The organism is Limosilactobacillus equigenerosi DSM 18793 = JCM 14505, assembly GCF_001311375.1.
Lineage (GTDB): Bacteria > Bacillota > Bacilli > Lactobacillales > Lactobacillaceae > Limosilactobacillus > Limosilactobacillus equigenerosi.
The window spans coordinates 1-46,872 of record NZ_BBAS01000010.1 but is presented as its reverse complement, the minus strand read 5'-3'; the positions used below and the strand labels follow the sequence as shown (position 1 = coordinate 46,872).

Below are 46,872 nucleotides of genomic sequence, written 5' to 3'. Positions count from 1 at the left end.
GATTTTCAAGAGACTGTCTGACTTATGTCACAGTCTCTTTTTGTCAAAAATTCCATATTAGTTTTTTACCGACATAATTTGTCGGAGACCACTGATAATATAAACTCATAACAAAATATTAGTAGTGAGGTAATTTATTATGAGTAAAGCCAATGGGATTAAAAGTCGAATGGATACACTAGAGTCAATTAGTAAGCTAGATAAGCGTCGAACGTTTACTGATTTCTACTTGACTTTTGATCTAGATGATTATGAGTTATTTGGCAAGATTCGTGCAATGTTGAACGGAGAGGTTGAGCCTAACAATCCGGCTTTTATGAAATTTTTAGATCGCTGTTTGGAAGTTTATAAAGTAAACACCCACGATTATTCTGGAATTACAGAAGATATGATGATGGACGAAGTTGGTAAATTTAAATATAGAAATGGATTCATTCCCAAAGCGGAATTATTAGGGCGCGCAATCACTTTTACTCCGTCATTACTACCAAGGTCGACTAAACTCAAGAGTGAGTATACCAATGATGTTTACGATGCTTTGAAACACGATTTAGTTATTAAAGTTCGCGATGAGCATTCAATGGTTCGTAATATCGCTGCTTATCAGGAATTACAACGTCGTATAATGCGGTTTTAAGTTGGTAACGGGAATCGGATTTTAAAGTTAGATGAGGTATCTGAATTGAGTGGTGTATCAATTCAGATACTAACTAATCCAGCAATAGCTTGCCGAAACATCTACAAATACCACGATGTTTATCGGCGATTAGTTTTAACGACACCTGCATATGACGTTAGACTAAGTAATAAGTAATCAAAAACAAAAAGGGAAATATACTAATGGAAAAAGTTATTAATATGATTAAGCAAAATAAGGTTGTAGCAGTGATGATGTTAATCACGGTCATTGTATTGGGGTTTAAGGTTATGCATAAGGAAAAAACACTGTTAAACGCTGCGCATGCTTCGAAAGAAACAGTTTGGATTACCGTTGATACAACTGGTCGGGGAATTACTGAGGATCGTCCAGTAACTTCTGTATATGTTGCTGGGAAAGATAAGTTTACTAGCTACTACGTTTGGAATGACTACCACTCTAAAAAGAACTTGACATTACTGCAAGCAAGTAAAATGAGTGATCATGAATTAGTAGATTATGCAAAGAAACATCCGCAATATTTTATGAAGCCAACTAATTCTAGTGAAATTGAAGCGGCGACGACAACAGTTCGTTCAGATATTATCGGACATGTATTTGGTAATGATAATGAAACTACTAAGGAACGAATCTTTGGTAAAAAGATTGTTGGATATAACGAAAATGGAAAGCAGGTTGAGGGGGTCATTAATCCGATTGAATTTAATGATTTAGTTGGAAATAAAAAAATTGGTAATTCATATTATAGTGGATATGAAAATAATAATACGTATTCTAATGCTTTATTAACTAAGGTAAAGAATAGTAAAGTTAAATATAAATTTGACATGCCAAAATCTAAATTTGTCGAACGATACAATTAATTAACAACCATACATTATTTGTCGTAATAGTTATGTAATCTATATATGCACAATCATTAATGGAGGAATTAATCATGAGCGAAGTAAAAACAACAAAATTATCTCAAAATGGGTAGCATTTAGTTTTAGGGATGATTGCAACAATGGTTCATAGACGTAGTTATAGTGGTTTTAAAAATTTGTTGGTTAAATTTAAGATCAGTCGTTGCAATTCTAAGAGAAACCATTGAAAATGTTAATAACACGATAATTGAATAAATATAGGAGTAAATATGAACAATCAACTAATTGAAACTATTGTTGAATCGATTAAAAATTCTAATCAATCATTAACCAAATTAATTATTACCCCAGCAACGATGCGTAATGATTTGGAATTATCAATTTTTCAATCTTTAGCTGATTCTCAGCAAGAAATTGTATTTGCAACTGATAAAATTTTCGTTCGTACGTTTGAAGAGTTAGCAACAGCGACTTTAGCTGGAGAAATCCCCGTTGTTAGTTATCCTTTATTAACTTCATCCGTACGTTTACAGATAATAGAAGAAAGTTTAAAAAGTACACAATCAAAATTAAAAGTATTTAAGAAAAGTGCGCTTAAACTAGGATTTATCCGGAAAGTATCGCAACTATTTGAACAATTTGATCAAAATGCTTGGACGCCAGCAGTGGTGGATGAATTAGCACAAATTGTTAAGAAAACTAATCTAAGTTTATCCAATAAATTAGCAGATTTAGCGCTAGTTTATCATCATTTTTATCCGCAATTAGCAAATTATCAAACAAAAAGTAAGTTAATTGACGTATTAAGTGAACAGGTTGGATTACTAGGAGATTATCAGTTAATTTATGTTGGGGAGTCGATTTTAACTGATGCGCATGAGGCTAGGTTACTCCAAGTCTTACAAGCAAATGCACAACAATCCGATTTATATTCGTTCCCAACTTGGCAAACATTCACAAATCATCCTGGTGTGATTAAAACAACAAAAAAAGTTGAATTACCAGGGAGCTCGGAGACTAACTCATTATTTGAACAAGTTAATTTATTAGCTCCTAAAACTAACTTAATTAATACTGAACGATTTGAAGTCGGAAAAGCACTTGATAAACCGTTAGAAGCTAGGTGGGTGGCCAGCCAAATTCATCATTTGGTAACGGACAAAACTAAATCTGTTCGATTACGGGACATTGTTGTATTTCTACCGACTGGAGATAGATTTTTAAGTCGTCAATTAAGTCAGGAATTAAATAAGTTAAATTTAGACCATAACAATTACGAAACGACTACCTTAACTAATACGCCCTTATCAAATGTTATACAATCCATACTCGCCCCCGTTGAATTACGATATACCATTAAAAATATCGAACGTTTACTTAATAGTGGCTTAATTTTGGCTAATTTAGCTACTGATACAACAAATGTTAAGAGTCAAATGATAGCGAATCGATGGGTACGACAACAATTTATTAATCATTTAAAACAAAACCAAATTGAAACAGAGATGGATTGGAAAAATGATGATATGTGGACCGTCCTTAATCAAGATGATGGCTTAATTAATAGTGATAAAACTGATAATTTACATGCAATTCGGCAACGAGTACAAGGATTATTTGAACAAGTTAATGAAGAAAGGTTGGTAGCTAGTTTAATTGAATTATTAACCACAGAAAATCCAGCAGAGGGTCAATTTAGTTTATTAACAATTGATAAACGACAAGCAAGTAATTTGACTTGGTATTTGAAAAAATATGATAAAGATGCTGAACAACAACTGAATCTAGTTAGTCCTAAAACTGGTATGGGGAGTTTAATGACGGAAACACGGCATCGGATTATTGATTTATTATTATATTTAGTTGGACAACCAATGACAAGTAGTCAATTATCACAAAAAAATTAAATCAATCTTGTCGCAGCCATTTGCTTACCAAACCAATGATAATGGTATTGATGAAGTTAAGATTGTTCCAATTGACCAAGTTCAACTACCAAAGTATCGTTATGCCTTTGTCATGGGAATGAGTCAATCTAATTATCCTGGTGAATTAAAAGCGGATCAATTATTTACACTTGTCGAAGAAGCAGATTTACCAAATGAAAATCGTTTCCATTTGACGCAAAGTGAACAAATGATTGCAAAGGAAAATGAATTATTTGAGGCAATGCAAACTTCTTCCGAACGAGTTTACTTATCATACAGTGTAAATGACTTAACTGGAAAGCTCCAAACAGCTTCTCCATACTTTAAGGTTGTGGCTGACGCCAAAGTAGCGGAAGGCGAAGTATTAAACACAATTGATAATAATCAATTATTAGGTGTTGCTGAATTTGACGCACGTCCATTTGCTAGATTAGCAACTTATCAAAATATACCGGTTCCTTTAGGGGAATCATTGGCAGAGGCGTTGTTTACTAACAATGAACATGAGCTTAGTTCATCGTATACAGCGATTGAAACTTTGATGGAAAATCCGTATGAATACTTTTTGAAATATGGATTGAAATTGTTTGAGCCAACCGAAATTGGTGTGACGGCTGCTGGCGGGAACATATCTACATGCGTTACTGGAACAAGCCGGAAAATTACAAGATAACGTTTCGAATCAATCAGTAGTTGCTAAGGCAATCGAGGCAACCGAAGATATTGCAAATGCAAGTCGTGATCAAGCAAAATTAGCAGCCGTTTTAAAAACATTGAAGGCGACGGCGACTAATCGGTATTACAAGCAACGACTGGAACTGCGTTTAAAGACTATTGGGAAGGTCAACAAGCAAACGGTGTATTTGAAGTAATGAAACCAGTTAAAACGGAATGGGCTTTCGGAGATAGTACGTCATTTAGCGGTCCTGAAATTGAGTTAGAGTCTTTAACGTTAAAACTAAGAGGAATGATTGACCGGTTAGATTTATATCAGGATAATGGGGTTACTTATTTAAATGTTATTGATTATAAATCGGGTAAGGTTAATCAATCATTAATGAAGAATTATGATCTTAAGTTAGCCAATGGATTAAAGGCACAGCCATTAATATACCGACTAGCATTAGAAAATTATTTATCTAGCCATTCTGACGAATTAAAAGAATCACTATCGATTACCGGAGATGTTAAATTGGGAGCAATGGCTTATGCTGGTGTAATTGACCCCAAAGATAAAAAGTTTGCTGGTATTTGGGATATTGAATTTAATGATCAAAAAGAATTATTAAAATCCTTATATCAAAAATCCGATGCCCGTAATATTGATGCGCTAGAAACACATTTAATTGACCTAATTAAGGAGTCGTTTAATCAACTGTTGACTGGTAAAATCACCATCGCACCATATCGAATTGATAACAATGATGATGGAATAAAGTATTCAAAATATCAAGCTATTATGAATTTTGATGAAAATATCGGAAATCAGTACCGCAACTTAAAGGAGGAACAGGATGAAGACTGAGTTAAATATACAACAGCAAGCAGCGGTTAATTCGACAGCCCGGCGAACGCTAGTGTCAGCTTCGGCAGGAACTGGCAAAACAACGGTTCTAGCTCAACGAGTATTAAAATCAATCAATCTTGGACGTCCTGGGGATGATGAAAAGCCTGACGTTGATAACTTATTAGTGTTAACTTTTACGGATGCAGCAGCGCAAAATATGCGTGAACGAATTAAAAAGCAATTAAGAGAAGCAATTGATCATCCATTAGTTCAAGCGGATGCCGTTCAACATCAATTAACTAAGCTTGAACAAACGGATGTGATGACAATCGATGCTTTTTGTAAGCAAGTCATTGATCGTTACTATTATTTGATTGGAATGGATCCCGAATTTGATGTACTGGCCTCGGAATCATCAAAATTAGAATTAAGAACACAAGCACTGGATCAAGTATTAGAAGAATTTTATCAATCAGCAATAAATGATTCAATAAAGCAACAATTTCTTGAGCGACTAACGACAGAGTATCGAGATAATTCATTGCGAGCTACTTTAACATCATTATTGGATTTCTTGGGTTCGATTGACGACCCGGAGGCATGGTTAGCAAAGCAAAATAAAAACAATGACGTATTTGAAAATTATCAAAAGTATTATTTTGAGCGTCTTTGGAAAGATTATCGTAATGAATTATTACAAGTTAAAAATTACTATCATCAAATTTTTAAATTCTATCCCAATAATGAATTTGGTCAGAATATGGGATTAGCAACCTCAATTATTGAATATCTTGAGCAATATGGGAATTTAAATAAATTTGAGTTTTGCGAGACTGAATTTAATTCAGTTAACATGAGAAGTGTTTATAAAGATAATAATTATTCTGATTTATATAATTTGTTGTTTGGACAAGCTAAGAACAAAAAAGATTCATTAGCTATCATCAATCATCAAGAAGACAACCAAGAATTAAAACATACAGTAGCTAATGTTTTAGAGCAACTAAATCAGTTACATAAACTTGGTGTACAAATTGAACAGTTGGATTCACTAATCGAATTGTTTAATCAACTAAATTTGGCACTTGCTCAAGAAAAATCCTTAACAGATTATCAGGTTGAATTATTATCAAAGTTAAAAAAAAGATACCTTAAAAAAATGTATTGAAACTCGATAAGTTCTCGGAGGTTGTCTGTGGATCAGAGTTTAAAGAGTTCAATAAATGGATTAACGATACGTTATTTAAAGGATATAATAATGATTCTTTGATTATCAAAGAATATAAAGACGAATTTATTCAAAATAAGAAATGGCTAATTAAATTATATCGGCAATTTAAAAATCAATATCAATCAATTAAAGATCGTTATAACCTTTATGATTTTGGTGATTTAGAACGAATTGTATACGATCTCCTTAATAGCGATGAGCATCCAAAAGTTAAGACCGAATTACAGCAACAATATCAACAAATTATAGTTGACGAGTATCAAGATACGAACCGTTTACAAGATACAATTGTAACGACTATCGCGGGGAATCAAGGTAAATTATTTTTGGTAGGGGATGTAAAACAATCAATTTACGGATTCCGAAATGCTGATCATACGGTATTTGTTGAAAAGGAACAAGACTATCTTAAGGATAATGATGCCGAAGTATTCCATTTAACAGTTAATTATCGAACCCGCCCAACAACAATCAAAGCAATTAATGGATTATTTAGTCATATAATGGCAACTGATAAGGTAAATTATCAAGGGCAAGAATTAACGGCGGGAATTTCAATTGAAAATCGTGACTTACCAGCTTTTGAGTTTAATCAAGTTAATCACGAAAAAGGTGCTGATGTTACTTCAGTTGAAGCAACTGTGGTAGTTGAACGTGTTGTTAAATTATTAAATGAAGGTCAAGTTGAGCCAAAAGATATTGCAATTATTTCTCGTAGTTGGTCGGGGAGAGAAGAGTATATTAAACGCCTGAAACAAGTTGGGGTTCCGTACAAAGTTACAAAATCAAATGGATTTTTGGGTAAATATGAGGTGATGGTTGCCCTAGCTTACTTAAAATCTCTTTATGATTCGACGGACAAAATCTCATTAGTTGCGATATTACACGCACCAATGTACGGATTGACAGAACGTGAATTGGCGTTCTTAAAGGTAACAGTTAACAAATCGTTTAGTTTAATGAGCCCTGATTTAATTGACGAAAATCAAGCTCCAAAATTTAAGATTACAGATGAAGAGCTCAGTATATTACGGAATAAATTAACTAAGTTTAATCGTGATTATCAATTCCTCAGCAAATTAGCAGATGTATTAAGTGCTAGTGAACTATTACAACACATTTTTGAATATACCGATTTATTGATTTCTATGACGGCAATGCCACAGGGAGAAGAGCGTCGGGCTAATTTATATGGGTTGTTAGATTACCTGTTAGATATAGAAGCAACGATGGAAACAAGTGCGCAAGAAACAATGGCGACTCTAGAAGCAACGGGCGAACTTGATGAAATTAATCAAAATGTTGATGAAAATGCTGTTACCTACACCACAATTCACGGAAGTAAAGGGCTTGAATGGCCAGTGGTGTTTGTTGTTAATACAGGCAAGAAATATGCTAATGAAAGTAAAAATAACGCTGTGGTTTTTTTCTCGTAAACCAGATTTAGGAATTGGAATGTCCCTAGGATTAACCAAATCGCCGTTTAAAAAGTTTGTTACTGAAGATAATAAATTAAACGATATTCTAGAAGAAAAACGGATGATGTATGTTGCTTTAACACGGGCTCAACAATCATTATTAATTTATGGAAATGACAAAAACAAACCGTCTAACTTTAATCTATTAGCTAGTGCGATTGATGCTACTGATTTTAATTGTAATGAAATTAATGCAACGAGAACACAAGTAACTGATTCGTATCATGTTACAGATAAGAAGAATGAAAATTCAATGGTAGTAGAAACTAAAAACTATCATTATCAGGGGGTTAACGAAACTCCACAGACAACCCCAACAACTAAAATTAAGGATCAATTTAATCAAATTAATGATTCAAGTGAAATTGGGGTTATACCTACTGGAGTCGATGTTAGCAATGATAATGATTTATCGGATGGAGTATCTGCCGATGAATTCGGGACAGCAGTACATTTAATTTTTGAAAAATTATCATTGGATTCACAACCAACATTACTAACAGTTACGGAGTTGATTGATCAGTTAGCTAATGAAGGGTTAATTTCAGAGATGGTACAAGCTGAATTATTAAAACCAGTTGCTAATAACACGACTGAAACATACATTGATGGCATAGTGGCTTTATATCAATCTGAAATTGGGTCCTCAATGGTTCAAGCGTCATTAACAAATCGTCTAGAACGGGAAAAAAACTTAACAATGATGGTTAAGGCTGAATTAGTTTCTAAAGACTCATCATTACCGTATGCTAATGATGATTTCACTATCATTCACGGGATGATAGATGTCCTTTATCAACAACCTGATGGTGAATATGTAATTGTTGATTACAAGACAGATAAAAATTTAGATGCAGATAAGGTGATGAAGGAAAATTACCCTGGTCAATTATCAATGTACGCACAGACATTAGGTCAACTAGGATATGAAGTTGCTAAATGCTATGTTTATGGGGTTCGTCATCATCAATTATTTGATGTTACGGTTAATTAATTAAAAAGCAGCTTTAATTAGCTGTTTTTTTAACAATTGCATTTAACCGACATAATTTGTCGTTTAATATGGATACAATTTATATCAAAGATTAAGGAGGTCTTTAAATATGAAAGATATTGAAAAAAATTGAAGTGTTATTAGCAATGGCCGTCGATTTGTTGACGACTAAAAAAATTAATCAAGCTAAGTACGTTGAAAAATACCGGAAACTTGATGAAAAGGGGATCGATGATGAGTCAATTCGACACAAAATTCAACGCGACATCAAAGATTTACGCGGTTACTTTGCCAATAATAATTATGGGGAAATCAGTAAACTCAAAAAGGGTAATTATGAATTAAATGGAACTGGACTTGATGAATTGATGTCAGGATGGGTGATGCTTGATGATGTTCAAAAAGCGATTGTGATTGAGGTTTTAGCGGATATTCGTCTATTATCAAAAACCGAATTTGCTGAAATTGCTGGTAAATTTGTTTCATCGGACAAGCCTATTCTATTTAATGAATTTAATAATTTGATGCAACGTTATCGTGAACGGTATAGTTCAATTGATATTAATACTGATGATAATGAATACATGCAAAGTATTTTCGAAAAACTAAGTTTACTGTATGAAACAACCTATTTAGATAAAAATGGGAGAGCTAAGCAATCCGGATGCCAAGTAGAAGTGTTAAAAGTTGCATATCAGGATCGAGAATTTGAGGAGCATAATTATTCTGTAATCGCAAATGAAATCGCCTTTCGTGATCATCATCTATATCTGATTTCAACGGAGGTAGAAAATTTAGGTGATAACGAATGGCGTCCAATTAAAGATTCACGACGTAATTTACGATTAGACCGAATCATCAATGTTAAAAAGACGAATATCTCATTATCCATGCCAACTAATTCACAGGATGAAGCTGCGAGTGCGTTTACTGGTCAAGAAAAAAAATTGTATTTGAGTGTTATGGTGATGCAATTCTGCCAGCTCTTGATCGGTATATTGATTGGAAGCAATTAGAATCAGGACAAAATAATTTATTGAGTAATAAAGTTACTTTTTATGATCAACATGGAAATAAAATGGATAAGCAGACTAATCTGAAGCTACAAGTTCAACGGTCTATTACCCATAGCGGTAAAGCTATCTTTGAAATTAGAGATAGCCTCGAAGGAACTAAAATTTGGTTACTTAGTCAAGGAGAAAACGTTAAAGTTATACAAAATGATGATCTGAAAAAGAAAATGAAATCATCATTGCAAGGAGCATTAGCTTATTACTAAGCGTTTAGATAATAATTAAAATTTAAAAGGTAATGGTTAGGAGTAGTTATGGATCAACAAGAAACTATTAGGTCAGAAGTCAATCGTTTAGAACGAAAATTTAAACGTAAACAACGGTGGTTAAAAATTTGGTCTTTACCTGCCTTATGGGAAATTACTAAGTTTATTTATAGTAAAAGCAAGTTGACATTTAACTATATTATGAATATTAATTTAGGGTTGGTTAGGTTACTATTATTATTACTAGAAATAATCGTTATTTGGAATATATTTTATTACTCATTAGAAGTAGCAGAATTTATCCGTCGAATCCTGTTAGTTTTAGTGATGTTATTAGCCCAATTGTTTATGGATCAAGATACAGTTTTTGATTTAGTTTATAATTTTCATCTAGTAAATGTTTCATTTAAACAAAAAATTGTATTTCTAGTCACTTTAATTTTGATCGATACTATTCGAGCGCGAATTGTACAACATCGATTGAATAAATTAACTAATAATTATTATCTACGGTATAACCAATTAGTTAATCAGCTAGGTGATTCAGATAGTTCATTATCAACAGATGAATATCAAACAGCAATTGAACAACCGATAATAGATGACGTACATCAACAATACTTAAACGAAAAATCATCCTTATTGGATATCAATCTTGATGCTAAAACAGTTGATGATGGTCAACGTACGTTGCTACAAAATATTAAGGGAATACAAATTAAGGAAAATAGTTTAGTAGCCATTTTAGGGGTAACAGGAGCTGGTAAATCAACATTAATGAATTGCCTTAATGGAATGGAAGTGTCTGGTACTACTGGATCGGTAATGTTTGGTGGTTTAAACATTTTGCACCCTAAAAACTTTGCTACAGTTAAGTCCCAAATTGGTAGTGTTCCACAAGAAAATTTTCTTCATCAAGAACGGTCAGTTTATCGAGAATTAGAGGCAGCGGCCAAGGATCGGTTGCCTAAAAGAACGAGCCAGTCAACGATTCAAGAACATATTCAAATGGCACTGGATAAATTAAATTTAACGCCAATTAAAGATCAGAAGATTAGGCAGTGTAGTGGAGGTGAATTACGTCGGATAACTATTGCAACAGAATTGGTTGGAGAACGTAGATTACTGTTTTTAGACGAACCAGAGGCAGGTCTAGATGTCAGCACTAAGACCTCTTTAATAAAAACATTAAAAGATTTAACTCGAAATGATAATCGAACGATTGTGGTTATCATTCACGATATTTCGTATATTGATTATTTTGATTCAGTAATTTTCTTAGGAGTAGATAATCGCCAAGTAGGTCAGTTAGCTAGTTTTGGGACTCCGGATGAAATACGAGCTCGTTATCAAACGCAAAATTTTGCTGAGATATATGAAATGATTGGAGGATAATTGAATGAACCAAGTGAAATTTAAACGTAAAAATCCGATTGATGAGTTTGTAAGTTTAACCACTGAATACATTTTTGATTTTTTGGAAAATAAACAATCGTTATTGAAGATTATTGGATTTCCAATTTTTGCGGATGCGATTGTGTTATTGATTGCCAAAAAACATATTTTTGACAATTTCGAAGATACTAAATCCGCATTTTTCATCATTATTAGTGCGGCTATTTTTGGCGGAATTTTTAATTCAATATCCATTATTGCCAGTGATCGGAAAAACATTAAACAACGTGCAGCCACTCCTAATTTTTATTATGGAAGTTATTTAGCTTCGCGGATGGTAGTTCAATTATTAATTTGTATATTCCAAAGCTTTTTAATGGTGTTACTATTTAAGTTAGTCCCACATGACTATCCAGAACATGGGATTATTTTTAAATCAACGTTGATGGAATTTTGGGTAACATTATTACTGGTGTTATATGCAGCTGATATGTTGGGGTTAATGATTTCAACAGGAATTAAAAAGGAGGAGAGGGCTAGTACCATTGCTCCGTATATTTTAATTGTGGAATTAATTTTATCAGGTACTTTATTTAAATTTAGTAAAACGGTTGAACCACTATCAATCCCGATGGAAAGTCGTTGGGGAATGGAAGCTTTAGGTAGTACTGCGCGGCTTAATCAATTAACTTTAAAAATTCAAAAAAAACGATTCCTAATGTCCCACATCAGGCAGAGGAGGCATACCAAGCAACGCAAGCACACTTGTTCAATGCTTGGTGGTTTTTATTCATGTTTATATTTGTGGAATCAGTCATTGCGTATTGGTTAATTACTAAGATTTCGCAAGATAAACGGTAAAATTATAAATAATAGTTAAACGATTTAATTATTACTTACATGCTATACTATCCCTACGGATCATGCTCAGTTTCCTACGAGGCGCTGAGCTCTTTTTTTCAAAAAAATCCACTTACCTTTTGTAAATTCTCCCTTGTGGTAAAGTCGGCTTTAGGTGATATATTAACCTTAATGATTAGAAAGAGAGGTTAATTTCATGTTACTTGAACAAATTCAATCCCCGGCCGATGTCAAAAAGCTCAGCCGGGCCGAATTACAAACCTTAGTTGATGAATGTCGCCAAGCGTTACTCCAAAAACTGGAAGCGCATGGTGGCCACAACGGTCCTAACCTTGGGGTCGTGGAAATGACGGTGGCTCTCCACTATGTTTTTGATTCACCACGCGACAACTTGATTTGGGACGTTTCGCACCAATCATACGTGCACAAGATGTTAACGGGGCGCCAACAAGCTTTTACTGATCCGGCACACTATGATGACGTCTCTGGTTACACCAACCCCCATGAAAGTGAACACGACTACTTCTCAATTGGGCACACGTCAACGTCCTTGTCCTTAGCGTCCGGGTTTATTAAAGCCCGTGAAGTCCTCCACAAGTCCGGCAATATTATTGCTGTGATTGGGGACGGTTCCTTATCCGGTGGGATGGCTTACGAAGGGTTAAACACGATTGCCGATGAAAACCAAAACGCGATTGTGATTGTGAACGACAATGAAAACTCAATTGCGCCGAATCCCCATGGTGGTTTATACACCGCCTTGCGGACGCTGCGGGAATCCAACGGTCAAGCCAGTGACAATCTCTTTAAGGCGCTTGGTTACGAATATCACTATTTGGAAGCTGGGAATGACTTAGAGCAATTAATTGACCTCTTCGAAACGGTCAAGGATACCGATCGCCCAGTGCTTTTACATGTCCACACAGAAAAAGGGCATGGGTACGAACCAGCGGTGGCTAATCATGAAAAGTTCCATGCCGGCGGTCCAATTGATTTAAAGGCGGGCCTTTACTATGCGGACGAACAACCCCATGCCGCAACGTACAGCGACTTTATGCAAAAGTATCTGTTTGATAAGATGCAAGCTGACGAAGCGATTGTGACGGTATCATCGGGGACGCCGCAAATTATCTTTACGCCGGCCCAACGCCAACAATTAGGCAGTCACTTTATTGATGTGGGGATTGCCGAAGAAGAAGCCGTGGCGATGACGTCCGCGATGGCTAAGTATGGGGCCAAGCCGGTTTATCCGGTCTTTGCGACTTTCTTACAACGGACCTTTGACCAAGTGGCCCATGATTTAGCGTTAAACAATAACCCGGCCACGTTCTTGGTCTACTTAGCTGGGGTTTATGGGATGAATGATGAAAGTCACTTGGGCTTATTCGATGTACAATTCTTGTCCCACATTCCAAACATGGTCTACTTAGCCCCAACGAATCAAGAAGAATTACAAGCAATGTCGGATTGGGCGATTGACCAAACGGATCATCCCGTGGCAATCCGGGTACCAGCGACGGAATTAATTTCAACGGGGGTGGCTGATGACACCGATTACAGTCAATTAAACCGGAATCAAGTCGTTCATCAAGGTAGCCAAGTGGCCATCTTTGGGGTCGGCGAAATGTTAACGCGGGCTCAAGCAGTTGCGGCTGAATTAGCCAAGGCGGGCATTGATGCCACGGTCATTAATCCACGGTACTTAACTGGCTTAGACGAAGCCTTGTTAGCGGACTTACCAACGAAGCACCAAGTCGTTGTCACGTTAGAAGACGGTTTCGTCGAAGGAGGCTATGGTCAAATGGTCGCCAGTGCCCTTGGAACGGCGGACGTAAAGGTGAAGAATTACGGGTTAACGAAGGAATTCCATGACCGTTACGATGCGGAAGGCTTGTTAACGCAAAATGGAATGGCCGTGGAACAAATTGTTAACGACATTAAAGAGCTCATGAATAACTAGGTCGTGAGCCATCAAAATTGCCAGAAACACATTCATAACTAAACGAAAAAGGTTGAGAAGCGTCAAAACTTCTCAACCTTTTGTTACTTAATGGACTAAATGATAGACGTCGTCGGTTTGCTTCTTTACGTAGGCCTCAGTCCCATCTTGGTGGGCTTGTTGATAATACTCACACTTATGATCAATCACCGTTAATGTTTGTTCTAATTCCTGAATTTGTTGTTGGACGGCTTGGCGCCGGTCTAGAAACATTGCCAATCGTTGGTCAATCGTTTCATCACCGGCATCACACCAGGCCATGAATCGTTGGATATCATCGAGCGGCATCCCAGTCCGTTTCAAACATTCAACAATAGTTAATGTGTTGAGTTCATCCGGACCGAATTGGCGCCGACCATTGGCGTCCCGTTGCAAGTCAGGGAAGAGTCCTAATTGATCGTAGTAGCGCAACGTCGAAATGTTAAGGTTAAACAATTCTGCGACTTGCCCAATTGAATAAATGGTTGCGTCAGACATATGATATAACTCCTTACTTATAATTTACTAAAGCTAGTATAACAAACCAATTTGGTCAGATGTTCTCAAATTGCTTAACCTAAGGGGATAAATGCAGGTGATTATTGCCAAATGGCAGTTTTACAATTAGTTCAGGATTATCCGGCGCTTGAACACTCTTTATGCCACTAAAGTGTGGATGAGCGGGGAAGCAGACCATGAAGGGGGCGCGAATGCTTAACTAGTTGAGCGTTGATTTGACATATGGATAATAAGGAAATTAAAAGGCAAGGATTCGATTAAGAATCCCTGCCTTTGTTAGTTTATTTAAATTGATTCCAGTAGTTATCAGGTATTTCGAGGGGGAGGTCATCTGGAAGTACGCCTTGGCGAATTAATTGATCACGTGCAATGGCGGCAGTTAATGAACTCGGATCATCTTGTAGCGCAGTTAGCATTAATTTAAATTGTTCAGTTGAGAGAATGGTTGCCGATTGATGATGGGGACATTCAACAGTGATTATTTCTTGTTGATTATTTACATTGGATAGATAGGTCGGGAAATTAGCTTTAAATTCGGCTTGAGTTATTAATTTAGTCATCATTATCACCTCCTCGTTTGATTATTTTTATCATAACACTAATGCTGATAATGACAGCTATTGAGTTGAATGCTGGATCTAATTATTTGAAATAAACTGATATAATATTTGTAAGCAGTTGGATAAGGAGTAGCTACCTTATTTAATCGCTTAGTGGAATGTAGAAAGCACCACCCCTCAAGTAAACTGATTCATGGAGGTGAGGCTTATGCTACTTTTTAGAAAGGTGAACGAATTACGGTTAGTATTGCCGTTAGTATTTGGATCGTGTCTCGAGCAGTCTTGAATCTTGCTAGAGCATATCAAATACTAAAAGCGACCAACCAAAAACATGGTTAGCCGCTTTTAAATCGTTCGCTTTCTAATCCACGATTGAGGGGTAACCGGTGGAGCGGTTGCCTCTCTTTTCATTTATTTATGATAAAGGGTTGAGAGTAAAAATTCAAGTTACTTATTTGTTCCTAACTTCAAGTCAATATTTAAAATTTGCTTATAGTAGCAAAAGTTGGTAATATTATTCAAACTAAAAATTTAAAAAAAGGTCGTTTTTTTAGAAGTTGGTGTTTATAAAATGAGTAAATATCACGAATTAAGGATTTGGGGATACCAACATGGGGGAGAAAATCCAATTAATGAGTATAATAACCGTTTTAACTCATTTGGGACAATCCAAACAGGTCTAAAAATAAATCCCATCTTTAATGGGGAACAGTCAAACAAGGTTTTTGAATTATTTTCGGTTCCGTTACCTGAAATTCAATTATATGATTCAAAAATTCAATCTAATTCTCGTAAAATTGCCAAATTAGTTAATGATTTACCGGGAATAGCCGCTGAACAATTATTTATGAGTACTTTACGTGACGAGATCCTAAGTACCAATGAAATTGAAGGAGTTAAAACAACGAATGAAGAAATCGAAACGGCTATTATTGGAAGAAATAGCGCAAAAACAGTTCGATTACAATCCTTTGCCCGGATGTATTTTAAAATCAAACAACAATAACCATTGGTAATTCACGAACTAACTGATATTCGGGCAATTTATGATGAATTATTGCATGGAGAAATTGCAGATGATAACTTACCAAATGGTCAATTATTCCGAAATTCAGCCGTTCGGATTGGTAGTAGCACTAAGACGGTTCATTTACCAAAAGCGACGGAAGTTGAGTTTTTACCAGATTTAATGAAATGGCTTGAGTTTATTAATCGTGATGCTCCATTTCTGATCAAGCATTTATTGCCCATTACTACTTTGAATATATTCATCCGTTTTTCGATGGCAATGGTCGGTTAGGGAGATACATCACCTGTGCTTACTTAGGGTATAAGTTAGATCCATTCACGGCCATCATCTTCTCAAAGGAAATTAATAATCATCGCAAGCGTTACTATGATGCTTTTGTGGGAGTTGAAGAGCCTAAAAATTACGGTGAAGTAACGTTTTTCGTGAAAACGATGATGGAAATTCTGCTTGACGGACAACAAGCTTTAATTGAAGAACTCGAAACCAAACAAGAGTTATTTAAATTTGGTAGCAAGCAAATTCAGAAGCAATTTAATAGTGATCTTAAGGGTCGGTGTCTCTTTGTATACTATCAAGCTTATTTATTTAATGACTCAGGTGCTGGAATTGAGGATCGTATCTTATATGAATATCTTGATGATGCTCCCAAAACAAAGATTAGACGCATACTTGATGAGTTAGTTGATGATGGCTTGCTTGAAAAGACGAAAAAATCGCCAATTACTAGGCGGTCAACTACCAAGTTGATTGAAGCATTAATTAATTAGTTTTATCATTACCGTCCACTCACGAATTGGGTGGACGGTTTGCTATAATGGGTGGTAAAAAGTTATATAGAGTTATATAATAAATTAAAAGTTATATAGAGTTATATAAAAGCTAAAAAGCTATATAAAACCAGCGGGGGATTTAACGATGCAAAATCCGTTTACATTAAACTTTGGTAAAGAACCATTAACGATAATTAATCGTCAAACAGCTAAAAATCAGATTGTAGAAGACTTTACAGCGCCGATTATCAATAATCAAGTCTATATTATCTCTGGAGTTCGGGGATCAGGGAAAACTGTTTTACTAACAGAAATAAGTAAACAATTAGCTCAGCAATCAAAATGGTTAACGGTGGAGTTAAATAGTACTCGGGATTTGATGACGGCTTTATTAAGTAAATTATATGATTTACCAGCTATCGCACCACTTTTAATTGAAGCTAACATTGACTTATCATTTTTTTGGAATTGGAGTCCATTTAAAAACAGCAGCACCAATTGTTGATATTGAAACTGCTTTAAGTCGGGTAATGGATTTGTTGCAACACAAAGGTTATCGGTTATTAGTGACAATTGATGAGGTAACTAACTCACAAAGTATGCGCGAATTTACGGCTGCTTTTCAAATTTTAGTGCGTCAGGAAGCACCAATTTTTTTGTTAATGACAGGATTGTATGAGAATATTTCTGATTTACAAAATGAAGACAGTTTAACTTTTTTTATATCGAGCACCTAAAGTCTTTTTTGTCAGGGTTAAATTTAACGGCGATTATGGGGAAATATCAGTCAATTTTCAAGCTTGATGAAGCACAAGCAATGAAAATGGCCAAAATCACCCAAGGATATCCATTCGCGTTCCAATTATTGGGATATCTAAAGTGGCAACAACCAACCATAACAGATGAAGAATTATTAACTGAATTTGATATTCAAATTCAAGAATATGTTTACCAAAAATTATGGCATGACTTATCACCTAAGGATCAAAGTGTCTTAATTGCTCTGGCTAAGCTAGCTAACCAGCAAGGCCAAGTTAAAATTAGTAGTCTCCGGCAAGAATTGGACATGTCATCAAGTTTAATGTCAATTTATCGTGATCGGCTTAAGAAAAAGGGCTTAGTTGATGCTAGTCGCTATGGTTATCTAAGTTTTACTTTACCGCGCTTTGATCATTACATTAAGCTGTATTATTTAAGTCATTAACTGAGGTGACTACAACATGAAAAATTTCATTGCGGTTTTTCTTGGTGGGTGCTTAGGTGGATTGATCCGGGCCGGCATTGCTAGTTTAGCAAGTCCACTGCTTGCCGTGACAATCGTGAATTTAATCGGCGCCGGGTTATTAGCAAGTTTAACCAGTCGGTGGCTTCAGCATCGATTACCCGCTTGGCTCGGGCTGGGGTTAGGGACGGGCTTTTGTGGCAGTTTAACGACCTTTGGGACCTTAATAATGGCTTTAATGCACGCCAATTTACCGATGGCGATCCTGTATTTAGGCCTTAATGTCGTGGGCGGTGTCTTAATTGGCTGGTTAGTTTACACTGGAGGGCGACATCATGTTTGAAATTGCGCTTGGGAGTGGTCTCGGGGCATTATTGCGCTGGCAACTAACCACGATGATTAAACGCCAAGTTCCTTTGCAGTGGCCAGTCGCAATCTTGGTGATTAATTTGCTGGGAGTAACGGCCTTAGCTTGGTTAACGAGTCAAGGAATCTTGATGGTGGGGCCCATTAATTTAACCAGTGGTGTCCTGGGTGGCTTAACGACCTTTTCAACGTTAACGGTTGAAGCCGTGACGTTACTGGATGACCATCGCTATTGTTCCTTCGTTAGTTATCTCATGGCAAGATATGGCGGGGGATTGTTAATTTATTAGTTAGTTGGATGATAGAAGCGAAGGAAAGCTAGCAGAATTTTTACAACCATTTGACTGGGTGGAGCGGCCGTGACTGTATAGTTATTCATTCAAATTGAATATTAATCAAATTTTCATGTTTTTCTTGCACATAAAGTAGTAAACTAAACTCTGTAATATAATTTTAGAGGAGAGATTTTTCTAATGGAAGAAAATAAGAGTAAGTCATCCATTGGGTTTGGCGCCCTGGTGTTGATGATTCTTTCGACCATCTTCGGGTTTGCGAACTCGACGGTGGCCTTTGATCAAATGGGATATGCCTCCATTATTTGGTATATCCTTGCCGCTATTTTTGTCTTTTTTACCAACGAGTTTGATGTATGCCGAATATGGTTCATCATTAAAGGAAGCTAAAGGGGGGATTTACTCCTGGTTGGAAGCCGCCGTTGGTGAAAAATTGCCTTCATCGGGACGTTCATTTGGCTCAGTTCCTGGATTGTTTGGATGACATCCACTGCCAGCAAGGTCTGGATTCCATTTACGTCGATGTTATTTGGTCATGATATGACGCAATCAATCGGGTTTGCCGGGCTTAGTTCCACGTCAGTTGTTGGATTGCTCGGCATTGCCTGGATCATCTTCGTGACTTGGATGAGTGCGCGGGGGATTCAAGGAATTTCCAAAGTGGCAACCGTTGGTGGGGTCTTCACGATGCTTTTGAATGCCGTATTCTTAGTCATCAGCATTATCGTTTTGATCTTACAACACGGAAAGTTAATGCAACCCATTACGGGGATGGGATCCTTTATCCATTCACCAAATGCGGACTTCCAAACGCCGGTGGCCGTAATTTCATTCATGATTTACGCTATCTTTGCGTACGGGGGAATGGAATCAATTAGTGGGGTGATTGATAACGTCAAGAAGCCGGAACGAACTTTCCCATTCGCCGTCGTTACGTCCATGATTATTATGCTGTATCCTACGCCTTAATGATTTTCATGTGGGGGATTTCGACGAACTGGAACCAAGTCCTTGGTAAAGGAGAAGTCAACTTAGGGAACATCACGTATGTCTTAATGAACAACCTCGGGGTCACCTTAGGGGATACGATGGGCTTGAGTCACGCAACTTCGCTCGTAATCGGAAGTTGGTTAACCCGGTTCACTGGTTTATCCATGTGGCTTGGTTACGTGGGGGCATTCTTTGTTTTGATTTACTCACCAATTAAGTCCTTTATGTTGGGATCTGATGAACGGTTATGGCCAAAGAAGATGACCAAATTAAACGAACATGGGATGCCAGCTTATGCGATGTGGGTTCAAGCCGCCATCGTATGTGTGATCATTTTTGCGATTTCTTTCGGTGGGTCAGCTGCCAAGGAATTCTACTTGATCTTAACGAACATGTCGAACGTGTCAACGACAGCACCATACTTGTTCTTAGTCGGGGCCTTTCCATTCTTTAAGAAGCAACCAAACTTAGACCGGCCATTCGTGATTTTTAAGTCACAATGGATGACGAACTTAGTTTCCGTAATTGTCTTCTTAGTTTTAGCTGCCGGGATCATCTTTACGTGTCTCCAACCATTCTTAGACGGCGATTATGTCACGTTCTTCTGGACGTTAATCGGGCCAATCTTCTTTGGGATTGTCGCTTGGTTGTTCTATCACGTAAAGGCAAGTAAATAATTAACTTTTAATCACTTCAATTTATTGAGGTGGTTTTTTTATGCAAGTAAATTTGCTATAATATGCCATGAATAGATTGTTATGAGAACTTGATAGCTTGAATTTCCCGCAATACTTCAAAGTTACATTCGTTTTTTCAATGGAGGATTCAATGGAATTCAAGGATTTAGAACAAATTATTATTAGTCAATCCCAAGAAATTGCTGAATTACGGGCTGAAGTCGCTGCATTACGGAAAACGCAATCGGCAGCGCCAGTATTCAAGTCATTAAGTGATCCAACGCCAAGGACAGTGGCGGAAGTCGAAGCGCGGTGGCAAGCGGTCGGTGGACCACATAATTACGTAGAAGCCATGGCAAAAAATGCCCAATTATCTGAAGCACGACATTATGAAGGACTTGAAGACTAAGTAGTGAAACCATCTGGACCAAATTTGGTGTAGGTGGTTTTTCTTTTTAAGTTGTATTTATTTAGTTGAAGATCATTCAGCTGATGCGTTGCGCGCGCTTCGGGAAGAGTAATTAATGTTTAAGTCCTTAAGTTATAAAAAAGTTATAAAACTTCATCGAACAGATGTACGTAAATAAGCCACCTAGTGTTAATACAAGGACACTAGGTGGCTTATTAAATTGATTGATGTTCTTCGGTAACTTCGTAACTACGTTCGCTCAGCAGCGCCTTAGAGCCTAACTCAAAATAGCGTCGAACCTGGTTTTACCTGTTCCGACGCCATTTGTATCGTTACGCCAACAGGCGCTTGGTTAGCTGAGCTCACGACCTGGGTGTAACTACGCTCACCGAGCAAGCGACTAGGACTAACTGAAACGCACCTCGACGTGTTCCACGTCAAGGCCCGTTTCCGAGTTAGCCTACCGTCGCTTTTAACGCTCGGTTCGCGACCTAATTTTTAAAAGTCGCTGCGATTCCCATTCCGCCACCAATACAAAGACTGGCAAGGGCATGGTGAGCATTTCGCTTTTGCATTTCATGTAGTAAAGTGACGACGATTCGTGCGCCAGAAGCCCCAATTGGGTGTCCGAGGGCAATGGCGCCACCGTTCACATTGGTAATGTCACTTGGTAAGTTTAATTCCCGCGTCACTGCTAACGATTGGGCCGCAAAGGCTTCATTTAATTCGATTAAATCAAGATCAGCGACCGTTAAATTCGCTTTCGCAAGGGTTTGGCGAATGGCTTCAATTGGTCCTAAGCCCATGACCGATGGATCAAGGCCAATCATTTTGCCGGCCGTCCACGTTGCGAAGGGAGTTAAGCCTAATTCCTTTGCCTTGGTGGTACTCATCATCACAACAGCGGCGGCACCGTCGTTGATTCCGGAAGAATTCCCGGCCGTGACGGAACCATCGGCTTTAAAGGATGGTTTCAATTTACCTAATAACTCCATCGATGTATCGCGCACCGCTTCGTCTTGGGTGACGGTGACGGTATTTTTCCGCGTTTTAATTTCAATTGGAATGATTTCATCCGCAAATTTGCCTGCCGCTTGGGCCGCTTGCGCCCGTGCTTGACTTTGAAGTCCAAAGGCATCTTGATCTTGCCGGGTAAGGGCATATTGGTCAACGATATTCTCAGCCGTGATGCCCATTGGATAGTTGTGAAAGGCGTCTTCTAACCCATCGTGGTAAGCGGAATCGACTAAGATTGTATTTCCGTACCGCAATCCTTGCCGCGCACCGGGGACTAAGTAGGGGGCGTTGGTCATACTTTCTGTTCCACCAGCGACCATTACGTCAGCGTCGCCAACCATAATTGCCCGGGCGGCTAAGTTAATGGCTTGTAAGCCTGAGCCGCAGACAGCGTTAATCGTCGTGGCCGGAACGCTTTGTGGGAGCCCAGCTTGGAGCGTCGCTTGCCGGGCGACATTTTGGCCTTGCCCAGCTTGTAAGACGTTCCCAAAATAAACTTCGTCAACTTGGTTGGGGGCTAAGTTAATGGCTTCCAAGGCGCCTTGAATGGCGAGGGCGCCGAGGTCAACACTGCTTAAACTGGCGAGGGCACCACCTAATTTACCAATTGGGGTCCGTTTGGCACTGACAATGACAACTTCTTGCATGAATTAATCCATCCTTTATTACTGTTCTAAATATTCAATCAAATCGGGGAGTAGTTGTTCAGCTTGGTTAAATCCTTCATCATATAAGGCTTGGAGCTTTTTAATGTTATGCTCCATCCGCCCAACTTTCACCGGTTCCGCTGGGGCAATCACATAGGCTTGGCCGGTCGCTTCCATAATGTTTAAGTGATCAACTTGCTCATTGTAAACGGCTGGGCGCATAATCCCAGCTTTGGCGAACGCAGGGTAATCGTGGTATTGCTTTTCGTATAATTTAGCGACGACTTTACTCGTTGGCTTCTTCTTATAATCCCGTTCCCGTGTCCGCACGACCACAATTTTATCAAAGCCAGCTTGTTGGGCGAGGTCATAGGGAATGGAATCGGTGACGCCACCGTCTAAGCAAAGGCCGTGTTCCGTTTGCACCGGAGCAAACATAAAGGGCATTGAGGAGGAAGCTTTCAACGCAGCTTCTAAGTCATCACCCGTTGGATTAGTGAAGGTGACGGTTTGCCCGTGCTTTAACTCACTGGCGACAATCGTAAAATCGCTCGCGGAACGTTGGTAGGCGGCTTCATCAAAATTATGCCAATCCCAACCATGATCATTAAATAGGAAATCAAGGTTAATGACCGGTTGGCGTTTCAAAATATTTAATGAAGACATGTAACTACGATCATTGCGGTATTTGGTATTAACGGTAATCATCCGGCCGAATTGTTTTGAAACAAAATTAGCCCCGCAAAGTGCCCCGGCTGAAACACCGTAAACATGCTTAAATTCAATATGATGTTTTAAAAACAAATCGGTGACCCCGGCTGAGTATTGTCCCCGCATGGCGCCACCTTCTAAAATTAACGCAGCATTATACAACATCGTACTCGTATCCTTCCTCTCTTAACATTATTACATTATCTTAATATTATAGCATGGTTCTTAAACATCGCTGTAATTTGACAACTTAGAAAGTATAACTGATGTTCAATAATGAGAAAACGATTAGAGAAAGTTAAGAATTGCCTTGCAATTTGTCAGGGACCTCTTTATAATAAAGAAATCATATCAAACTTGTAATTTTAATAAGTCTTAATTTTGATTTATTAAATAATTCAAATGTAGAGGAGAGATGTACATGAGTTTGTGGAAGACAATGACACGACGGGAAGACCCGTCCGTTTATCAGGATAAGGATGGTCATTTGAAACGGACCTTGACCACCAAGGACTTTATTGGTTTAGGGGTGGGGACGATTGTTTCAACGTCCATCTTCACGTTACCAGGTGAAATTGCGGCCGTCCATGCCGGTCCAGCCGTGGCGTTATCATTCTTACTCGCCGCTGTCGTTGCCGGGTTAGTTGCGTTTGCCTACGCTGAAATGTCAGCTGCGATGCCATTTGCCGGGTCCGCGTATTCTTGGATTAACGTAGTGTTTGGTGAATTCTTTGGTTGGGTTGCTGGTTGGGCGCTCTTAGCCGAATACATCATTGCCGTGGCTTTCGTTGGATCTGGTTTCTCTGGGAACTTCCGGCCCCTCTTAGCTTCATGGGGCTTGAAATTACCAGCAGCGTTATCCAATCCAATGGGAACGAATGGGGGAATTGTTGATCTTTGTTCCGCCCTCGTTATCCTCTTCGTGGCTGCTTTGGTTGCCCGTGGGGTTTCCGGCGCCGCGAAGGTTGAAAACATCATGGTGGCCTTGAAGGTGCTTGCTATTTTAACCTTCGTCTTCGTGGCCGCTACAGCCGTGAAGGCAAGTAACTTAACGCCATTTATCCCTGAATACAAGATGACGCCAAACGGAGCCTTTGGTGGTTGGCAAGGGATTTACGCCGGGGTTTCTGGAATCTTCTTATCCTACATCGGATTTGACTCAATCGCCGCTAACTCGGCCGAAGCTAAGAACCTGGTAAGACGATGCCACGCGGGATCTTAGGTTCCTTAGCCATTGCTGTGGTGCTTTTCGTGGCTGTTTCCCTCGTGATGGTCGGAGCTGTTCACTACACGCACTTAAACACATCTGAACCAGTTGGGATGGTACTTCGGATGGCTGGTCACCCAGTGATTGCTGCCGTGGTGCAAGCCATTGCCGTAATCGGGATGTTCACGGCCCTCTTAGGGATGACGTTAGCTGGTTCCCGGTTAATCTACTCCTTTGGTCGGGACGGACTCTTACCTAAGTTCCTTGGTAAGTTAGACAAGCATGAAAACCCAACGAACTCTTTAGTTACGTTAACGATTGTGACGGTGGTAATTGGGGCGTTCTTCCCATTTGCTTTCTTAGCCCAATTGGTTTCGGCCGGGACGTTAATTGCCTTCATGTTCGTTTCGCTTGGGATTTACGGTCTCCGGAAGCGGGAAGGTAAAGACATTCCAGTGCCTGACTTCAAGATGCCATTCTACCCAGTCATGCCAGCGTTAGCTTTCGTTGCTTCCTTGGTAGTGTTCTGGGGGCTTGGGTTGATGCAAAGCTCTATGCTTTAGTTGGTTCGTTCTTGGATTATTAATCTACTTATTCTACGGTAAGAACCACTCATACTTAAACGATAAATAATTAATAATAGTCGACTAAATTGTTGGTCGGCTATTAAATTACGCCAAAAACAGTTATATGAGATTTTAATGAGGAAAAGATTATGACAAATTTTAATAAAAGTGCTGAATTATTAAAAGAAGAAGCGACTTCCTTTGCGACGGCCGCCCGGGTTAAGTATTACGATATCGTCATTGACCACGGTCAAGGGGCAGTGATTACTGACGTTGATGGCAATGACTACATTGACTTACTCGCCAGTGCCTCATCAACTAACACGGGGCACGCCCATCCCAAGGTGGCTAAAGCGATTGCTGAGCAAGCTAGCAAGTTAATCCAATATACCCCGGCCTACTTTGCTAATCCAAATGCAGCTAAGTTGGCGCCAAAGTTAGCCGCATTATCCCCAATCAGCGGTGACGTTGAAGTTGCTTGGGGAAATTCCGGATCCGATGCCAACGATGCCATCATTAAATTCTCACGGGCGTACACGGGGCGGCAATACATTGTCACTTTTACGGGGGCGTATCATGGGTCAACGTATGGTTCGATGACAATGTCGTCAGTTTCGTTAAACATGACCCGTAAAATGGGGCCGATGTTACCAGGAATCGTTAAAGTACCATTCCCTGATCCATGGGAACAAGAAGCTGATGAAACGGAGCAACATTTCGTTGACCGGATGTTCAGCCAATTTGAATTGCCATTTGAAACGTACTTACCAGCCGAAGAAGTTGCTGCAATTGTCATTGAACCAATTCAAGGGGACGGTGGTATCATCAAGGTCCCAGATGCTTACATGCAAAAGTTATACGCCTTTGCTAAGGAACACGGCATTTTATTCTGTGTTGATGAAGTCAACCAAGGGATGGGACGGACTGGTAAATGGTGGGGGATTCAAAATTTCCCTGGGGTTGAACCAGACTTAATGTCAGTTGGAAAATCAGTGGCCTCCGGAATGCCATTAAGTGCCGTGATTGGCCGCAAGGAAATTATGGAATCGCTCGGGGCACCGGGCCACTTGTTTACCACGGCGGGGAATCCGGTAACGACGGCGGCTTCCTTAGCAACACTGGAAGTGATGGAAGAGGAACACTTAGTTGAACGTTCCGCTGAATTAGGTCAGTTAGCCAAGGACTTCTTTAAACAAGAAGCCCAGGAATTTGACTTTATCGGCAATGTTCGGATGTACGGTCTGAATGGTGGAATTGACATTGTTGATCCATCAACTGGTAAGGGCGATAGTGATGCGACAACGATGATCATGAACCGTGTCTTTGAACTGGGAGCCATCATCATTAGTCTTCGGGGAAGTGTCCTCCGTTTCCAACCGCCACTGGTTATCACCGAAGAGCAATTAAAGCAAGCGTTTGCCATCTTACATCAAGCCTTTAGTGAATACCAAGCGGGCCAATTAACGATGCCAACTTGTCACCACATGGGCTGGTAAAAAACTACCGATCAATCTAATCTATCTTTTGAAACCCACGAGTTCGTAAACGCTCGTGGGTTTTTCGTGTTAAAATAAATTTATTGTTTAGAGAAAGAAGACTGGTAAGGATGAAACGATTTTTGCGTTGGTTAGCCACCGGGGTAACCATTTTAATTTTAGTGTTAGCCGTCGCCCAGGTGGTGCTTTTGCAGGGAACAGCGATGCAACCGATTCAAGCCACTAATCGACAAGTTAAATATTCGCACACGCCAACCTTATTAATTCCCGGATGGGGTGGGAATAGCTGGACGTACCATAAATTAATTGCGGATTATCAAGCTGATAACGTGGCCCAAAATGCGATGGTGGTGAATGTGACACCAACTGGTAAAGTTCACGTCCAAGGTAAAATTACCAAGCAAGCTAATCCGATGATTCAAGTGTTGTTTGATTGGAATTACTCCACAACCTATCATCCGCAAGTGTGGCAATTAACCAAAGTTTTGCAAGTGTTACATGATGATTATCACATCAATCGCGTTAACGTGATCGCGCATTCCTATGGTGGTACGGAATTTTTACATGCCGTCTTTGAACATCCGGAACTTCAGCGCCAAATTGGCTTTCCAAAAGTTATTTTACTTGGGGTGCCAGTGGAAGAAAGTTTTGGGAGTCATACTAAATTTAATCAATGGCTCTTTAAAAAGTCACATGACCGCTCATTTAAACGGTTATACCAAGCATCGCAACACTTAGCGTTAAAAGAACCCATGCACATTTATAATTGGCTCGGGTTACAAGATGAGTCACACGTCACCGATGGTCAAGTCCCGTTGATTGAAGCCTTAATGACGAAAAGCCTCATTAATAATCCGCAAATCACCTATGAGCAACGCGTCTTTAAACATACGAGTCATATTGAACTTCATGATAAAGAACACATTCTCAATGCCATTCAACAAATTCTTTGGGGACAACCCACGAAAGGAGTCGACGAATGATTCAACGATTACAACAAATATGGGGTAAATATCATTTATTATTGCAAATCGCCTTTGTGGCTTCGATGCTTGCCTTTGTTGGCGTAGCAGCTACGAGTTTCTTTAAAACGGTCGATTGGGGGCAGGTTAATTTAACTTTGCATCAGCAATCACCCCGCACACTACTATTATTAACGCTCGGGGGCATCATCGCGGTCATTCCGATGTTAGGATATGATTTCACTTTAAATCGCTTACTGCAGGCTAACTATCATCCCAGCTACTTGATTCGCTGTGGGTGGATGACCAACACCTTAACTAATATTGCTGGTTTTGGTGGTATCTTAGGCTCTAGTTTACGGGCGCTTTTCTATCATGAAGCGGGGGATCGGAAGACGATTATTGCGGCGGTGGCCAAATTAGCCTCTTCTTATCAACTGGCTTATCAGTAATCTGTTGGTTAGCGCTCGGAATTATTTGCTTTAATCCGGTCAGTGGTCATTTAATGCGGTACGGCATATGGATCATTGCCGGGGGATTATATGCACCATTATTAATTTGGTGGACCCGGCGACATAGTCAAACCCTTTTTAATGGCTTAACGCCGCGCTTAGAAGCCTTTGTTGTCGTCAGTTCAATTTTAGAATGGCTCGGTGTCACCTTATTCTTCGTGGCTACGGGGGCGTTATTACAGATTCAAGTAAACCTACTCGCTGTCATCCCACTTTACATTGTGGCCCAAATTATTGGGGTCTTATCAATGATTCCGGGGGCTTTAGGGTCGTTTGATGTCATTATGATGTTTGAACTAGTTAACCTAGGCGTGCCGCGAACTAGTGTCATCGTATGGCTCTTAATGTTCCGGGTCTTTTACTATGTCGTACCATTATTACTCGGCGGATTGTTAGGGTTACACCAAGCTTGGGTGGGGCTTAATCAAGCGTTAAATCAAATTCCACGGCAGTCTATGCGGCAATTAAGCTACTTATTGGGGACGATTTTGATGTATTCAACCGGCTTAATGATGCTCTTAGCTGCCATTATTCCTAATTTAACGGATAGTAATCAGTTCTTAGCCCGGTTTTATCCGTTAACCTTCTTTATCTTGCATCAATTATCGACAATTATGTTTGCCATTATTTTATTAGCTTGTGCGCGCGGAATTTCATCGCGGGTTGCCAAAGCCTATTGGCCAACTATGATTGTCTTAGGGGTTGCCAGTTTAAATGCGTACTTTAACTTAGCATCGCCATCAGTAACGTTATCGACCTGGGTGATTATGTTCTTAGTTTGGAAAATGCGCCCCGTTCTATACCGCAAAAAACTTCAATACACGTTGGGGAAATTTACGATTGATGCCGTGATTTTCGCCGGAAGTATGTTGGTGTACATGTTAGTTGGGTACTTAAATTCACCGAAGTATCAAATTAAGCATACGACCCCGAATTACTTATTATTCCCTGGTGGACATATTTGGGCCTCAGGGTTCATTGGCATGTTAATCGGCTTGATTTTGATGACGATTATGATTCGGTTCTTAATGCACGCGAATGAACCATTCCGGGGGAGTTACCAACTTGATTTACCACGGTTCCAAGCTTTAATTAATCGATTCGGTGGCAACGAAACTAGTCATCTCGCCTTGTTAAATGATAAACGGATTTATTACTACCAAGTAGCAGGACAAGATCAAGTAGCCTTAATGTATCGGGTGAAATACGATAAATTAATCGTGATGGGGAACCCGATTGGGAATCAAACAGTGGTTGCGGAGGCCCTCCATGCCTTTACGAGTGAAGCTGATATCTATGGTTATTTACCAGTCTTTTATGAAGTGAGTGGCCCGGTCACGATGCAACTCCATGAGCTAGGTTTTGACTTTTTAAAGATCGGTGAAGACGGGCTGGTGACGTTAGCCGACTTCACCTTAGCCGGAAAAAAGCAACGTTCGCAACGGGCCTTAATTCATAAATTTGAGCGGGAAGGGTATACCTTTACCATGGTCGAACCACCATTTGAAGCCGAATTAATGCACGAATTAAAAGCTGTATCAGATGATTGGCTTCATGGTCAAATTGAAAAGGGCTTCTCGTTAGGGTTCTTTGATGACGATTATATTAATGCCGCGCCGGTCGGGATTGTCCGGAGTGCCAGTGGCGAATTAGTCGCCTTTGTCACCTTAATGCCAACGGGGGGTAAGGAATTACTAACGATTGACCTGATGCGACATTCCCATACCGCGCCGTCGGGGATTATGGATTTATTATTTGTGCGAATGTTTGAATATGGACAGGATCACGGATATCCTGAATTCGACCTTGGAATGGCCCCGTTAGCTAATGTTGGGGAATCGAACTTTAGTTTTATTACTGAACGAATTGCCCATTTTATTTACCAATACGGGACCCGCTTATACGGGTTCCAAGGTTTGCGCCGCTACAAAGAAAAATATGTGTCGCATTGGAAATCTCGGTACTTGGTTTACCGGAAGAAACATTCATTAGTTGCCACAATGATTGCCTTAGTGCAAGTTGTCAACGAGCGCCGTAAATAATCCAACATGAAAACGCTCCTGGAAAATTAATTCCAGGAGCGTTTTTGAGAGGAGATTAAAATGATTGAATTAGAACTTCAAGTCCCAAGCTGGCACTTGAGCTTCACCGTAAAGCTTCTTCATAAGTTGCTTGTTGCTTTCCGTTTGGTAGGCCTTCACAACATCCTTTAAGGCTTGCTTATCAGCGTTCTTCTTGTCAACCGCAATCACGTTGACCCATTGCTTGGAATCTTGGTTGGTTGGTTCAACAAAGATGGCGGACTTGTAATCAATCCCAGCCGCACTAGCGTAGTTGGTGTTGATGACCGCAGCGTCAACGTCCTTGAGTGAACGGGCCACTTGTTCAGCAGAGAGTTCCTTGATCTTAACGTTCTTCTTGTTATCCGTAATGTCCTTGATAGTAGCTAACTTCGTCCCTTTCTTGATGTTAAAGATACCGGCATTCTTCAAGGCGAAGAGGGCCCGACTTTCATTTGTGGCATCATTAGGCACCGCAATCGTAGCGCCATCAGGTAAGTCATTCAAAGACTTGTATTGGTTGGAGTAAACCCGAATTGGGGTAATCATGGTATCACCAAGACTAACAATATCCGTGTGGTGAGCTTCATTCCATTCCTTTAAGAAAAGCTTGTGTTGGAAAGCGTTAAGGTCAACGTCGCCATTGCTAAGGGCCTTGTTAGGTTGGTTGTAGTCCGTGAACTTCTTGAACTTCAACGTAATGCCATACTTGTCCTTGGCCGTCTTAGCCACATTGTCCCACAATTGATCATCCTTTTGCGTCCCAGACATAATCCCGACCGTCACCGTTTTATTAGCTTGTTGGTGGGGGCGAACAAAACTAAAGTAACCACCGACAATCACCACGAGGGCGATGATAATTCCCCAAAGGGTACGCTTTTGTTTCTTCTTCATGTGCATATACCTCCTAAAATTAATGTTTCGCTCATGAATGGACTAAAAAAGTCCTGCAACCGCAAACGACAACCATGTCATTTTGCAATTACAGGACGAATTAGCGTGGTACCACCTGACTTCACTAGCTAAGTCACCTTAACTAGTCTCATTTGGTTACAAAATTATAACCAAGCGTAGGGATAACGGACGCTACTTCCGTTGCCAGCTTCATCACTGACACCATTATTTCCAGGCCATCTTCAATTATTATTTGCCGTCTTCTCACACCACCCGAAGACTCGCTGGGGGTCAAATTAATAATTTACTCTCCTGATCGAAACGTTTATTAAATTTCTATGTGAATTATCTTAAAACTAATCCCAAGAATAGTCAACACTTTTCTTAAAGTTTTTTTAATTTGTTTTTAATTTAACGCGTTGGAGGGCTCGGAGAAGGATTAAAACAACGATGGCTTCAATTGGCCAGGTAATGATTTCTTTAACTAACCGAATTTTTAAGAGGGCAACGGCGCCGTCTTTAGCAAAGCCCATCATGACAATCCATAAGGTGTTAAAGAAGACGTTAGTCACTAAGATTTGGACGAATTCATAAGTTACTACCCGCATAACGGTCGGTCTGGCTTGGTATAAAAACATCCCTGCAATCAGACCGCTGATGAAGGCTGAGAAGGTGAAGCCAGGGAAAAACATGCTACCGGTATTAAAGACGGTATTGCTTAACAAATCGGTAATCACCATCGTAATTCCAGTTAGCCAGGGGCCCAGGAAATACCCTGAAATCGCGGTGATCATAAAGCCGAGCCCAATTAAGACGACTTGTTGATTTCCAAGCGAGAACTTATCAAAGATTAACTGTAAGGCCGTCAAGAGTGCCGCTAACGTAAGTACTGGGGTCGTTAATTTTGGCCCCTTAAATGACAATAATTTCATGATTACTGCCTCCTTTCAAATTATTTGTTAGGGAGACAGTTATTAAATCGAACTGCCGCTGGTGAATGCGATCCAGCTTAGCGACCGCTAGTATGTGAGCCCGTTAAAAGTTTCCGGGAGCTAAGCGCTGAATTCCGTGCGGCGTTAGGCACTAACGTCGGAGGAATTTACGCTTAGCACGAGGAAACTTAGGGCGAACATCATTACTAGTGTGAAGCGAACACACACTAAAAGTGCATTTGATTCACCTTTGTAATGATGCTCCGCCTAAAATCCCTAATGATAAGGGAAACCGCCTCCGACGGTAATCCTTACCGCCGTTCGTTGGTTCCATCCTTATCATACGGGATTTTTAAACGGCTCCGCATACTAGCTTGTCTTGATTTCAACGTTCACATTCCGTTCCGTTGAAGTTTAACGAGGCTGGATCTACCCCAACAAACTTAAGTTAAGTATACAAAGGACGGACGGGTGGGGCAAGTTAAAGACCATAAAAACCCCCGATTCCGCCAGAGGCGAGGGAACCGGGGGTTAGAAAGTGAATTGGATTGAATAATTTTAATGGTTAGCCCTTGACGATTTCACAGAATTCAATCGTTTCATCGTTAGGACCAGCAATGTTAAAGAACTTGATGCCGTGATCCCAGAAGTCAAGGTGTTGTACTTCTGCGTCCTTTAAGTTGTAACCAGCGTCCTTCGCCGCCTTGAAAGCAGCATCGGCATCGCTCGTGTTTAATGAAATGTGGTTGATGGCACCCGTTTCGTGCACGGCTCCGTCACCCGTCCAGATTTCAAGGGTGAGGTGACCCACGATCATGAAGACGACTTGGTTACCTTGATTATCCGTATCAAAGTTACCTTGCATCTTGAAACCAAGGCCAGCGTAAAAGTCAACCGTTGCCTTTAAATCATCCGTTGGCATCCCAATGTGTTGGATGTCATCAAAGTATCCTGCTAAACTCTTGTTAAAAGCCATAATCAATTCTCCTCTTGGATTATAATCCTAAATCTAATGCTTGGTGCTTCAACTTCTTAAAGATGTGCTTGTCAGCCCATCCCGTAATACCACCTTGGAAAGCAAAGGCGAATAACGTTCCTAACCCAAAGTTAGCTAACGTGCCCGTCATTGCAAAGGCAATAATGGCCATAATCGTTGGTGGTAAGTATGAAACCCACATGGAAATTGTAGCATTTACTTTAAAGAACTTAAATCGTAAAATTTGATATAAATCATCAGCGGGGTGTAAGACTAAGTTAACCCGTTGATAAATTGAAATTGCGATGGCAATCAATGAAACCCCGAGGAAGTTAACTAAAACATAGAGAATCGTCATTAACATCCCGTTAGCGTCTGGCATAACGGCATTAAACAGATTTGAGAACCATTGAATGAAAATTGAGAAAGGGATTAAGAAGACGATGTTACCACCGATTCGTTTCCAGTCAAGTTTCTTTAATAAGAGGGCGTTTAAGAAGGAGATTAATAATCCTAATAACATAAAGGCCCAGAATAACGTCGTTGGTTGATTACCTAAAACGGCTAAACCAAGGTTGTTTTCGGCGGCCGTCCAGTAAGCAGATCCCAAAAATTCGGGATGAATATGGGAGCTCGTGACCAAAGTCAAAACGTTCCCGAGTGAGTTAATTACAATTGAAATCGCAAAGTAAGCGATCGACTTGCTCATTGAAATGGTCCGAGCATTCGTCGTTGATTGTTGCGTCATATCCATAGTATCAGTTCTTCCTCTCTAACAAATTGGTTAATTAGGCGTTTTCGCCACCAACTTTAACGATGGCCTTAGAAACCTTGCCAAGCTTACCAGCGACAAAGTCTTCGACCCCATTAAGGTCAAGTTCGTGGGAGAATAATGGCAATGGATCAACCTTACCAGCCGCTAAGAGGGCAATTGAGTCTTCAAACGTGTAAGGTTGATGAAGGCCCCTTGAATTGTTAATTGTTTTTGGAAGACATCGTACGTGTTAACGCTGAACTTGTCATCTGGGTTCCCAACCCCAAACATTAAGACTTGAGCACCCCGAGCAGCGGCGTGAAGGGCTTGTTCTTGCGTCGTCGGGTTACCAACGGCTTCGATGACAATATCGTATTCGTCAGCAGGAATTTCTTCCTTGGTCGTGTTTAACGTCTTAACGCCAAAGTGTTCGCGGTTGTTAGCTAACTTTTCGTCGCTCCGACCACCAAGCGTAACTTCGTGAACCCCACGAGCTAAGAGGATTTGGGCAAATAATTGACCTTCAAAACCATCACCTAAGACAAAGGCCTTTTGGTAGGGGTGTAATTCTAATAAGTCAACCCCGTGCACCGCACATGAGATTGGTTCAATTACGGCCGCGGCTTTAAGGAAACATTGTCAGGAATTGGGTAAACCACCTTGGCTGGGGCCGTGAAGTATTCGGCAAAACCACCATCACGCGTAACCCCAACGGCATCCAAGTGTTCACATAATTCTTGACGTTGCGTCCGGCAGTACTTACATTGACCACAGTAGATGTTAGGGTCAACCGTTACCCGGTCACCAACCTTCACATTCGTTACATTTTCACCAACTTCAGCCACGACCCCTGAGTTTTCATGACCTAAAACAATTGGTGGCACGGCAGAAGCAGAACCTGGCAAACCAGCGTAAAGGGCCTTGTCCGTCCCACAAATACCGGCGAAGGCCGTGTGAACTAAAACTTCATCGGGCTTGATGGCGGGCTTGTCATAGTCCTTAACTTCTAATTGCTTTAAACCTGTTAATACTAATGCATCCATTTCTCTTTTCCTCCAAAAGAAATACTTTGTGATATATTTCGCAAACGTTTACGGTGAGTATCATATGTCATTGTCAACCGGTTGTCAATCACGAAAAAGTAAATTATTTTAACAATGGAAGCTGTTTCACAAATTAAAATTAAGTCCCAGTAAGGTTTAAGGTAGTTTGTGAAATAGATAATTTTTTTCACATTGTTTTAAAACCCGGTATAATGAACTTAATGAATTTGAAACGAGGTAGTAGAAAATGGGGCAACGACCAAAATTAGAGGATGTGGCCAAAGAAGCCGGGGTATCAAAAACCACCGTTTCGCGGGTTTTAAACCGGCGGGGGGCGCTGAGTCAGGCGACCATTGATAAAGTTCACCAAGCAATGCAGAAGCTCAATTATCGGCCGAATGTGGTCGCCCGGCAATTGTACCGGCAGAAAACTAATCAAGTGGGGCTCGTCTTTCCCACGGTCAATGATCCATTCTTTGCGGAACTAGAATCTCATCTGGCGCATCATTTATATGCGTTAGGGTATACGGTAATTATGGGTAATAGCCAAAATAATCCCGATAAGGAACGGGAATATCTCCATATGTTAATGGACGGTCAAATTGATGGTTTAATCGTGGGGGCGCATAATGAAGGCTTATCTGAATATGAGCAATTAAAGATGCCCGTGGTTGCGGTTGAACGAGCCGTCGCCGAGCATATTCCCACCGTCGTTTCCGATAACTACCATGGTGGGGTAATTGCCACGCAACGCTTGCTTGAACAAGGTTGTCGACATATTATTCATACGAATTATCCGCCAACTGATGCCTCGCCCAACCAATTACGGCGGGCTGGCTATACTGATGTGATGCAGGAAGCCGGTTTAAACCCAGTTGTTTATGAAATCAACTTTGATTTGCCAGTGGAAGATAAATTAGCGGTGATTAATCAACTCTTTGATGATCATCCTGAAGTTGATGGGGTGGTGGCCGATAATGATACAAACGCCAGCCTAGTCATTACCGTCGCTAAGGAACGTGGCCGGACAATTGGTAATGATTTAAAGGTAATTGGCTTTGACGGTTCGGATATGGCAAAATTATTCCGGCCAGAATTAACAACCGTGGCACAACCCATTCATGAGTTAGCCATCAACGCGGTCCAAATGTTAGATCAGCAAATTAATGGTGACATGAATGTTGAATCGGTAAAATTGCCGGTTGCATTACGCATTGGCACTACAGGTTAGGTCGTGAGCCACGCATTAGGGGAGCCATGGCCTAACGTAGACAAGGGGCTGACACTAGCAAAGCTAGGGGTGGCTCCTTTGTCATAGTTAGGCACTAGGCTTCCGCGTGGCGAGTTAAGTTACACCCAGGTCGTGAGCTCAGCTATCAAAGCGCCTGTTGGCGTAACGATATAAATGGCGTCGGAACTGGCATCGTCAGGTTCGGCGTCATTTTGAGTTAGGCTCTAAGGCGCTGCTGAGCGAACGAAGTTACAAGGTTGCCGTCGAAATAATAAAACAACCTGTCAATTAAATTATTGGCAGGTTGTTTTACTGATTGATAATTATTTTTAGTTAATTTAGTGGTTTGAAATGAAAGACGTGCGGGTTTGGATAGTGTAGCTTTGGTAATGGCACTATTTTCGTCCGGTGTTGATCGACATCATGGTAAGTATAAGTTTGCGTTCCTAGGTCGATGGTACTCCAATAGTGAGTATAGTCATCGTGACCGGGTAAATGTTCCATTTGAACTTGCTTTAAAATCTCAGTAATTGGCCGTGACTGAGCCATCGCCACCGCAGTCCGCATCCAGCGGGCACTGGGCGTCCGACTAGTTTGAATGGAAGCTGGTAATTGAATGTTTTTAAGTGATGATAATTTTAAGTCGGTTAAATCTACATCCAAATCAACCGTGTTTATTAAGCGCTGTTGATGATGATCATAGCTTGGTGCATTCGTGATGACTGGAATCGCTAATTGCCGTAAGGTTAATTCCTGGCTAGTCGGTTCAATCAAATACGTTCCAGTTTGATCAGCGACTAGCCAATGGAATTCGTGAACGTACGCATGGGTATCAAACCATGGCGACGCTACTAAAGTCAGTTGTGGCAAGGCAGCTGCTAATTCCGCCACGGAACCATAGTGGGATAAACACCATTCAATCAAGTCTTGGGGGGCTAAATTAATTTTTCCCGTTATAGGCGTCGGCGCGTAAAATTTCCGGCATTTATAATATAATTCCGCCATGACTAAGCCGGCCGTATTAATTCCATCGCCAATTAAATATTCACCATCCGTTACCCGCATACCACCCAAAATCCCATATTGGGAAGCATACTTAGTCCGGTCAAGGTAGCGCGTAAATTGGTAGTGGGGTGGTAAATAGGTTAATTTCCAGGGCGATGATAAGGCTGGCAAGTCCATCGTCCGGCCAAAGATTTGATTTTGAACTAATGCCGTGCACATCTTATGCCTCCAAATTGTTCGTTTGACTGATTTCTTTTAGGGCGTCTCGTTGTTGCTGTTGATCAACGTGGGTATATAAATCAGTCGCTGAGGTGCCTTTTTGACCGAGTTGTTGCGAAACTAACACTTGGTCTTTAGTGACTTGATATAATTCTGACGCTAACGTATGCCGTAATTTATGGGGAGTTAGCGGGTGACCAAAGGCGGTCGAATACTTCTTGACCATTTTTTTCAATTGCATTCGTCGTCATCCGCCGTGTTTCGCCATGATAAAGCGTTAGGAAGAAAGCCCGGTCTTTTTTTGACGGCTTGGTACCGGTCAGCGCGAATCGCTTTGTAATCGGCTAGATATTCCATCGCCCATGGTGCAATTGGTACGGAATCTTGTTGGCCACCTTTCCGAATCACGTCAATCATTTGGCGTTGCCAATTAATATCATCTAGGTCTAAATTGGCGGCTTCTGACACCCGAACCCCAGTACCGAGAATTAGGGTGATAATCGCTAAATCACGCTCTTTGTTCAATTCAAAAGCAGGGCGGGCGCGTTTATCGCACATTTGTGGGTATTCATTACGAATAAAATCCAGAAAATCAAACTTCATTTGCCCCCGATACATTTGAGATTCTAAGGCGTGGGCCCGGAAATTCAAGGTTTTCGTGTTGTTCAAGGCATCAATTTTAAGCATCACGTTCCGGTCAAAGTAGGGTTCCCCGTGGTTATTATCCGCCGTAATCGTTAAATACTTATACAAAGAACGTAGGGCATTAATTGAACGATTAATACTCGTTGGTGAATTTGTTTTCCCATGAGCGTTTTTCGCATGTTGTAATTGATCAATATAGAGCATCACGTCATTGCGGCTTAAATGCTCTAAAGTGTCTAAACTGATTTGTTGATTAGACGGTGCCGAACTTAAATCAGCTTGACGTAACCAGTCAAAAAAACCGCCGAATTTCGGTTAAATATTGGTAGGTGGTGGTAACGGCATGATTCGTCCCTAAGTAATACTCATTGACGTAATCAGGTAATTGCTGCAATTCTTGTTGAATTAAGTGTAAATACTTATCTGACTCCATTCATTTTCCTCCGTGATTAATATCCCTATTATACCAAAAAAAAGTCGTTCCCTCTCGCAAGTGGGGGAACGACGATTAAAAAGGGGAGTTAAGGATTTGTTAGCCTAATGCGTGCGCAAAGTTAGCAACGGCTGTTTGGTAATCCGCATCTAAGATTAAGTCACCACTGGTCCAGGATTCAACTGGTAAGGCCACGCCTAATGATGCCGTAATTGGTTGCATGCCAATAAACCGGACTAAGTGATCTAATTGTTGCCGGACTGGTAAACCAGCATCTTTACCAGCGGCAGAAGCAATCGCCACTGGTTTATTCGCACTGGCAGCGGCGCTGTGCCGGTCATTAACATCCATGGGCCGTGATAACCAATCTAAGGCGTTCTTTAAATAAGCTGGGATGCTTTCATTGTATTCCGGGCTAACAATTAACAACTTATCAGCGGCTAAAACTTGGTCCCGTAAGGTTTGAACTGCCGTTGGTGTTGTCGATTCTAAATCCTGGTTCAAGAGTGGCAATGCACTTAAATCAGCCCAAGTAACTTCGACTTGCGGGTCTAATTGAGCCACAATCGCTTGTGCCAGTTGATAGTTAAAAGAGTGGTGCCGTAATGAGCCGCCAAATACAAGTAATTTCGTCATCGTTAAATTCCTCCTTAAAGCTAAAGCGCGAATTGTGCAAGCTGATTAATTGTGATTATTGTAGTTAAAACGATTTGATAAAGCTAATGATTTGCTTTAGCGGCAACTAAAATTGATCAACAGGGGGTCATGCTTTTACCGACCAACCTGTCATTAAAATTATAGTTTTAATGATACCAGTTAGTGAAATTCAGCCAGGGGGCTTTGGCAATTGTTAATCGCCCCAAAACCATTAACAAATTGAATTACTTAATTGATGCGACTTTTTATTCGCACTCTTGTATCATTCGGCGTACAATTTAGTTAACAAATTAATTGGAGGTATTTGATGATGGCAACGATTAACGAATTATTTTTAACTGGTAAGCATTTTAACGAACTCCAAACATTACTCAAACGCAACGTCCACTTAAATGATTTAACAAGTGATTTATTTGATTTTGGTGGCGCTGATCACAAACCAATTGCACGCTTAGCCAAAGTTTTATCTAAGGTCCCAACTGGTTTATCAGTTACAGCCTTAATCACCGAACTTGATCAACGACCGTCCGTTGTTAAAACCTCGGTTGATGCCTTGCTTGATCGCCATTTAGTCACGGAAACTGATGGTAAAATTGTTTTAACTGATGCAGGTCATGCCTTCTCCCAAGCGCTTGATGACCGGCGTAATCGGATTGCTAAGGAAGCTTACGGTGTTTTATCAGCTGACGAACAAGCCCAACTCTTAGCACTAATGAAGAAGTTGATTGCTGACTATGAAGCTCGGGACGTTGATTTCGACGCTCTCCGCAAGTTGCGTTAACCTATAACCTAAATCTAGCTTAAATTAAAGGCCCCGTTGTTACGGGGCCTTTTTACTTACTTACTTATTAACTTACTTATTATCAGTGTGCCAGCCATATAAATGCAAGCCACGGCGAACGCCATCAAATTCACCAATTTCTGGTAAATATCCCCAATGACTAAAGCCAGACCGTTCAAACATATGTTGACTGGCACTATTTTGCGATAATACATACGCCACTATCGTCACTAAACCACGTTCAGTAGCAGCTTGTTGAATAAACTTAATTGATTGTTGGCCTAACCCTTGGCCTTTCGTGTTTTGCTTTAAATAAATGGCCACTTCGGCGGACTTTTCAAAGGCTGCCCGACCATAAAATGGTTCTAACGCGACCCAACCAACGATTGATTCATCAGCTTGATCAACTAAGACCCAGAGCGGATGTTGGTCATTAAAACTAGCAAACCAGTCAGTTCGGTCGGCAACCGTAATGGGTTCTAAATCACCCGTTGATTGATGAGTCACAACCGCTTCATTATAAATCGCTACGATGGTTGGTAAATCATCCCGAGTAGCAAAGCGAAAGATTACGTCCATAGTGTTTCTCCTTATACTAATTTATATCCAAAGCCCCGCACAGTTAATAAGTGTTCGGGGTTTTGATCGTCATCCTCTAATTTATCGCGTAAATGCGCCATATGCATGTCCACAATCCGCGAACTGGTCAGTAAGTCATCATAGCCCCAAACGCCAGTTAGCAATTGTTCCCGTGACAAAACCTGTCCTTGATGTTGGGATAAATAAGCTAATAATTGAAATTCCTTCGGGGTTAATGAGATTGATTGCTGATCTTTGGTAACTTGGACCTTTGTTAAATCAATCTCCCAATTCGCCACTTTGATGACATCGTTATTTTCAACTGGTGCATCAACTTGCTCTAAAATATTATGGTCTAAACGCACATGTTCGTAGACCCACAGTTTCTGGCTAATTAACGCTTCCCATAAACCAAAATCGATGGGTAAATGCAAAACGTCATCGACCCGTGCTTGGGACAATTTACGATGTTCCCGGGCACTAATTTGGTCGCCTAACACCAAAATTGGTCCTTGGTATTGGGGGCGAATCAACGTCATCGTGGCTAAGGTAGTATCTAAATTGGTCACGCGTAAATCCCACAAAACCGCCGCATAAGACACCTGTTCGAGTGCCACTACTAACTGAGTCGCCGTCGAGACATAATCAAACTGCCACTTGGTTCGTTCGGTTAGTGCTAAGAGGTCCGTGGATAATCGGTTAGCTTGGGTCATTACTAAGATTTTGACCACGATTTAACTTCCTTTCAAGTTTACTTTATAAATATATTTACACAACCTTTACAAAGGAATGGTCGCACCTTTACATCCGATTGCTATATTAATATTTGTAACATACAACCGCATTGATTACAAAGTAAAAACAGCTAAAGGAGATATTTGTCCTATGCGATTGAAAACAGTAGCTAAACTTAGCCTGGGGGTTGCCGTTGTTGGTGGCCTTGGCTGGGGCTGGTATAGCAATCAACAAGCCACTCATAATCATCCCTTTCAAAAGGTGACCGTTGTTGGGTCAACGGCTTTACAACCGTTAACAGAAGCTGCGGTTCCCGGATTTTTGAAACAAGCGCCCCACTCTCACGTCACAGTTCAAGGGGGTGGTTCGGGAACGGGATTATCCCAAGTCGCTGACGGAGCCGTTAATATTGGGTCATCTGATGTCTATGCGGAACAAAAAAAGCGGGATCAATGATCAGCAACTCGATGACCATGTGGTTGCCGTGGCCGGGATGGTCCCAATTGTAAATCCCAAATTAAAGATTGATAATTTGACGATGGCTCAGCTCCGCCAAATTTTAGCTGGGAAAATTACTAACTGGCAAGAACTTGGTGGGCCCGACCTCCCAATTACAGTGATTAATCGCGCGTCAGGGAGTGGAACACGTTTAGCGATGGAAGAAGTCGTCATGCAAGGACACCCAACCATGAAAGCCCAGGAACAAGACTCAAACGGGACTGTTAAAAAAATCGTAGCCAATGTACCGGGGTCAATTTCATACATTGCCATGCCTTACTTAAATGACCAAGTTAAAGCATTAAAACTAGATGGGATTACCCCTAGCTACCAAAATATTACCACCAACAAATGGAAATTATGGTCATACGAACACATGTACACGAATAAAAAAACGGACAATGATAGTTCAGAAAAGTTTATCAAGTACTTACAATCGAAACCAACTCAAACTCAACTAGTTAAAAAAGCTGGTTACGTGGCGATTCATGACATGCAAGTGCAACGTGACGCTAAGGGCCACGTCACCCCAGTAAAGGAGCCATAAGATGAAATTAACTGCACACAATCTAACCGCCCCTTCTAAAGAATCGAAAGAAGAAGTCCGGGGACGCTGGCTAGCTGGCATTGCGATTACCATTATCGGGATGTTAGTGGCCGTTATGTTACTCTTCTTAACTTTCCAAGGACTCGCCTTATTTATTGATAATAAAGTTAATGTGATTGACTTTATTACTGGAACCGATTGGGATCCCGGTCATGGCCATTTTGGGGCTCTACCAATGATTGCCACTTCCTTAACCATCACATTTGTGGCCGGCTTAATTAGTTTACCGTTAGCGTTAATGGTTGCCCTAGCGATTACCGAAATCTTACCTAACGGGGTTCGGAAATTCATTCAACCCCTAATTGAATTGTTAGTGGGAATTCCGTCCGTGATTTATGGGTTTGTTGGTTTAACGGTCATTGTGCCTTCTTACGGAGCCTCTTTGGTGGAACCGGGTTCGGGATGGCTGCCGCCGTGATTGTCTTATTTGCCATGATTATGCCGACGATGATTTCGATGACGATTGACACCTTAGAAGCGGTTCCCAATACTTATCGGATGGGATCAGCCGGTCTTGGGGCCACGCGCTGGCAAACCATTGCTAAGATTATTATTCCGAGTGCTAAATCCGGAATTTTAACCGCCATGATTTTCGGAATGACGCGGGCCTTTGGGGAAGCGTTAGCCGTTCAAATGGTGATTGGGAATACGGCGATGATGCCCGGAAACTTTATGCAATCCGCTGCCACCCTCACGTCAGTTTTAACAACGGGGATTGGGAATACGATTATGGGAACCGCCGCCAATAATGCTTTATGGTCGCTGGCCCTCATTTTATTAATCATGTCGTTAATCTTTAATATTTTGATTCACCTCGCCCAACGGAAAGGAAGGTAGCTTATGCATCCACAAAAAGTCGACCGGATTATGACGGTCATCATTTTACTTAGTAGTGCGGTGGTCGGAATCGCCGTAATTAGCCTCTTGGCCTTTATCATTACGGCTGGGCTGCCCCACTTATCATGGGATTTCATTGCTAGTGCCTCCAGTGCCTTTACCAGTGGCGGTGGGATTCGTGATCAACTCTTTAATTCCTTTTACTTAGTAATTTTAACGATGTTAATCTCCCTCCCATTATCATTAGGTGGGGCCATTTACTTAAGCGAATATGCTAAACCATCGAAGTTAACGGACGGCTTCCGCTTAGCGATTGAAGTCCTTGGTTCCTTACCATCAATTGTGGTTGGTTTATTTGGTTACTTAGTGCTTGTTTTGAAATTCCACTTGGATTTCTCACTGTTAGCCGGGGCAATTGCCTTAACGATTATCAACCTCCCGCTTTTAACCCGGAGTTGTGAAACCGCCTTGAGTCAAGTCCCGAGCTTGCAACGTCAAGCAGGCCTCGGATTAGGAATGTCGAAATGGAAAGTAACCACTAAAATCGTGATGCCGGCAGCCTTACCGGGAATCGTAACCGGGGCCATTCTCTCAGTCGGGCGGATTTTCGGGGAAGCCGCGGCGTTGATTTATACGTCCGGCCAAAGCTCCATGGTTATTTCATACACCAATTGGAATCCATTTAGCCACACTTCATTCTTAAACCCAATGCGACCAGCTGAAACCTTAGCGGTACATATTTGGAAATTAAACACCGAAGGGCTCGTCCCGGATGCAACCGCTGTTTCGGCTGGGGCGGCCACGGTCTTAATCTTAACTATCTTATTATTTAACTTGCTGGCCCGTTTCGTTGGTTACTTAATCAAGCGCCGGATGACAAAATAAAGGAGTTTACTATGACTGAATCAATTGCATTAGAATTAAACCATGTTAATGTAGCTTACGGGGAAAAGCCCGTCGTCAAAGATGTGTCCATGAAGTTCCCCAAGAATCAAATCTCAGCCTTGATTGGGGCATCTGGTTCGGGGAAGTCAACGTTATTACGGTCATTAAACCGGATGAATGATGACATCGCCACGGTGACCGGGGAAATTAACTTTGAAGGTCTCAACATCAATGATCCGAAAACAAATGTCTATCGCTTACGTCAATCAATTGGGATGGTGTTCCAACAACCAACGCCGTTCCCAATGTCAATTTATGAAAACGTTATTTACGGATTACGCTTAGCAGGCGTTAATGACAAAAAAGTACTTGATGCCCAAGTGGAATTAAGTCTCAAGCAAGCTGCCTGTGGGACGAAGTTAAGGATAAATTAAAGTCCAGTGCCTTGCCTTATCTGGTGGGCAACAACAACGACTTTGTATCGCCCGGACGTTAGCGGTGAAGCCAGAAATTATCTTAATGGATGAACAACCAGTGCGTTGGACCCGGTTTCAACCAGCCAAATCGAAGAAACCATGTTAGAATTGAAAAAGGATTTTACGATTATTATCGTAACTCACAATATGCAACAAGCATCGCGGAGTTCCGATTGGACGGCCTTCATGCACCAAGGACAATTAATTGAATTTAACCAAACCGCCGACTTCTTTATGAATCCGCGGGAACAAAAGACGGCCGATTACTTATCAGGTAAATTTGGCTAAACAGGAGGAAAGAAAATGGCTTTAAATTTTGCAACCGAATTAAAAAAACTCCAACAACAGTTTATGGAAATGGGCGTTAATACGAATGAACAACTTTACTTAGCTAGTAAGGCGTTCATCGAACACGACGCCGAATTAGCCCAACAAGTCATCGAAATGGACCCGAGCTTAAATGATGCGGAAATTAATCTCGAAAAAAAATGCCTTTAAGTTAATGGCCTTACAACAACCCCTCGCCAACGACTTCCGCTTAATCATGTCAATCTTAAAGGCTTCCAATGATTTAGAACGAATCGGCGATTACGCCACGCATATCGCGCGGACTACCATCCAATCCGTTGATGATCCGCACTGGCAAGCCGTAGAAACGCAAATTCAAGCCATGGCGGAACAACTTCGGCAAATGATGGAACAATTCATCGATGCCTTCTTCTACACGGATGAAAAAGCGGCGTATGAAGTGGCCAACCAAGATTTACAAATCGATATCAAGTACGCTGAATTGCACAAACAATTGATTGAGGCAATGATTCAAAATCAAACCTTTGTCCGCGCTAACGAACGTTACTTATCAGTAATTCGGCGCTTAGAACGGACTGGTGATCATATCGTTAACCTTGCCGAATGGGTCATTTATGCTGGTGAAGCGAAGTTAGTTGAATTAAACCCTGGTAAGACCGATAAAAAAATTAGTTCAACAAGAATTAGATCAATAAATAAAAATCCCTCCCCGTAGATAAACTGCGCGGAGGGTTTAAATTTATCAAACTAATTTTGGCCAAGCCAAGTTGTAACTTGACCAGTATGTTTACGCCATGCCCATTCGAGGATAAAGCTAAGCACTAATAATCCTAATACGGATGACCAAGTCAAAACGTGCCCGGCAATGATATTTTGAATAAACAATAGTAGGAATAAGATTAAATTGAAGCTAATCGCTCCGATTAACATCCCGAGTTTTGCGCCGGTTTGCTGCCGAACACGCAAGTGACCTACACTAACCATTGCGTAAACTAATAAGAACGTTAAACTAGCCATCTGTCCGACTGCCGCTAGAGGAAAAATGATGACAAAAATTGCGGCTAACAGTGCGGTTACAAATAATCCCCAGGTGCCACCAATGGCCGTCATTAAACCAAATGAAGTTGGAATTTCATCAGTTTTAGCAATCCGTAAGCCTAAATTTTCATCCCCAAACATCGTCGAATTAACTGCCGAGGCGGTAGCTACTAAGGCCGCAATACTTATTGCAATCATACCTAAGTGACCACCCAATAATTTCCCTGCCGTTGCTAAAACATGGCCTTGATTTTGAATTGCTCCCGAAACGCCCAATGTTAAAACAACAACGGTGCTAACTAGTAAGTAAATTCCCATTACAATTCCTAATGACCAATACATGGCGCGAGGTAATTCATGAACTGGATCTTTCATATTCCCCGCTGCATTGGTCACAACCCCAAATCCTTCATATGTCACGTAAAGAATGGCGGCCGCTGAACAAACGCCAACAAGCGGATTAGCAGTTACTTTAAAACTTGTAGCTGCTAAATGCAAATGGGTTACTCCAAGGGCTAAAAATCCAAATAAAATAATCAATTCAATTGTAATAATCATTGTTTGCGCTTTCGCTACCTTATCCGAGCCTAAAATATTAACGATTACCACTAGTAAAATGATTGCTAAACTAATTAATTTTCCGAGCATTCCTTGGGCTGATTGACCAAGCAGTTGGCAAGCATACTCGGAAAATCCGGTGGCGTATAAGGCGATTGCAACAATCCAGCCTAAATATTGAAAGACATTCAACCTCCAGCTAATAGACCATCGCCAAATGATTTCAATAAAAATTGTGCTGCTCCGCCACGACTAGGATATTTAATACCTAGCTTAGCGTACGAATAAACCGAGAATAACGCTACTAACCCACCAATTAAAAATGAAATTGGTAACCATTGGCCAGCAGATTTGGTTGCTAATCCTAACAGCGTATATAAACCAGCCCCCATCATCCCCCAACCCCAATTGCGGTTGCGCCTAGGACCGTTATTTGCTTTGTTTGTTTTGCCATTTTTAACACCTCAAATCGAGTTATTTCAACCATATCTTACCACTTTTAAATCTAATTGTAATCTCGTTATTGAGCATAATAATCATTCTAAAAAAATCCCAACTAAACTACTTTGTAGCTTGATTGGGCTAAAAAAT

Annotated in this window: 43 protein-coding genes, 8 pseudogenes and 1 other annotated feature; of the genes and pseudogenes, 35 read left to right on the top strand and 16 right to left on the bottom strand. The window is 40.6% G+C overall.

Annotated elements, in window-relative coordinates; genetic code table 11:
* Positions 1-139: 139 nt before the first annotated feature.
* The 13 genes from JCM14505_RS05915 to JCM14505_RS05855 all read left to right on the top strand — a co-directional run bounded on the left by JCM14505_RS05915 (position 140) and on the right by JCM14505_RS05855 (position 14,157).
* Positions 140-637: a hypothetical protein gene (locus tag JCM14505_RS05915; RefSeq protein WP_054653456.1), complete on the top strand. Its 498-nt coding sequence runs from the start codon at positions 140-142 to the stop codon at positions 635-637.
* Positions 638-840: 203 nt separating this feature from the next.
* Positions 841-1,521, top strand: coding sequence for a hypothetical protein (locus JCM14505_RS05910; protein WP_054653455.1), 681 nt, complete (start codon positions 841-843; stop codon positions 1,519-1,521).
* 272 nt (positions 1,522-1,793) lie between these two features.
* Positions 1,794-3,431: a helicase-exonuclease subunit AddB family protein gene (locus tag JCM14505_RS05905; RefSeq protein ID WP_054653454.1), complete on the top strand. Its 1,638-nt coding sequence runs from the start codon at positions 1,794-1,796 to the stop codon at positions 3,429-3,431.
* 7 nt (positions 3,432-3,438) lie between these two features.
* Complete coding sequence (locus JCM14505_RS05900) at positions 3,439-4,125, top strand: hypothetical protein (RefSeq protein ID WP_054653453.1); 687 nt, start codon at positions 3,439-3,441, stop codon at positions 4,123-4,125.
* Positions 4,126-4,323: 198 nt separating this feature from the next.
* The gene (locus JCM14505_RS05895) at positions 4,324-4,977 is read left to right on the top strand and encodes a PD-(D/E)XK nuclease family protein (protein ID WP_054653452.1); all 654 of its coding nucleotides are present in this window, start codon (positions 4,324-4,326) and stop codon (positions 4,975-4,977) included.
* Positions 4,967-6,127, top strand: a complete 1,161-nt coding sequence (locus tag JCM14505_RS05890) for a UvrD-helicase domain-containing protein (protein WP_054653451.1) — start codon at positions 4,967-4,969, stop codon at positions 6,125-6,127. Before JCM14505_RS05895 ends, JCM14505_RS05890 begins: the two co-directional genes overlap by 11 nt.
* A complete protein-coding gene (locus tag JCM14505_RS05885; protein WP_082405641.1) occupies positions 6,124-7,626 on the top strand; it encodes a UvrD-helicase domain-containing protein in 1,503 nt (500 codons plus the stop codon). Before JCM14505_RS05890 ends, JCM14505_RS05885 begins: the two co-directional genes overlap by 4 nt.
* Positions 7,589-8,662 (top strand): PD-(D/E)XK nuclease family protein, encoded by a 1,074-nt coding sequence (locus tag JCM14505_RS05880; RefSeq protein WP_162200496.1) that lies wholly within the window; start codon positions 7,589-7,591, stop codon positions 8,660-8,662. The genes JCM14505_RS05885 and JCM14505_RS05880 overlap by 38 nt, the downstream gene beginning before the upstream one ends.
* A 119-nt stretch (positions 8,663-8,781) precedes the next feature.
* Positions 8,782-9,678 (top strand): hypothetical protein, encoded by an 897-nt coding sequence (locus JCM14505_RS05875; RefSeq protein WP_054653448.1) that lies wholly within the window; start codon positions 8,782-8,784, stop codon positions 9,676-9,678.
* A gap of 20 nt (positions 9,679-9,698) precedes the next feature.
* Positions 9,699-9,941, top strand: coding sequence for a WYL domain-containing protein (locus JCM14505_RS05870; RefSeq protein WP_156249849.1), 243 nt, complete (start codon positions 9,699-9,701; stop codon positions 9,939-9,941).
* A 48-nt stretch (positions 9,942-9,989) separates the two neighbouring features.
* Positions 9,990-11,336 carry an ATP-binding cassette domain-containing protein gene (locus JCM14505_RS05865; protein ID WP_054653446.1) on the top strand — a complete coding sequence of 449 codons (1,347 nt, stop codon included), beginning with the start codon at positions 9,990-9,992 and terminating at the stop codon, positions 11,334-11,336.
* 4 nt (positions 11,337-11,340) lie between these two features.
* Entirely contained in the window at positions 11,341-12,168 is an 828-nt protein-coding gene (locus tag JCM14505_RS05860; RefSeq protein WP_054653445.1) for an ABC transporter permease, read from the top strand.
* A 225-nt stretch (positions 12,169-12,393) separates the two neighbouring features.
* A complete protein-coding gene (locus tag JCM14505_RS05855; RefSeq protein ID WP_054653444.1) occupies positions 12,394-14,157 on the top strand; it encodes a 1-deoxy-D-xylulose-5-phosphate synthase in 1,764 nt (587 codons plus the stop codon).
* Between the two features lie 87 nt (positions 14,158-14,244).
* Here the strand turns inward: JCM14505_RS05855 and JCM14505_RS05850 are convergent, their stop codons facing one another.
* Together JCM14505_RS05850 and JCM14505_RS05845 are read right to left on the bottom strand one after the other, a co-directional pair.
* Positions 14,245-14,673, bottom strand: a complete 429-nt coding sequence (locus JCM14505_RS05850; RefSeq protein ID WP_054653443.1) for a MerR family transcriptional regulator — start codon at positions 14,671-14,673, stop codon at positions 14,245-14,247.
* Positions 14,674-14,975: 302 nt separating this feature from the next.
* Complete coding sequence (locus JCM14505_RS05845; protein ID WP_054653442.1) at positions 14,976-15,257, bottom strand: hypothetical protein; 282 nt, start codon at positions 15,255-15,257, stop codon at positions 14,976-14,978.
* Between the two features lie 568 nt (positions 15,258-15,825).
* On the opposite strand from JCM14505_RS05845, the gene JCM14505_RS05840 reads away from it, so the two are divergent.
* The 10 genes and pseudogenes from JCM14505_RS05840 to JCM14505_RS05795 all read left to right on the top strand — a co-directional run bounded on the left by JCM14505_RS05840 (position 15,826) and on the right by JCM14505_RS05795 (position 21,011).
* Entirely contained in the window at positions 15,826-16,260 is a 435-nt protein-coding gene (locus JCM14505_RS05840) for a hypothetical protein (RefSeq protein ID WP_054653441.1), read from the top strand.
* Between the two features lie 3 nt (positions 16,261-16,263).
* Complete coding sequence (locus JCM14505_RS05835) at positions 16,264-16,554, top strand: hypothetical protein (protein WP_054653440.1); 291 nt, start codon at positions 16,264-16,266, stop codon at positions 16,552-16,554.
* Positions 16,479-17,051 (top strand): Fic family protein, encoded by a 573-nt coding sequence (locus tag JCM14505_RS05830; RefSeq protein ID WP_082405642.1) that lies wholly within the window; start codon positions 16,479-16,481, stop codon positions 17,049-17,051. The genes JCM14505_RS05835 and JCM14505_RS05830 overlap by 76 nt, the downstream gene beginning before the upstream one ends.
* 148 nt (positions 17,052-17,199) lie before the next feature.
* Entirely contained in the window at positions 17,200-17,559 is a 360-nt protein-coding gene (locus JCM14505_RS09685; protein WP_054653438.1) for an AAA family ATPase, read from the top strand.
* 25 nt (positions 17,560-17,584) lie between these two features.
* Entirely contained in the window at positions 17,585-17,791 is a 207-nt protein-coding gene (locus JCM14505_RS09680) for a hypothetical protein (protein ID WP_054653437.1), read from the top strand.
* Between the two features lie 8 nt (positions 17,792-17,799).
* Positions 17,800-18,258, top strand: a complete 459-nt coding sequence (locus JCM14505_RS09675; protein ID WP_054653436.1) for a DUF8462 domain-containing protein — start codon at positions 17,800-17,802, stop codon at positions 18,256-18,258.
* 16 nt (positions 18,259-18,274) lie between these two features.
* Positions 18,275-18,619, top strand: a complete 345-nt coding sequence (locus JCM14505_RS05810) for a fluoride efflux transporter FluC (protein WP_054653435.1) — start codon at positions 18,275-18,277, stop codon at positions 18,617-18,619.
* On the top strand, positions 18,612-18,932 hold the full coding sequence (locus JCM14505_RS05805) for a fluoride efflux transporter FluC (RefSeq protein ID WP_054653434.1): 321 nt from the start codon (positions 18,612-18,614) through the stop codon (positions 18,930-18,932). Before JCM14505_RS05810 ends, JCM14505_RS05805 begins: the two co-directional genes overlap by 8 nt.
* A 183-nt stretch (positions 18,933-19,115) precedes the next feature.
* Positions 19,116-20,602, top strand: a pseudogene (yjeM, locus tag JCM14505_RS05800) (glutamate/gamma-aminobutyrate family transporter YjeM).
* 151 nt (positions 20,603-20,753) lie between these two features.
* Positions 20,754-21,011, top strand: a complete 258-nt coding sequence (locus tag JCM14505_RS05795; RefSeq protein ID WP_054653433.1) for a hypothetical protein — start codon at positions 20,754-20,756, stop codon at positions 21,009-21,011.
* Positions 21,012-21,502: 491 nt separating this feature from the next.
* Here JCM14505_RS05795 and JCM14505_RS05790 read toward each other — a convergent pair whose 3' ends face one another.
* Positions 21,503-22,675, bottom strand: coding sequence for an acetyl-CoA C-acetyltransferase (locus JCM14505_RS05790; RefSeq protein WP_054653432.1), 1,173 nt, complete (start codon positions 22,673-22,675; stop codon positions 21,503-21,505).
* Between the two features lie 18 nt (positions 22,676-22,693).
* Positions 22,694-23,551: a patatin-like phospholipase family protein gene (locus JCM14505_RS05785; RefSeq protein ID WP_054653431.1), complete on the bottom strand. Its 858-nt coding sequence runs from the start codon at positions 23,549-23,551 to the stop codon at positions 22,694-22,696.
* A 256-nt stretch (positions 23,552-23,807) separates the two neighbouring features.
* Here JCM14505_RS05785 and JCM14505_RS05780 point away from each other — a divergent pair.
* The 5 genes and pseudogenes from JCM14505_RS05780 to mprF all read left to right on the top strand — a co-directional run bounded on the left by JCM14505_RS05780 (position 23,808) and on the right by mprF (position 30,171).
* Positions 23,808-25,226, top strand: a pseudogene (locus JCM14505_RS05780) (APC family permease).
* Positions 25,227-25,308: 82 nt separating this feature from the next.
* Entirely contained in the window at positions 25,309-26,655 is a 1,347-nt protein-coding gene (locus tag JCM14505_RS05775) for an aspartate aminotransferase family protein (protein ID WP_054653430.1), read from the top strand.
* A gap of 110 nt (positions 26,656-26,765) precedes the next feature.
* Entirely contained in the window at positions 26,766-27,638 is an 873-nt protein-coding gene (locus JCM14505_RS05770) for an alpha/beta hydrolase (protein ID WP_054653429.1), read from the top strand.
* Positions 27,635-28,069: a hypothetical protein gene (locus JCM14505_RS09670; protein WP_225352289.1), complete on the top strand. Its 435-nt coding sequence runs from the start codon at positions 27,635-27,637 to the stop codon at positions 28,067-28,069. The genes JCM14505_RS05770 and JCM14505_RS09670 overlap by 4 nt, the downstream gene beginning before the upstream one ends.
* The gene (mprF, locus tag JCM14505_RS05765; protein ID WP_225352290.1) at positions 28,036-30,171 is read left to right on the top strand and encodes a bifunctional lysylphosphatidylglycerol flippase/synthetase MprF; all 2,136 of its coding nucleotides are present in this window, start codon (positions 28,036-28,038) and stop codon (positions 30,169-30,171) included. Before JCM14505_RS09670 ends, mprF begins: the two co-directional genes overlap by 34 nt.
* Before the next feature lie 69 nt (positions 30,172-30,240).
* Here the strand turns inward: mprF and JCM14505_RS05760 are convergent, their stop codons facing one another.
* The 5 genes and pseudogenes from JCM14505_RS05760 to JCM14505_RS05740 form a co-directional block, all read right to left on the bottom strand.
* On the bottom strand, positions 30,241-31,083 hold the full coding sequence (locus JCM14505_RS05760; RefSeq protein WP_153010997.1) for a MetQ/NlpA family ABC transporter substrate-binding protein: 843 nt from the start codon (positions 31,081-31,083) through the stop codon (positions 30,241-30,243).
* A gap of 88 nt (positions 31,084-31,171) precedes the next feature.
* Positions 31,172-31,412, bottom strand: a binding site (T-box leader).
* Positions 31,413-31,478: 66 nt separating this feature from the next.
* Positions 31,479-32,015 (bottom strand): folate family ECF transporter S component, encoded by a 537-nt coding sequence (locus JCM14505_RS05755; protein ID WP_054653427.1) that lies wholly within the window; start codon positions 32,013-32,015, stop codon positions 31,479-31,481.
* Positions 32,016-32,580: 565 nt separating this feature from the next.
* On the bottom strand, positions 32,581-32,991 hold the full coding sequence (locus JCM14505_RS05750; RefSeq protein WP_054653426.1) for a VOC family protein: 411 nt from the start codon (positions 32,989-32,991) through the stop codon (positions 32,581-32,583).
* A gap of 19 nt (positions 32,992-33,010) precedes the next feature.
* The gene (locus tag JCM14505_RS05745) at positions 33,011-33,745 is read right to left on the bottom strand and encodes a DUF6198 family protein (protein ID WP_054653425.1); all 735 of its coding nucleotides are present in this window, start codon (positions 33,743-33,745) and stop codon (positions 33,011-33,013) included.
* 34 nt (positions 33,746-33,779) lie between these two features.
* Positions 33,780-34,788: pseudogene (locus tag JCM14505_RS05740) on the bottom strand (zinc-dependent alcohol dehydrogenase family protein).
* A gap of 247 nt (positions 34,789-35,035) precedes the next feature.
* On the opposite strand from JCM14505_RS05740, the gene JCM14505_RS05735 reads away from it, so the two are divergent.
* The gene (locus JCM14505_RS05735; RefSeq protein WP_054653424.1) at positions 35,036-36,019 is read left to right on the top strand and encodes a LacI family DNA-binding transcriptional regulator; all 984 of its coding nucleotides are present in this window, start codon (positions 35,036-35,038) and stop codon (positions 36,017-36,019) included.
* Between the two features lie 333 nt (positions 36,020-36,352).
* Here JCM14505_RS05735 and JCM14505_RS05730 read toward each other — a convergent pair whose 3' ends face one another.
* The 3 genes and pseudogenes from JCM14505_RS05730 to JCM14505_RS05720 all read right to left on the bottom strand — a co-directional run bounded on the left by JCM14505_RS05730 (position 36,353) and on the right by JCM14505_RS05720 (position 38,957).
* Positions 36,353-37,243: a linear amide C-N hydrolase gene (locus JCM14505_RS05730; RefSeq protein ID WP_054653423.1), complete on the bottom strand. Its 891-nt coding sequence runs from the start codon at positions 37,241-37,243 to the stop codon at positions 36,353-36,355.
* A 1-nt stretch (position 37,244) separates the two neighbouring features.
* Positions 37,245-38,321 (bottom strand): annotated as a pseudogene (gene xerS, locus JCM14505_RS05725) (tyrosine recombinase XerS).
* Positions 38,322-38,420: 99 nt separating this feature from the next.
* Positions 38,421-38,957, bottom strand: coding sequence for an NADPH-dependent FMN reductase (locus tag JCM14505_RS05720; protein ID WP_054653422.1), 537 nt, complete (start codon positions 38,955-38,957; stop codon positions 38,421-38,423).
* 328 nt (positions 38,958-39,285) lie between these two features.
* Here JCM14505_RS05720 and JCM14505_RS05715 point away from each other — a divergent pair, with 328 nt between their 5' ends.
* Positions 39,286-39,759: a MarR family winged helix-turn-helix transcriptional regulator gene (locus tag JCM14505_RS05715; protein WP_054653421.1), complete on the top strand. Its 474-nt coding sequence runs from the start codon at positions 39,286-39,288 to the stop codon at positions 39,757-39,759.
* 72 nt (positions 39,760-39,831) lie between these two features.
* On the opposite strand, the gene JCM14505_RS05710 is transcribed toward JCM14505_RS05715, so the two are convergent.
* Both JCM14505_RS05710 and JCM14505_RS05705 read right to left on the bottom strand, forming a co-directional pair.
* The gene (locus tag JCM14505_RS05710) at positions 39,832-40,338 is read right to left on the bottom strand and encodes a GNAT family N-acetyltransferase (protein WP_054653420.1); all 507 of its coding nucleotides are present in this window, start codon (positions 40,336-40,338) and stop codon (positions 39,832-39,834) included.
* A gap of 11 nt (positions 40,339-40,349) precedes the next feature.
* On the bottom strand, positions 40,350-41,072 hold the full coding sequence (locus tag JCM14505_RS05705) for a response regulator transcription factor (RefSeq protein WP_162839107.1): 723 nt from the start codon (positions 41,070-41,072) through the stop codon (positions 40,350-40,352).
* Between the two features lie 151 nt (positions 41,073-41,223).
* On the opposite strand from JCM14505_RS05705, the pseudogene JCM14505_RS05700 reads away from it, so the two are divergent.
* The 5 genes and pseudogenes from JCM14505_RS05700 (at position 41,224) to phoU (ending at position 45,400) form a co-directional block, all read left to right on the top strand.
* Positions 41,224-42,118 (top strand): annotated as a pseudogene (locus JCM14505_RS05700) (phosphate ABC transporter substrate-binding protein PstS family protein).
* Position 42,119: 1 nt separating this feature from the next.
* Positions 42,120-43,015, top strand: a pseudogene (pstC, locus tag JCM14505_RS05695) (phosphate ABC transporter permease subunit PstC).
* Between the two features lie 3 nt (positions 43,016-43,018).
* Complete coding sequence (pstA, locus tag JCM14505_RS05690; protein ID WP_054653419.1) at positions 43,019-43,900, top strand: phosphate ABC transporter permease PstA; 882 nt, start codon at positions 43,019-43,021, stop codon at positions 43,898-43,900.
* Between the two features lie 11 nt (positions 43,901-43,911).
* Positions 43,912-44,664, top strand: a pseudogene (gene pstB / locus JCM14505_RS05685) (phosphate ABC transporter ATP-binding protein PstB).
* A gap of 15 nt (positions 44,665-44,679) precedes the next feature.
* Positions 44,680-45,400 (top strand): annotated as a pseudogene (gene phoU, locus JCM14505_RS05680) (phosphate signaling complex protein PhoU).
* A gap of 32 nt (positions 45,401-45,432) precedes the next feature.
* Here the strand turns inward: phoU and JCM14505_RS05675 are convergent.
* Complete coding sequence (locus JCM14505_RS05675; protein WP_225352288.1) at positions 45,433-46,473, bottom strand: APC family permease; 1,041 nt, start codon at positions 46,471-46,473, stop codon at positions 45,433-45,435.
* The gene (locus JCM14505_RS09665) at positions 46,470-46,676 is read right to left on the bottom strand and encodes a hypothetical protein (protein ID WP_225352287.1); all 207 of its coding nucleotides are present in this window, start codon (positions 46,674-46,676) and stop codon (positions 46,470-46,472) included. The genes JCM14505_RS05675 and JCM14505_RS09665 overlap by 4 nt, the downstream gene beginning before the upstream one ends.
* Positions 46,677-46,872: the final 196 nt, after the last annotated feature.

What these genes read in the sequence shown, in the direction of transcription:
- JCM14505_RS05915 (WP_054653456.1), top strand. Translation starts at nt 140, where the DNA reads ATGAGTAAAGCCAATGGGATTAAAAGTCGAATGGATACACTAGAGTCA.
- JCM14505_RS05910 (WP_054653455.1), top strand. Translation starts at nt 841, where the DNA reads ATGGAAAAAGTTATTAATATGATTAAGCAAAATAAGGTTGTAGCAGTG.
- JCM14505_RS05905 (WP_054653454.1), top strand. Translation starts at nt 1,794, where the DNA reads ATGAACAATCAACTAATTGAAACTATTGTTGAATCGATTAAAAATTCT.
- JCM14505_RS05895 (WP_054653452.1), top strand. Translation starts at nt 4,324, where the DNA reads ATGAAACCAGTTAAAACGGAATGGGCTTTCGGAGATAGTACGTCATTT.
- JCM14505_RS05890 (WP_054653451.1), top strand. Translation starts at nt 4,967, where the DNA reads ATGAAGACTGAGTTAAATATACAACAGCAAGCAGCGGTTAATTCGACA.
- JCM14505_RS05880 (WP_162200496.1), top strand. Translation starts at nt 7,589, where the DNA reads ATGAAAGTAAAAATAACGCTGTGGTTTTTTTCTCGTAAACCAGATTTA.
- JCM14505_RS05865 (WP_054653446.1), top strand. Translation starts at nt 9,990, where the DNA reads ATGGATCAACAAGAAACTATTAGGTCAGAAGTCAATCGTTTAGAACGA.
- JCM14505_RS05860 (WP_054653445.1), top strand. Translation starts at nt 11,341, where the DNA reads ATGAACCAAGTGAAATTTAAACGTAAAAATCCGATTGATGAGTTTGTA.
- JCM14505_RS05855 (WP_054653444.1), top strand. Translation starts at nt 12,394, where the DNA reads ATGTTACTTGAACAAATTCAATCCCCGGCCGATGTCAAAAAGCTCAGC.
- JCM14505_RS05850 (WP_054653443.1), bottom strand. Translation starts at nt 14,673, where the DNA reads ATGTCTGACGCAACCATTTATTCAATTGGGCAAGTCGCAGAATTGTTT.
- JCM14505_RS05845 (WP_054653442.1), bottom strand. Translation starts at nt 15,257, where the DNA reads ATGATGACTAAATTAATAACTCAAGCCGAATTTAAAGCTAATTTCCCG.
- JCM14505_RS05840 (WP_054653441.1), top strand. Translation starts at nt 15,826, where the DNA reads ATGAGTAAATATCACGAATTAAGGATTTGGGGATACCAACATGGGGGA.
- JCM14505_RS09685 (WP_054653438.1), top strand. Translation starts at nt 17,200, where the DNA reads ATGCAAAATCCGTTTACATTAAACTTTGGTAAAGAACCATTAACGATA.
- JCM14505_RS09680 (WP_054653437.1), top strand. Translation starts at nt 17,585, where the DNA reads ATGGATTTGTTGCAACACAAAGGTTATCGGTTATTAGTGACAATTGAT.
- JCM14505_RS05810 (WP_054653435.1), top strand. Translation starts at nt 18,275, where the DNA reads ATGAAAAATTTCATTGCGGTTTTTCTTGGTGGGTGCTTAGGTGGATTG.
- JCM14505_RS05805 (WP_054653434.1), top strand. Translation starts at nt 18,612, where the DNA reads ATGTTTGAAATTGCGCTTGGGAGTGGTCTCGGGGCATTATTGCGCTGG.
- JCM14505_RS05795 (WP_054653433.1), top strand. Translation starts at nt 20,754, where the DNA reads ATGGAATTCAAGGATTTAGAACAAATTATTATTAGTCAATCCCAAGAA.
- JCM14505_RS05790 (WP_054653432.1), bottom strand. Translation starts at nt 22,675, where the DNA reads ATGCAAGAAGTTGTCATTGTCAGTGCCAAACGGACCCCAATTGGTAAA.
- JCM14505_RS05785 (WP_054653431.1), bottom strand. Translation starts at nt 23,551, where the DNA reads ATGTTGTATAATGCTGCGTTAATTTTAGAAGGTGGCGCCATGCGGGGA.
- JCM14505_RS05775 (WP_054653430.1), top strand. Translation starts at nt 25,309, where the DNA reads ATGACAAATTTTAATAAAAGTGCTGAATTATTAAAAGAAGAAGCGACT.
- JCM14505_RS05770 (WP_054653429.1), top strand. Translation starts at nt 26,766, where the DNA reads ATGAAACGATTTTTGCGTTGGTTAGCCACCGGGGTAACCATTTTAATT.
- JCM14505_RS09670 (WP_225352289.1), top strand. Translation starts at nt 27,635, where the DNA reads ATGATTCAACGATTACAACAAATATGGGGTAAATATCATTTATTATTG.
- JCM14505_RS05760 (WP_153010997.1), bottom strand. Translation starts at nt 31,083, where the DNA reads ATGAAGAAGAAACAAAAGCGTACCCTTTGGGGAATTATCATCGCCCTC.
- JCM14505_RS05755 (WP_054653427.1), bottom strand. Translation starts at nt 32,015, where the DNA reads ATGAAATTATTGTCATTTAAGGGGCCAAAATTAACGACCCCAGTACTT.
- JCM14505_RS05750 (WP_054653426.1), bottom strand. Translation starts at nt 32,991, where the DNA reads ATGGCTTTTAACAAGAGTTTAGCAGGATACTTTGATGACATCCAACAC.
- JCM14505_RS05745 (WP_054653425.1), bottom strand. Translation starts at nt 33,745, where the DNA reads ATGGATATGACGCAACAATCAACGACGAATGCTCGGACCATTTCAATG.
- JCM14505_RS05735 (WP_054653424.1), top strand. Translation starts at nt 35,036, where the DNA reads ATGGGGCAACGACCAAAATTAGAGGATGTGGCCAAAGAAGCCGGGGTA.
- JCM14505_RS05730 (WP_054653423.1), bottom strand. Translation starts at nt 37,243, where the DNA reads ATGTGCACGGCATTAGTTCAAAATCAAATCTTTGGCCGGACGATGGAC.
- JCM14505_RS05720 (WP_054653422.1), bottom strand. Translation starts at nt 38,957, where the DNA reads ATGACGAAATTACTTGTATTTGGCGGCTCATTACGGCACCACTCTTTT.
- JCM14505_RS05715 (WP_054653421.1), top strand. Translation starts at nt 39,286, where the DNA reads ATGATGGCAACGATTAACGAATTATTTTTAACTGGTAAGCATTTTAAC.
- JCM14505_RS05710 (WP_054653420.1), bottom strand. Translation starts at nt 40,338, where the DNA reads ATGGACGTAATCTTTCGCTTTGCTACTCGGGATGATTTACCAACCATC.
- pstA (WP_054653419.1), top strand. Translation starts at nt 43,019, where the DNA reads ATGCATCCACAAAAAGTCGACCGGATTATGACGGTCATCATTTTACTT.
- JCM14505_RS09665 (WP_225352287.1), bottom strand. Translation starts at nt 46,676, where the DNA reads ATGATGGGGGCTGGTTTATATACGCTGTTAGGATTAGCAACCAAATCT.